This is a genomic window from Agarivorans sp. QJM3NY_29 (assembly GCF_050870835.2).
Taxonomy (GTDB): domain Bacteria; phylum Pseudomonadota; class Gammaproteobacteria; order Enterobacterales; family Celerinatantimonadaceae; genus Agarivorans.
Genome location: NZ_CP194036.2, coordinates 4,219,053 through 4,276,723 on the forward strand (window position 1 = coordinate 4,219,053; position 57,671 = coordinate 4,276,723).

A 57,671-nucleotide genomic window follows, 5' to 3' on the forward strand; every position below is an offset into this window, starting at 1 on the left:
ATTCTTCAGGCACAAGGACAGCTACAAAATGCTCAGGGCATGAGTATATGAATAAACCCACTTGGTTTTTTGCGGTTTTATTTATGGTGGCTTTGGTGCTTTGGCAGCTCAGCCCGTCAGATACCCAACAACTGACCGAAACTCGCGAAATCAATAAACCCAATTTTATTGCCGAACAGCTATACAGTGTTAGTTTTGGCGAACAGGGAAGGCCCCGCTATCGTATTTATGCCGAACAGATGGCGTATTTTGAGCAACTCAAGCACACCACTTTCAGCCAACCAAAAATCTTGGTATATCCCGATCCCAAACAACCTGTATGGCAAATCGTGGCCGATCAAGCTACAGTACAGCAGCAACACACGGTCATGTTAAATGACAATGTAGTAATTAAAAACTTGAGTCGCAGCAAATACGTTCGTGACTTAATTACAGACAGCTTGGAAATCGACCTGCAAAACGAAACCATGCATAGTGATAAACTCGTTACCGTTTATGGCCCATCCTACGAATTATATGGACGCGGAATGAACGGTGATTTAGCCAATGAAATAGTGACTTTATTAAATGATATCGAAGCGGTTTACCACAATCCACAAGAATAAATTAGCCTTTTTAGCAAGCCTGTTACTCATCAGTTGGGGGGCTCAAGCGCTTGAAGACGACTTCAATAAACAAATTGTCGTCGATGCCGACCGTCAACAGGTTAATATCAAAGAAAATCGCGTCACTTTTTATAGTAATGTCGTCGTGACTCAAGGCTCGATAAAAATGCGCGCCGAAGAACTGAGCGTTATCGGAAGTGAGCAAAAAGGCAGCGAAGTGATGATAGCAAAAGGCAAACCAGCCACCTTCTATCAGCTCTTAGATAATGGTAAGCCCATTGAAGCAGAGGCGAACGAAGTGCGTTACGATTTGAAGACTCAAACGCTTACGCTTACTAACAATGCACTGCTGAAGCAAGAAGAAAGCTTAGTCAAAGGTCAAATGATTAAATACAGCATTAACAAACAAGAAATGGTTGCTCAGGGCGACCAAAACAATCGGGTGACCACCATTTTCTTACCCCAACAACTCAACAAAGTTGCCCCCAAGGCCACGCCTCAACCATGAGTACCTTAATTGCAGAAAACCTTGCCAAAAGTTACAAGGGGCGCAAGGTCGTTAAAAACGTGAGTCTCAATGTTGAAACTGGAAAAATTGTCGGTTTATTAGGGCCCAATGGCGCTGGAAAAACCACCACTTTTTATATGGTGGTTGGTTTAGTCCCAAGGGACCAAGGGCGGATCCTAATTGACAACGAAGATCTGTCAAGTACCGCCATGCATACCCGGGCTCGCAAAGGCATAGGTTACCTACCGCAAGAAGCATCTATCTTTCGTCGCCTCTCGGTAGAAAAGAATATTTTAGCGGTCTTAGAAACACGTAAAGACCTCGATAAACAACAACAAATGGGCGCGCTCGATGACTTACTTGAAGAGTTTCATATTGGTCATATTCGCAAGAATTTAGGCATGAGTCTGTCGGGCGGTGAACGTCGCCGAGTAGAAATTGCCCGCGCTCTAGCTGCCGCACCTAAGTTTATTTTGCTTGACGAACCCTTCGCAGGCGTGGATCCTATTTCTGTTATCGATATAAAAAAAATCATTGAACATCTTCGTGATCGCGGTCTGGGTGTATTGATCACCGACCACAATGTAAGAGAAACACTAGATGTTTGTGAGCACGCCTATATCGTTAGCCAAGGCGAACTGATAGCCTCAGGAAAACCTGAGGAGATACTTAAAAATGAGCATGTGAAACGAGTTTATCTCGGTGAACAATTCAAGCTATAGTTAAAGTATGTCCTCAAACGCGATAATAAAAAGAAGGAACAGCGGTAATTAATGAAAGCATCTTTGCAGTTGCGTCTTGGTCAGCAATTAACCATGACCCCCCAGTTACAACAGGCCATACGCTTACTCCAGCTTTCGACGCTGGATCTGCAGCAGGAAATCCAAGAAGCTTTGGAGAGTAATCCTCTGCTAGAAGCAGATGAAGCGCAAGCAAATGACGCAGACTCGGCTGAATTTAAATCAGCCAGCGAGCAAAATAGTGATGCAAACAATAGCCAAACGGAGATCGATAGCAGCCAGATGGAAACTGGCGATGCCATTAGTCAAGATACCGTCGCAGACGATCTTCCGGTTGACTCAACTTGGGATGACATTTACAGCGCGAGTTCGGCTCCTGCCAGCTCTTCATCCGGTAGCAGCAGTGATGACAACGACATGTTGTTTCAAGGTGAAACCGTTGACTCCTTACAAGATCACTTGCTCTGGCAAATGCGCCTCACGCCTTTTAGTGAAATAGACCAAGCGATCGCCCTCGCCATCATCGACGCAGTCGACCAATCAGGTTACCTGACCCAAGATTGTGAGCAATTACTTGAGGGACTACGTTCGATTGAAAATAATGATTTAGATGTCGAGTTAGATGAAATTGAAGCAGTACTTAAACGTATTCAGCACTTCGATCCAGTTGGTATTGCTGCCCGCTCTCTACAGGAATGCTTACTCATCCAATTAAGTCGTTTCAGCGAACAAACACCTTGGCTGAATGAAGCGAAAGACATCGTATCGAATCATATTGACGTATTAGCAAATCGAGATTTTCGTTTATTGGCCCGTAAAACCAAGTTAAAAGAGGAGCAGCTACGCGAAGTGATGCGGCTGATTCACACCTTAGAGCCAAGACCTGGTAATGCCGTCGAACCAAATCAAGCCCAATACGTAATTCCCGATGTCTCGGTGATTAAACGTCAAGGTCGCTGGGTGGTTGAACTCAATCCTGACGCGATGCCAAAACTACGCATCAATTCACATTATGCATCGATGACTAAAACCTCGACCAACGCCAACGATACCCAGTTTATTCGCAGCCATCTGCAAGAAGCAAAATGGTTCATCAAGAGTATTGAAAGCCGTAACGAAACCCTACTGAAAGTCTCTAATTGCATCGTGCATCACCAACAAGCTTTCTTTGAATATGGTGAAGAAGCCATGAAACCGATGGTATTGAATGATGTTGCCGAAGCGGTTGAAATGCATGAATCCACGATCTCTAGGGTCACGACTCAAAAATTCATGCATACCCCTCGCGGGATCTTCGAACTCAAATACTTTTTCTCTAGCCATGTGGCTACCGATGGTGGAGGAGAATGCTCCTCAACAGCCATTCGTGCATTAATTAAGAAACTGGTTGCTGCCGAGAATACCAGTAAACCACTCAGCGATAGTAAAATCGCTGATATTTTGGCAGATCAAGGCATCAAGGTGGCTAGGCGTACGATAGCTAAATATCGTGAGTCATTGGCTATTCCACCTTCTAACCAACGTAAGAGCCTTATTTAAAGGCCACTATAAAGGGGACGACATCTATGCAAATTAACCTTACTGGACACCACGTAGAAATCACTGAGTCTTTGAGAGAATATGTCCACACTAAGTTTACTAAGCTACAACGACGATTCGACCAAATTAATAATGTCCATGTTATTCTCAATGTCGAAAAACTGAATCAGATTGCCGAAGCCACTATACACCTAAATGGTGGTGAATTATTCGCCACTTCAGAACACGCTGATATGTACGCGGCCATCGATAGCCTCATCGATAAGCTCGATCGCCAAGTCATTAAGCATAAAGAAAAACTCACCAAACATTAGTCATAGTAATGCAAATAGATAAAGTACTAAGCTTGGACTGCACCCAAAGTGCAGTCCAATGTTCGTCAAAAAAACGAGCATTGGAATTGATCAGTGAACTAGTTGCGAAGCAACTCGACACCACATCTAAAAGTATATTTGAAAGTTTATTAAATCGTGAACGCATGGGCAGTACTGGCATTGGCCAAGGCATCGCGATCCCTCACGGTAGAATAGGCAATCAATACCATGCGACCGCAGTATTATTACGCTGTACTCCGGCGATTTCCTTTGACGCCATTGACAATCAAGCCGTTGATTTAATATTTGCCTTACTGGTTCCCGAAGACCAATGTCAACAACATCTAAATACTCTCGCTCAAGTTGCTGAAAAACTTAACGATAAGCAAATATGCAAACAACTTCGTACAGCACAAAGTGATGACGAATTATACACGATCATGATAGCCTAAGACTCTAATCGTTATTAGGGGTTATCATGGAACTGATTATCGTTAGCGGGCGCTCCGGTTCAGGTAAAACGGTCGCACTACGAGTATTAGAAGATTTAGGTTATTACTGTGTCGACAATTTACCAGTCGTATTATGGCGTCCTTTAATTGAACACCTAAAAAGACAGTACACCAAAGTCGCCATTAGCATTGATGTGCGAAATTTACCTGATGAACCCTCACCCATCGGTCAACTAATTCGCGATGAAGGCTCTGAGCTTAACCTATTAAGTATTTTTCTCGACGCGAAAGATGATGCGCTGATCCGCCGCTACAGTGAAACTCGGCGGGTTCATCCACTGAGTCAAAACGACATGTCTCTAGCCAAGGCCATAGAATCTGAAACCGCCCTGCTCGCCCCCATTTCTCGCAATGCTGACCTAAGAATAGATACCTCGCGTTTATCCGTACATGAATTGAGTCAGCTCATTCGATCGCGAGTGACCGGAGAACAACAGCAGCAATTAATTATGGTGTTTGAGTCCTTTGGCTTTAAAAATGGCGTACCCAATGATGCCGATTACCTATTTGATGCTCGCTTTTTACCGAACCCGCACTGGCAAGAAGAACTACGACCTTTATGCGGTCTCGATCAAGCGGTTAAAGATTATTTAGCCAAGCAGCCTCTTGTAGAGCAGTACATCCAGCAAATCGCTGATTTATTAGGATCTTGGCTGCCGCATTTAGAAGCCAATAATCGCGCCTATCTGACCATCGCAATTGGTTGTACTGGCGGACAACATCGTAGTGTTTATGTCGCCGAACAACTGGCTGAACACTTTAGTCAAAAACGTAAGGTGCAGCGGCGCCATCGAACTTTGGAACATAAACTTGAAACTCACTAGACAAGTCGTCGTAAAAAACAAACTGGGCTTACACGCTCGCCCAGCCACCAAACTGGTCGAATTGGTACAAGAATTTGAAGCTGAAGTAAGTATTATTGACGGGAAAAAAACCGCTTCGGCTGCCAGCGTGATGGGATTGCTGGTGTTGGCAAGCGCTCAAGGCAATACCCTCACGATAATCTCTGAAGGTAACGATGCAGAGGCTGCTCTCGATGCCATACAACAACTCGTTGAAGCAAACTTCGACGAGGAATAACGCGAATTTATTGATGCAACTGCTACACTAAGTCCTGTTGCATTTTTAGTGAATATTTATATCGTAGCGGACAAGGCAGAGCCTATCGCGTAGAAACAGCACTGATGCAGGTACTCAAGCCGTAAACTGTGACACATGTTACCCAAAGGGTTCCGCTGAAAACCTTTGTACCATCCGCGACAGGTTCACCCGCTCTAAAAGCGTGGTTTAATCTTTACACGACTATAAGGACCGCTTATGCCTGAAGAGATGGAGTTAAATCCTAATCAACACAAACGCCTACAGGAGCTAAACCAAGCGCTCGATAGTGGTATGTTTGTGCATGTTAGGCGAATGCTTCATCAGATGCCGCCTTGTGATGTCGCTCTACTATTAGAATCTAGCCCTCCCGCAGGTCGAAAAGTATTATGGCAACTCACCGATCCGGAAAAGCACGGTGAGATCCTCGAAGAATTAAACGAAGATGTCATGGAAGGGGTACTCCAATTAATGGCCCCCGAAACCCTTGCTGCAGCGACCGAGGGAATGGACACCGATGATATCGCCTACGTGCTTCGCAGCCTACCCGATAGTGTCTATCAAGAGGTGTTGTCGCAAATGGATGGCCAAGACCGCCATCGAGTCGAAGCTGCGCTCGCTTATCCAGAAGACACCGCTGGCAGTATCATGAATACCGACACCATCACCCTGCGGGCAGATGTCAGTATTGATGTTGTATTGCGCTATTTGCGGCTTAGGGGCGAACTTCCTGAGGCAACGGATGCACTTTATGTTGTCGATGAGAATGATTTACTACTCGGCGATATCCCACTATCAACCTTGCTCACCGTTAATCCAAGCGTCAACGTCAGAGAGGTAATGGATAGTAATGCCGAAACCATACCGGTCGCCATGGATGAAGATGACGTGGCTTCCCTGTTTGAACGCCACGACTGGATATCTGCCCCAGTAGTTGATGAACAAGGGCGCTTGTTAGGCCGAATTACCATCGATGATGTGGTGGATATTATTCGTGAGCATGCGGAACACTCGATGATGGGGATGGCGGGGATGGACGATGATGAGGATACCTTCGCCCCGGTCTTAAAAAGTACTCAACGGCGCACCGTCTGGCTAGCGGTGAATCTTTGTACGGCTTTAATTGCAGCGTCGATTAGCAATATGTTTGAATCAACGATTGAACAATTGGCAACGCTAGCGATCTTAATGACTATTGTTCCTAGTATGGGTGGCATCGCTGGCAATCAAACTTTAGCGCTCGTGATCCGGGGGCTTGCGGTGGGCCACATTGGCGAGGGCAACTCTCGCTGGTTGATCGGTAAGGAAGCCGCAATCGGTATGTTAAATGGCTTAATTTGGGCGAGTGTTATTTCGGTAGTGATCACCCTATGGAAAGGTGACTGGACTTTAGGCATTATCATCGCTGGGGCGATGTTCATTAATATGTCCTTAGCCGGATTAGCTGGGGTTAGTATTCCCTTATTAATGAAAAAATTTAATATCGACCCCGCTTTAGCGGGGGGAATGGCCTTAACCACCATCACCGATGTGATGGGCTTGTTCTCCTTTTTAGGTATGGCCACCTTAGTATTAGCTTAAGGCAGGAGTATCTAAATCGAAGCTCCTACTAAATATCAATCAGCCTAAGCGCTGACGAAAAATTTATCTTTGAAGCAAGCTTGAGCTGTATTTTCGGAGAAAACAAAGCGGCATACCACAGGCCGCTGTTAAAATGCTTATCTTAAACAGAAATAGACGCTGAAAGAGCAACAAGTACTAGCTACCCGCAATCTTCATCGAAGAAATCAATATTGAACCGGTTTGAATTGAGCTTTCTTTATCGAAGTCATCCGCAATGGCAACTATATTGGCAAACATCTCTGGCAAGGTACTGGCTACCGTAATCTCATGTACCGGAAAAGCAATTTCACCATTTTCAACCCAATAACCAGCCGCGCCTCGAGAATAATCACCGGTGACCAAATTAACGCCTTGGCCCATCAGCTCTGTCACCAATAAACCGGTTCCCATTTGCTTCAGCAAATCAGCCCGATTTATCCCACTGTGCTGCACTAACCAATTATGGATCCCACCAGCATGACCGGTACTTTGCATGCCCAGTTTACGTGCCGAGTAGCTGGTTAACAAATAGCTCTCTAAACGCCCATCAGCAATAATATGGGTCGCTTTCGGGGCCACGCCTTCGCTATCAAAAGGAGTACTTGATAAGCCTTTTTTAATAAAAGGGTCCTCGTAGATCGACAACCAACTAGGGAACAGCTGACTGCCCAAACTATCGAGTAAAAAAGACGAACGGCGATACAAATTACCACCACTAATCGCCCCCACGAGGTGGCCAAATAAGCCACTCGCGACCTCTTGGTCAAACACCACCGGCACCTCACAAGTCGCTATTTTACGACTACCGAGGCGACCTAAGGTTTTACTAATCGCCTTGTCGGCCAGTTGTTGAATACTGTCTAAATCGGCAAAATCACGCGCCACGCTATAGGCGTAATCACGCTGCATCTCTTTATCACCGGCGATCAACATGCAACTAATGCTATGGCGGCTGGTTGGATAGCCTTCAACAAAACCATGGCTGTTTCCATAAACCTTCACCCCGTAGTGACTATTCACATTCGCCCCGTCACTGGCCTTAATCTGCGAATTGCTCAAAGCTAAGCCTTCACATTGCTTGGCTAATTCAATAAATTTTTCAGGCTCCAATGGGTGAGGATGAAATAATTCTAGATCCGCAATATCTGTTGCTAGTAATGCTTTATCTGCAATCCCTGCCGCTTTATCCGCCGATGTATATTGAGAGATATCATAAGCCGCTTTCACCGCATTGGTGATAGCTTCTGGACTCAGATCTGAGGTTGAGGCACTGCCCTTACAATTCGCCGAATACACCGCAATCCCCAGCGCACCGTCATGATTAAACTCAAGGGTTTCCACTTGTTGATCACGAGTCGCAACACAAATTCCCGTTTGTTTCGAAATCGACACTTCGGCTTCATCCGCGCCAAGTTGTTTTGCTTGCTTAATCGCAAACTCAACAGCTTGTTTTAATTGACTGAGTTCTTGGCTCGATTGTTTTTCAGGGCTCATTTTGATTTTTTAATTTCCATGTATGGCCCTCGGGCCTGTTGAACTATAGCGGTCAATTTTCGTTCGAGATCTTAGGATGTTATCCCAGCTCAAGTGATGCAGCTTAGCATTCTAAGCAAACACCTCGCAACAATAAGTAAACGCCTTACAACAAAGAGTCAAAGGTTTTAGCCAAAGCCATGATCCAGCGTTTATAAGCGCTTACTGCTTGGCACAGAGAGACAAGCTAACAACAGCCAAAGCACCGTTCAAAAATCCACCAGCCAAGTCCCAAATGTAAGCATTAAAGATAAACCCTCTTCACCACAAAACTCATCGAGCGGCCATAGCCAAGAACTGGTAAGATATGCGAAAAGTGCTATGAGTAACAGAAAATGAGTAATGACCCGTCCTTTACAGACGAAGATGAGTGGATTAGTAAATCAGAAATCAAGCGTGAAGCCGATAAACTGAAAAAATTGGGCGTCGAATTAGTGGGTTTAACCAACCCACAAATAGAGTCCATCAGCATGAGCGCAACCTTAAGAGAAGCAATTGCCCTTGCCAAACGCTTGAAAGATAAACGAGAAGCGGCACGCCGCCATATGAATTACATCGGTAAAGTACTAAGAACCGAAGACATTGAAAGCATCAATGCTGGCTTAGATAAGATCCGCAACAAACACATTTATCAAGCACAGGCCCAGTTAGCTCTAGAGAAACGGCGAGAGCAGCTAATAGAAGAAGGGGACCCTGCGATTAATGCCTTAGTCGAAAAAAATCCAGCGTTAGAGCGTCAAAAATTGCGCCAGTTGGTCCGCCAAGCCAAAAAAGAATTAGAGCAGCAAAAACCAGCTAAGGCTCACCAGGACTTGCTTAAATATCTCAAATTACACTCTTAAAAAAAGGGCCAAGGCCCTTTTCATTTATGCAGTGCCACCAACGGTAAGCTGATCAAGTTTCAAACTCGGCTGGCCAACCCCCACAGGAATGCTTTGTCCTTCCTTACCACAGACTCCAACCCCTTGATCCAAACACAGGTCATTCGCCACCATCGACACTTGTTGCATCGCTTCAGGGCCACTACCAATTAAGGTTGCCCCTTTTATTGGCGTAGTAATCTTACCATCTTCAATGAGGTACGCTTCCGAAGCCGAAAAGACAAACTTACCCGAGGTTATATCCACCTGACCTCCGCCAAAATTAGGCGCGTAAATGCCTTTTTTCACCGAAGCGATGAGTTCTTCAGGCTCACTTTCACCACCTAACATATAAGTATTGGTCATGCGAGGAAGCGGCAGATGTGCATAAGACTCTCGGCGTCCATTTCCAGTCGACTGAGTATCCATCAGTTGAGCATTATGCTTATCTTGCATATACCCTTTCAGAACACCGTTTTCAATTAATACATTATATTGCCCAGGCGTACCTTCATCATCAATACTCACCGATCCCCGACGGTTGGCAAGCGTACCATCATCAACAATAGTACATAATGGCGAAGCTACCTGTTGTCCGATACAACCAGAAAATGCCGAAGACCCTTTACGATTAAAGTCACCTTCCAGACCATGTCCCACCGCTTCGTGTAGTAACACACCTGGCCAGCCAGCACCGAGTACTACTGGCATCAGTCCGGCTGGGGCATCCACCGCTTCTAAATTCACTAAAGCTTGGCGTACCGCTTCTTTCACATAAACCATCGCCCGTTCACAGCCATCAACTTCTTCAAGGAAATAACTATAATTCTGACGTCCACCACCGCCCGCAGATCCGCGTTCACGGCGCTGTTTACGTTCGACTAAGACACTACAATTGAAACGAATTAATGGCCGAATATCCGCAGCTAAGGTACCGTCACTAGCTGCGATTAATACTTCTTCGTAGACCCCACTCAAGCTCACGATCACTTGGTTAACCGCAGGATCTAAGCTACGAGCATACTTGTCGGCGCGTTCTAATAAGGCAATCTTCTGTTGATTAGATAAACTAACCAAGGGGTTATTGGCTTGATAATACTGTTCCGCTGCGACCCGTTTAAAAGGCTTTAAGTTGCCCCTTGAGGCTGGCGAGCTGATCCCTCTGGCCGCCTGACAAGTCTGCATTAAAGCATTGGGATTAATCACATCCGAGTAGGCGAAACCGGTCTGCTCTCCACTGATCGCACGAACCCCAACCCCTTGTTCAATGTTATAGCTGCCTTCTTTCACGATGCCATCTTCTAAAACCCAAGATTCATGTCGACTATGTTGAAAGTACAAATCGGCATAATCTATTTGGTTCTTCGCCACTTCAGCCAGCGCTAAGCTCAACTCTTGTTCGCCAATGCCACTTGGCAAGAGTAAGGATTGACTGACTTTTTCAAACGACATAGTGATTATTTTCTCCACCCTAAATGTAATTGCCCGTGCAACGACACTGGCATACTGCTTCTCACTTGTTGAATTAACTGCGGATTAAATTCGGCTCGCGCCATAGACTCTCCGCTCGCTTGTATATCTAAACAACGTCCCCAAGGGTCAACTACCATCGAATGGCCCCACGTTTGGCGCTGGTTATGGTGGGTGCCAGCTTGATTAGCCGCCACCAAATAAAATTGATTTTCGATCGCTCGGGCCTGTAATAAAGGTCCCCAATGCGCCTCTCCCGTCACTGCGGTGAATGCAGCTGGTAGTAATACAATATCACAGCCCTGTTCGCGCAACAGCTGAAATAAATAAGGGAAACGCAAATCAAAACAAATCGCCATCCCAACTCGATATTCACCAATATCAAACCACGCCAAATTCTGCCCCGCGATAAAATAATCTGACTCTCGATAAGCCCCCACATTGTCGGCGACATCAACATCAAATAAATGCAACTTGTGGTAATGCTGAAGTAATTTGCCGTGAGGGGAAAAAGCCAAAGATGAGGTATAGCAACGGGTGTCATCTTCGGCCAGCGTTGGCATACTGCCTGCCACCAAATATATTCCATAGCGCTTAGCTTGCTCGGCGAGCCATTGTTGGATCGGTCCATCGCCTAAAGCTTCCGCCAGCTGCATATATCCCTGCTCCCCTACCCCATAAGCCGCAAAATTTTCCGGCAAAAGCACCAAATCTCCGCTTTGTGGTTTAGCCTGAGCGAGCAAGCGCTCTGCCTGTTGTAGGTTGTCAGCTAAGTTGGCACTCGAATTCATTTGTAAGGCAAGTAAATTCATTAACGTGCGTTCTCCTTTCTAAACTCATCGGGGACTTCAATTTTTTGTTTCACGCGTTCTAATTCAATTAATTCAGGCTGGCGAATATTACCTTTAAGAGCAAAATCAATTTGAGTCACCACTTCCACCACCGGCTCAAGTAACTTCGATAGCGCAAGTACTGCAACCCCCGTCACAGGGGTAACCAAAAAAGCGGCTAAAACGGGTAAGCTAGAAGTCACTTTAGGTGAATAACTTACTAAATAATCAACTTTACCATCCCCAAAATCAACTTTTCCTTTACCACGCATGGTACCGGCGACCCCATCCAAATAAAAATCTTGGTTATCAGCTACCCCATGTTTTAAATTGATCGAGCCACTCATTGAATCAAAGTGCAGGCCCTTCTCAAACACGTCACTAAAATCAAGTTTCAAACGTCGTCGAATCGTATCGAGACTAGCTAAAGTCAATAAGCGAGTACCTTTATCGCTCATTTCGGTGAGGGCACCACTACCTGTTTTCATCGATAGTTTGCCATCTAGAGACCCTTTTTGAGGCCGATAAAGTGCATCTTGCCAGCTAAGGTCAAAGCTAAAGTTTGCCGGCGTTCTTTTGAGTGGGCTGGTTATGCCCATCGTTTCAATCATCTGCTCCATGCTGTCACTATTCAAAGTTCCAGCCACTCCCGCTTGTTCTCCGTGTTCGCTTTCGGTCCAAAACAACGCAGAAGTGAGCTGACTATGTCCCCAATCAATCCATAAGCGACCATTTTCCAGACGATGATCCACTATTGGCATATCCAGCTTAAGCTTACCCAGACGATAATCTGCAAATTGGCAAGCATCACATTCAAGCACAAAAGGCGGTAATCGTTGCAATAACGAAACCGGCTCAGGGGCGAACAATGATTCCGAATCCGCCGACTCAGAGGCGCGGTTGTCAGGCTCAAGACTAAACTTCAAATTCGGTAATATGGCTTTTTCAATCTTGACCTGTACTGGCATTTCGAGACTGGGCTGAGAGGGCGCAGCAATACTTGCCAACAATTGATCCGAACTAATTTGCAACTGAGTTTTACTCAAAGGAAGATAGGCAAAATCAAAATTATCGAGATCTTGTTCCAATAAATGAGCTTGCTGAACCTTGCCGCGAATAAACATGAGGGGCGGGCGCTCAAAACTCACGTTGCGAAAGTCACTCAGTTTTTCTTGCGGAACAAAATTAGCTTGTTGTTTCATCCACTTCAACCAAGGTTGCAGTTCAAGTTCAGCAAAATCAAAAGACATCGCTAAACCATTGCCCTGCCAAAGCAGATCATTATTGGCGCCCAGATTCAGTAGACCATGAGTGATTTTTTTCTGCTCATTTTGATAACTTAATGTCAGCTCTGCGGAGACCAACTGATTGCTTTCCAAACGAATATCACTGGCTTGATTATTACCACTCACACTTAAGGCTGTCGGCCAGAGCTGCGTTTTAGTTTTCCCCAAGGGCGCGGGAAGCCGTGATGCTAAACCCAGTAATTCAGAGCGAAAATCACCACGATAGTCAAATAAGCCTTGCGGCTTCAACTGAATATTTAGATCACCCTGCCAGGCTAAGTCACCTGTCGCATACTCGCTTAAAGGTAAACCAAAAGCGCGCTCTGCTGCGTTGATTTTCCAACGCCCAGCGAGATCGAAATCAAGCTGATAATGAGCCGCTTGTGCCTCAGTCTTTAATTTTACATCCAGCGGCATGCCACGCCAAATCGCACTGAGTTTATTACTATGCAACTTCTCATTTTGAAAAGACAGCCGTCCTTTGAGTTGGTTAAGCTTCATCCCAGTAGGAATAATGGCCAAATTATTCCCCAAAAAGTCAACATGACCATTCACTTCTACTTCGCCGCCAGATAAGGGGATATGAAGATACACCTGCCCCGCAACATCACCATTGCTTAACGGCAGTTGCTGCAAGCTACTACTTAAGGCTGTGACCGGAGATTGCATCAAATAGTCAGCCACGGCCTTTGCGGGCGCCTTGATATCACCAGTGATAAATAACTCTGAATCATGGTGAAATTCAGGAATACTCGCAGTAATCCGTTGTGCTGGTACCGCTCCCAAGAGCGCTTGGTTGCTTTCCATAAACAAGCCATCATTTTGAAACAGTAGATCAAGCTGCAGCTTCTCTAGGTTTGGCCAATGAGGGTCAAATTTAAAACGGGCATCTTTCAGTGGAACAAAAGCTTGAAAGATACCATCGTGTTGCTGATAGGGGTAATGATTGAGTTGTCCGTACCACAACACCTGACTATGCTTGGCTTGGCCCGCTAATAAGGCTGGTTTAAGGTAATCGAACACCTTACCCGGCATAATTTTGGGGTAATAACGATAGGCTTTTGCCGCATCTTTAACTTCTGCGTTGGCGATTAGGCTGAGTAATGGCCATTGACCCTGCTTTGGCCATTGCAAAGACCACTGGGCGAGCAGATCTAATTCAGGGGTTCGTAACTGAGTATAGGCACTACTTAAGCGAAGCGCTGAATCAGCAAAATCGATATTTACCACTGAATCAAAAGCCTCGATTTCAAAGGTTTCAGAAAATTGAACCGCCAGGCCAAACTTCCCCTGTTGTTTAAAATGCACTTGAGCCCTTTGTTCATCACCCGCTAAGTGAACATTTAACTGCTCAAAACTTGGAATAAAAGACTGCCCTTGAGCGCTTAAATCCGATAGTTGCGCCTGATATTGCCACCGCTTGCTAAGCGGTAAGTATTCAAGCTTCAATTGCTCCAGAGTACCCGCCTGTAGCAATTTCGACCATGCAATATCTTGCTTATCGGCAGCCAACCAATCTATCGCGCCAGACCAGGCTGCAAGATCCAAATGTTGGATCTGCCAAAGTTGCCGCTGTTGACTCACCACAGCCTGTAAGTCAAAGTCACTGTTGGGCTGACCATTCATGTTCAGTACCCACGGCAGTTTATCCACCCGCCATTGTTGACCCACTTGCAGCGCCTGTAACAAACCACCATTAATGTGCAGCTGCTGTAATTCTTCTGCTCCCCAGAATACACTACTCGGCTGCCATTGCATGACCCAACGTTGCTGCTGTTTCGCACCAAAATCGCCCCATAACGAAAGATTTAAGTCACTGCTCAATTGGCTGGAAACTTTCCCAGAAAGTAGCGGGATGGTATTTACATTAAGATGTTCCGCTTCCGCGAAAAAATGCCCGCTCAACTGCTTTATTTGACTGGCATCACCGCTTAAGTCCACTCGAAATTTAACCCGTCCACTCTCCAAACCTTGACCGATCCGCACTTCTCCATCGCCCTGATGGAGGCCATTGCTATTCAGCCAATCCAAATTCGCAATATCGAGTTTAAGTTGATGCTCAGGGAAGTTCAGTAGGATGATACTATTGGTGAGGCTAAAACGAGTTAACTGCTCCAAAAAGGTATCAGCAATCGCTTGATAAGAATGTGAGTAATCGATCGTTTCTTCTGATTCAGAAGGTGCTACATCCAGCTGAAAACTCAAGCCATCTAGCACCAAATCTTTAAACACCACCTTTCTCTGTTCCAGTGTTTGCCAAAGATCTAGTTCTAGCATTAAGGCATCAACGTGAAACTGAGTATCACGATCTTTACCGATGGCAATTTGGCTATTTTCAAATACCAACATCGGACGGAAATTATGTAAACGAGCATTAAGCTGACCAATACTCAGGCTAGCGTCCTGCCCTTTAATCAACCAAGCGGCAATGTCATCTTTATAATGGCTGGCAAATGCTAAAATGCCGCGAGCTAAACTTAAGCACACGGCAACAATAACTAATAATAGCGCTAAACCATGCCAACATTGACGAGCACTTCGGGAGAAAGCCTTCAACATAGATCTACATTAAGACCACATCGAATTGTTCTTGGCTATACATCGGTTCAGTTTGGATCTTCACTTGCTTGCCAATAAACACCTCTAGCTCCGCCAAACTATGGGACTCTTCACCCACTAACATCTCCGCAACTTGAGTCGACGCATACACGATGAAATTATCAGCATCATAAGCTCTGTTCACCCGTATCACCTCCCGTAAAACCTCATAACAAACCGTTTCTACTGTTTTCACAGTTCCACGACCACGACAGGTTGGACACTCGCCGCAAAGAATATGTTCAATACTTTCTCGAGTACGCTTACGCGTCATCTCCACCAAACCAAGCTGTGAAAAACCACTGATATTGGTTTTCGCACGATCTTTTGCTAAGGCGAGCTCTAGACTATGCAACACTCGGCGCTGGTGTTCCGTCTCAGACATATCGATGAAGTCGATGATCACAATACCACCTAAATTACGTAAACGTAATTGACGAGCAATTGATTGTGTCGCTTCGATATTGGTATTAAAAATTGTTTCTTCAAGATTTCGGTGGCCGACAAAAGCGCCGGTATTAATATCAATGGTGGTCATCGCTTCAGTTTGATCGATGATCAAATACCCACCCGACTTTAAATCAACCCGGCGTTTTAAGGCTCGTTGGATTTCGTTTTCAATATCAAACAAATCAAAAATAGGTTGCTCACCAGCATAGTACTCTAGGATCTCGGTAAACTCGGGCACAAATTCAGCACAAAAAGAAATCAACTGTTCATAGGTTTCCCGAGAATCTACTCGGATCCGATCCAAGTGAGTGCCGACAAAATCACGAATAATACGCAGAGCTAAATTTAGCTCTGCGTACAACTGGCTTTTGCAGGCGGAGCTTTCTTTTCGTTGTAAAACTTTACGCCATACCCGCTTTAAGAAAGCAGCATCTCGCTCTAGCTCTTCTGCGCCAACCCCTTCGGCTGCAGTACGAATGATAAAACCACCCAGTTCGTCCACAAAATCGGCACAAATATCTTTCAGCCGTTCCCGTTCTTCCTCGCTCTCAATACGTTGTGAGACACCAACATGGCTGCTGCCCGGCATAAAAACTAAATAGCGTGAAGGCAGCGTAATATCGGTGGTTAAACGAGCCCCTTTAGTGCCTAAGGGATCTTTCACCACCTGCACCATAATATCTTGACCTTGGCGAACCAATTCGGCGATATTACCCACTTGGAAGTGTTCTTGCTCGGTAACATCCACACATTCGGTATGGGGCACAATATCCGATGCATGCAAGAAAGCCGCTTTATCTAAACCGATATCAACAAATGCAGCTTGCATTCCAGGTAGCACTCGGCTCACTCGCCCTTTATACATGTTGCCAACAATTCCACGACGCGCATCACGCTCAACATGCGTTTCTTGCAAGATCCCGCTATCGACTAAAGCAACACGGGTTTCAGTTGGAGTGACGTTAATCAATAATTCTGCTGACATAGTAACCTAGCAAGTTAAATAACAATGAAGTAAACGATCGGTTTCAACTAAGGGAAGCCCGACCACCGAGCTATAGCTGCCCTCAATCGCTTCAACAAATTTACCACCGATCCCTTGGATCGCATAACTCCCTGCTTTATCGCAGGGTTCGCCGCTAGCCCAATAGTCGCTCATTTGCTGCATAGAAATAGCACAGCACTTCACCTGAGTGGTGACCAATTCGGTATGGGGCTGATCTTGATAATACAAACACACAGCAGTCATCACTCGATGCTGCTTGGCACTTAACAACTGAAGCATTCGTTGACTATCGGCCTGATCTTTTGGTTTCCCTAAAATCTGCCCCTGACAAACTACGATTGTATCCGACCCCAGCACTGCGCTGTTCGCATCCGTTTGCTGACGATATATAAGCGCCGCCTTTTGCTCCGCCAAACGCCTCACTAATTGCTCTGGCGTTTCATTTGCTAACACCGCTTCATCAATATCGGCCGCTTGCACACTAAAGGCCCAGCCCAACTGAGTGAGTAACTCGATTCTTCGGGGGGAGGCCGAAGCCAAAATCAGCGGGTAAGCTTGCTTCACGTTATTTTCCATTGGCGACGCAATTTACGTAACAATAAGAATATCCATGGCCAAGCAACCGCAGAAGTAATCACAGGATAGAAATACCCCTCAGGCAGATGTATATCCAGCACTAAATATTCGGCCCAAAATACCACCAACTTCGCAAGGGCAACCATCACAGCAACAACCAAGGCTTGTTGCCACACCGAAAAATTGCGTAAACGGGTAAAATTGGTCGCCGCAAGATAGGCGACGATCGACATCGCAAGCGCCCTAACACCCAAAGTTGAACCCAGCAGAATATCAAGGATAAATCCGACTAAAAACGCACTCCCCACATTACTGCGATGCGGTAAGGCAATGGTCCAATAAAACACCCCCAGCAATACCCAGTCGGGACGAAAAGCATCGGCGACCAAAGGCAAGGGAATAATCGCCAATATTAAGGCAATTAAATGACAACAGAGAATGGTCCCGCGACCATTAATTTTTTCTAACATGCAAAAGCCTTTGTTGCCGAACCCACTATCACGGCCAAATCAATAATAAATAACGTAAACGATCTAACTGAACCAAGGGCGTCGCAACCACATCAGCATAGGGCTTGCCCTCTTGATAAGCAAAACGACTAATCAGCGCAACCGGATAACCTTCAGGAAATACCCCCCCCAAACCAGATGTGACTAATACATCGCCTTCAACAATATCAGTACTACGCGGAATATGCGGTAACTGTAACCGACCCAGCTCTCCGGTGCCATTCGCCACCGCCCGGATGTCATTACGGGCAATCCGCACTGGAATGCCATGACTGGCATCGGTGATCAATAGTACTCGACTGGTGGTGGTGCCCACATGTAGTACCTGGCCAATCACTCCCACATCGTTAATCACCGGCTGACCTTCGAACACACCATCAAGTTGACCTTTGTCGATCACCACTTGATGAGAAAATGGATCCGAATCCACCGCCATAATTTCGGCCACCAGCTTGCGACTATCGTGACGCACAGGCGAGCCCAGCAAGGCGCGTAAACGAGCATTTTCCTTGGCTAAACTTTCCAACAATAACTGATCCGCCCGATTCAGCAACAGCTGTTCTTTTAAGATGTTATTCTGCTGTTTTAGCTGTTGACGAGTCTCCAACTGATCAGACATTGAATCCATCAACTGACCCGGCATATTGGCAATATATTGCAAAGGACTGACCAATGAATGCAAATAGATCCGCCAAGGCTGAAAGGCCAATAGTTTACTGTCGGCGAAGATAAGAAATAAAGACAAGGCAATCGCCAATAAAAGGCGAAGTTCTATAGATGGACCTGAGCCGAAGATGGGTTTCATCGGTCTTTACCTGAATAATTTTCTGAGTGATTTAGAAGAGAAATGGCGAGGCTAATCAAGCACTCGCCATTGCAGCGGATTTATTCGTAATGAAATAAATCGCCGCCATGCATATCGATCATTTCAATGGCCTTACCACCACCACGAGCAACACACGTGAGCGGATCATCAGCAACAACAACCGGAATACCGGTTTCTTCCATGAGTAAACGATCTAAATCACGCACCAAAGCACCGCCACCGGTCAATACCATGCCACGTTCAGAAATATCTGAAGCTAACTCCGGCGGGCTTTGCTCTAAGGCAACCATCACCGCACTCACAATGCCAGATAAAGGCTCTTGCAGGGCTTCTAAAATTTCATTGCTATTCAAGGTGAAACTTCTTGGCACACCTTCCGCTAAATTACGCCCACGAACTTCTATTTCGCGCACCTCATCGCCAGGATAGGCAGAACCAATCACGTGTTTAATGCGTTCTGCAGTTGCTTCGCCAATCAAGCTGCCATAATTGCGGCGCACGTAATTAATAATCGCATCGTCGAACTTATCACCGCCGATCCGTACCGAAGATGAATAAACCACTCCATTCAATGAGATAATAGCCACTTCGGTGGTCCCGCCACCAATATCCACGACCATCGATCCGGTCGCTTCCGATACCGGTAAACCTGCACCAATCGCAGCGGCCATTGGCTCATCAATTAAATACACCTCTCGGGCACCTGCACCCATCGCCGATTCACGAATGGCGCGGCGCTCAACCTGAGTAGAACCACAAGGCACACACACCAAGACCCGTGGGCTTGGGCGTAAAAAGTTATTATCGTGAACCTGTTTGATGAAATGCTGCAACATTTTTTCGGTCACATAGAAATCGGCAATCACACCGTCTTTCATAGGACGGATCGCTAAAATATTACCGGGAGTACGCCCCAACATTTGCTTGGCGGCATGTCCTACAGCCGCTACACTTTTAGGGCTACCACCACGTTCTTGACGAATCGCGACAACTGAAGGCTCGTTAAGCACGATCCCCTGATCTTTAACATAAATAAGTGTATTAGCTGTTCCTAAGTCAATAGACAAATCGTTAGAAAACAAGCCTCGAAGCTTTTTAAACATAGCTAGGCAAATCCTGAGAAGAAATAGTATCGATGATAAGCGATTAAAACTTGGCTCACTTTACCAATGCAGGCCAAGATGAGCAAGCATACTCTGGTTTCAAACAAAGTATAGTGAGGACTATCACCGAAGATCAGACTTCACCACAGCGGTGTTGCACATTTTATAAACAAAACAGCAGGATCGATAGACTTTCAAGCTGATGAGTAAGGCCGTATATCAATTGAGCCCGATAGCTGCGACTCATCTGGTGATACTGATCGCTCGTTTGGCGAAGCCAAGCCAGTAAAGTGCAACCGCGAATCTGAATTGGCTGATGCCGTATCAATCCACCGAAGCCTCAAGCTGGAGCTCCAATCGCTCTACTTTTGTTATAAAACATGGCTTAAGTCTCGCCTCTTAACAGCCCTTACAACAAGCGACCACTCACTTTGAAACAAAAAAAACCGCAAAAAAATTAAGCGAAGCCTAGCAAATAAAAATAATATAAATCATAAGCTTGCACTAAGAAAGTCCCAACAACTGCATCAAGCTGATTGACCAACGCGAGACACAGACCTTAAGTTCTGATGCTCACTGAACACGAAACGCTTTGTTTAATAGAGCATCCGCCGCTCAATCACGCGCTCACTCTGGCGGAAGATCCCAAAACTCACTTCTCCTGCGCCGGCTTGATCATCATTATCATCGAAACGGCCGTCTCCATTCCAGTCATCGCGCAACCAAAGGTTAGCAGGATGATTATCAGGATTGAAGTCTAACCAATACTGCACGCTGCCGGTGTTATTTTGCCCCGGAGAAGCAAAGTCAAACCACAAAATGCCCTGATTTATCGCAGACGACCTGACCTTCACACGGCTGGCTCCTTCCCCCACAGCTGCAATTGTTTCTAAGTTCGAGGGCAGTGCCGCCGCTTCGGGCGCAACCTGTAGTATATTCTGACTCACATCGGTACAAGTATCCTCAGTATTGGCTTGATAACGGCCATTTAAGAAATATTGCACCTCACCAGTTGCCGCGATCGGCTGCAACTCAGAGCCATAAGCATTGTTCAAACGCAAACGCCCGTGGCGAAACTCCGGCGCTTGACCTAAGGAACAACTACCATCGTCATTACAGTTAAACTGCGCGCCATCTTGATCGATTAAAACCAGTCCAATCTCCATGTCGCGAATCGGCTCTTCGCCAACCACGCCTTCGCGCTTAGTTAAACCGGAACTTACGGGGGAAGAGAGCTCAAACCAGCCTTGCGACCAGCCTTGCGGCACCGGGTCGATGAGCCAGCGTTGATTCACCTGCTCATCACTCAAACCACCTAACTGCCAATGATCCTTGGGCTCCCCGCCCTGAGCCACCACCTGCACCCGATAATCGGTAGCTGAATCATAATTCTTAACCAAGTCTCCACCAGTATTATAGGCGCCAATCTTCCAGCTTAACTGTTGTTGCGGTTGACCCAAATAAGTAAAACTGCCACAGCCCGCGCGAATCTCTGAGGAGTCAAGGCCATAATATGCCGGATAAAAGCGGCCTACATCAACGCTGCCTTGCGGCGTAAATACCTCACCATTGGCCGCGGTCAGTGGAAAAGTATAATCGAGATAAGAGACAAGCTGCGCCTTTAAGGCGATACTCCCCACCTCATTCCAGGCTAAACCCTCATAAGTCGCCCGCCCATTCTCCCAAGTCACATCAGCTACCGTTAGCTCACCATCAAACACCTCTATCGGGCCACTCCCATCGGGATCGAGTGGAGTATTTAATTGATGACTGACTTTCACCGCCTGACTCGACTCGGGCTTAAAATTAGCCGTGGTACAATCTGTAAGCGGGCCATCGCAATTGCCCTTCAGCGCCACCAGTTCAGCCTCAAAGGGCGCGCCGGCGGCAACAAAGCCATCTCCGCTTGAGGCCGTCCCCTGCGGGTTCTCCTTCCCGCTTGGGGAGCGAACATCGCTCCAAACAAAACGCTCTGGCAGCCAATCCAGGTTGACACTGGCACGTAAGGTCTGCAGACCCTCATCATCTATACTGTCATTTTTATCCCAAAAATTTACCGCAATCTTGCCAGCATCGGGATAAACCAAGGCGATGCTCTCACTTTGACCAGCGGTAAACTGAACCTTCACATCGCTCGCCTCACCCTCTGCTGCGCCCACTACAGTCCCCTTCACACTCAAGCCCTGCGAGCCCTGACTGGGGTTTAGGTAGTCACTCCAAAAAGATAGCGATTTCTCGCCCGTATAATTGACGATCTGCGCGCAGCCCGGGCCATCTTGATTTTTACCCACGGCGGTTAAGCGCAAACGCGCATCGGTATTCGCGATATGCGGGTTCTCCCCATAGCTGCCGCTTAGTTCAGTTTTGAAACCGTAGGCTTTAAAATCAACATTCTGACTATCAAAAATACTGCCATCCTGAGCTTTCAGACTGGTCTGTCCCTCAAGGGCATGAAAGATACTCAGCTGCACTTGACCTTGATCATCGGCTGCAAAAGTATACTGAGCCGCACCATTCATACTCGGGCTTAAGCTGCCATAACCGTTGTTGGCCTGATTGAGGATTGCCCATTCGCCATTACCGCTACTGCTGCTTAAATCCACCGAGCCGAGAAAGCTTTGATCAACCGCACCATCCAGCAGCGCGGTTAAAGTAACGGTATGCGCTTCACAACTTAAGCCGATAGAGGCCACTTCCAGTTTTAGCGCCGCCTCCCCCACCGGCGGGTCACCAATACAGGTTTGAAATTGACTCGCAGGAATAATAGTTAAGCGATGCTCACTAGGTTTTTGCCAATACAGATAATAATACTCATTACCTGTATGTTCATGATATCGAAACTCAACTTTGTGCCAACCTTTTGCCAAGTTCAGAGACACTCGATTTTGCGGTTGTTCAGATTTACTATGTAGACCATAGTAGCCAGTGACCACTTGCTCATCAATCAGCAGCTCAACTGCATCATCCCCATCCACCGCAAACTGGTAAGTCCCTGATTCTGGGGCATTCAAATAACCGCTGATAATTCCCAGGTAGTAATCTTGTTGTGAACTGTGAGGATTCACATCTCGGCCGCCACCATTAATCCGAGTTAAAATAGAGCTGCCTAAATAGTATTTCTCTACCGCTTGTTGCTTAACAAGCTTCTGGTACTGCTTAGCATTTTCGGGCGAACGCGGTTTTCGCTCACTATTCCAAGGGCGACTATCATAAGTAGAAAAATTCAAGCCCGCAGGACAAACTGGCGGTGGGGTATATGTGCCTTCACACATCGGCGAAAAATCGACTTCGCCAGCATTTGCAACACCGTAAACTTTGCTGCCTTGGGCTAAGTCTATAATTTTGTGTCGAGAGAATAAGGCTCCGCTGACTTCGGCTTGGTACTCTAGGCGAATATTTTTTCGAGCATAAGCAACAAATGCAGCTTTGGTCTCCTGAGCTAACTCAATTCTGTCTCGCGTATAAATCGCTAATCGTAGCGGATTGCCATTGAAATTAAGTTGCGATTGATAGCCAGTAATAAAGTGTTCTTTAACAAAGATTTTAACGGTACCGCTGTTGCCCAGCACTTCGAGCTTTGCATTACCCCCGAGATCAAAATTTCCATCGATCCAATAGCTTCCTGGTGAAAGGCGCAAAACACTCTGGTAATCCAGAGCAATATTTTTGATGAAATACTCATCGCGTTGGCTTGAAAAAGTAATGACACTTCGCGTGCCGCCTCGAATATCGCCAAAATTATCGGTGTTGTAGGCCCCGCCACCAAGCGTAACGCTCTCTTGATAACCAACATTGACGGACTGGCCTCGACTTTTTTTCTTAACGGCAACATTAGTCCCGTCATTAGCTAACTCACCGCTTACCCGGCAATCTCGGTTGGCGTCAGGACAGGTATATGTGAAAGAACCCTCGTTATCTATATCCGCAACATCCAACTGACCTTGATTGGAACCAAATATTTGCGCTTCATAACCGATGGAAAGTACCGAATTTGGCGCTGAAGACGCGATTGGCCCTGAGAACACTTCACCACATTCCACCGCCCAAACACTGTGTGACACCAATAAGCTTAAGGCCAAACCAGAAGCACCATCAAACAACAAACGAACAACCTGCTTTAAATAGTTCATAAGGAACTCCGGGTCTGTACCCTTTGGCTGCGTTGTACCGCCACCCCACCTGCGCCACAGCTGGCGGTGGCGCTCAAATCAAAAAAGCGCGTATCAGATAACCCCACCGCCGAGACCGCCAGGTGATTACAGCGAAGCTGCACACTACACTTGGCAAAACCTTCACCGGTCAACGTGGGATTTGAGTTCACGTCGGCACAATCAGCAGGATTAGGCAGATTAAGCGGAAATAACTCGGACAAGGCCTGCTCCAAGCCCGATGCCGCGGCCAGGTTGGCCCGGGTGCCCAAGACCTCCCAGGCGGCATTGCGCGAAGTATCTTGGATCATGCTGCTTAAGCCCGCCCCCAGCAGCGCCATCACCACAATCACAAACAAAGCCACCAGCAAGGCGCTACCGCGCTGGCGGTCGCACCGACAGGGTAAGCGATACAAACTACGGTTGGTTGAGCACCACAATGTCATGATTAAATTCCACTACTTCATTATTTTCAACAAAGGCCAGGCGCAGATTCACTAAACCGTTTCGGGTTAAGCTGGGCTCAACAACCCGAAACGGCTGAACCGAGCTTGGCATCTGTAGTTTACTCGCCATCAACATCCCATTGGTAGCACTCGCAGGCTGGTAACGGATTAAATTGCTGCCTTCGACACAGTAGCGCACCGGCTCACTAAGAATAAACAAACGCTGCGCTGGAGAACCACTGGCAAAACTCACCGAATTGGCAAAATTGAGCGTACTCAGCCCTGAACCCGCATCTGCGCTCATGCTATTTAGACAAAACACTTTGCCGGTCTCTAAATCACAGCCAGCGTCGAGCAACTGACCCACGCCATTTAAAACTTCATTGCTACTTAATACATAAACACTAGCCCAAGCATCGCCCTGCGCCGTGACCACCGGCTGGCTTGGGGAAGTGACCACACTGGCAGAAACTGCACTATTCGGGGCAATGGGCAGGTCAATATAGGTATGACTGGAAAGCGTTGGCACAAAACTCAGGCAATAATCAGCTTGATTATTCTTATTGGGATCCAAGCGAGCACTATTGGGTAGGCTATTATGCAACTCCCGACTCAAACGTTGCAGGGCAAAACGCGCCTCGCCGAGCAATACCTGGCGGTCGGCCCCTTGGCGATAAATTAAGCTACCGGTACGAATAAAATCACTGCTGGCGATGGCTAAAATCGCCAGCAGTACCATGGTGAGCACTAATTCGATGAGGGTGAAACCGCTCGGGCGCTTCATCAGTAATTCCACCGATAGGCACTAAAAGCATAGTCTACCGAATTAGGTGCTCTCACCCACAGGTCAATCCGTTTCGCCTGATTTTGCCCATGCTCCGAACTATCAATCGCCACTCGATAACTATAATGACGATACACATCGGCTAAATCGACGCCCAGACTATCGTCGATGGTGATATACCGGCCATCGGTCACATAATCATCCACATCGTTATACTGCGCACGGCTCTCGCCATCGGGACCATAATTTGCGCGAGTCGTACAAGTTTGAGAAGCGGTTGGTGCAGACGCTTCGCCGCAACGCCAGAGGCCTCCGCCCGTATGATCAGAGCGCTGGTCAAAGGATTTGGTCAAGATCTCATTCATCAGACTGGATCCCAACTCAGCGGCGCGGATCTGATAAACCGGATCGATGCTACGCCGCGCCAAAGGCGCCACAAAAGAGCTTATCACCACCAGTGCTATCGCCATGACCACCATGCCAACCACCAGCTCAATCAGGGTAAACCCGTGCACCACCGCACGGCTCACAACATGCTTATTCGGCATGAATGTAACCCTCCGCCTCAATCACAATGGCTTGGCGTTGCTCTCCCTGAATAGTAATACGGCAAGGCAGGCGACGACACAGGCTGGAGTCGGCGAGAATGACTCGCCCCATGCCATCAAATACCAGCTTTCCCTGACTCACCGTGAGTCGCTCAGAGAACTCGACCGTGGTCGGACCGATGGGCTGGTCACGGCAACGACCACTCGAATCAACTTCACCAGAATAATAGGAGTGGGCACTTATTTGCAGGAAGAAGCAGCGCTGATAGTGATTCATCGCCTGAGTTTGCACCAACTGCAAACGACTCACCAGTTGCTCGCGTAAACTCAGTTCATCAACACCACTACGTAAAAACTTTGGGGCCACCGTCACCGCCAAAATAGCGATTAAGATGAGAGTAATCACCAGTTCAACCAGAGTGAAACCGGTATAACGGCAATGAGGTCTTAGCGGGATATGCAAGTGCACCCAAAATTAATAAAGGCTAGCCGAAGCTAGCCCTTAACTCATTAACAGCCGCCAGTAAAAGCGGTAATCACTGGCGTTGCGCCATTAGCAGCAGACTCGGTATATTCGACACGACATTTATCCGTATCTGCTGCTGCACTATTCGGTTCAGTGAAACCTGCAGGGGTGATCACCACCGGGGCGGTGCCAGTAATAGTCCAATTGGCAGTCGGTAAATCTATCCAGCGATTACGTTCAGCCACTGTGGTTAAAGCCGCTTCGGCAGGATAGCCAAATGCCGTAGTAACATCCCCGCCACCGATTTGAATAGTGTCATCGGCCTCGGCTTCTACACCATCAATCGCTGCACGGCTATAAACAATATTAATACCGCCACGCAAAGCGCCTTCAAGGCCTGAAACCGTCGATGTACGCGCATCGTTCGACAGATTCAGAAATTTTGGTGCGGCGGTCACCGCCAAGATCCCCAAAATAATAATCACAATCACCAATTCGATGAGCGTAAAGCCTTGTTGTTTCATTGTTTTCATTTCTATATCCTTAGAAAATTATTGATTTAAAATCGTTAGTTAGGAATATTGGTAAATACCCGCCCCGCGGCAGGCTGATAGCTAAAATTATTGAATGATGTTTCATCACTTCCTGGGTTTAAATAACTGCCATCGCCACTTTTTGCCAAGGAATTCACCTGATAAAAGATACAACGGCTGGCTTCTGCTGCACCGGTCACGGTGGCATAATACTTATAGTAATCGCCTTGGGTCGCCACTTCGCTAAAATTGGCGGTAGCTCTTGCTGGATTCTGTAAGATTGCCTCCCATACCTTAATACATTTGCTGCCCGAAATCGTCCCCGGGTCCACCGCCTCATTGTCACTACTCATTGGATAGCCGGGAGCCACACTGCCATTACTAATTTGCGCCGCCGTTGGCGTGGTTAAATACAGTTGCTGGGCGTCATAAATCACTTTATTTTTACCGTTTTCACTGGGACGGCCTTCGGCTTCCCACTGCGCTCGAGCTAAGGAGACCCCTGTCGCAAAACCACCTGCAACGCCCTCTAAACTTGCGATTTTGGCCTCATCGGTAACATCTAAAAATCGGGGTAAAGCGGTCGCCGCCAAAATGCCGAGGATCACAATCACAATCACCAATTCAATAAGCGAGAAACCACTTTGCTGAGTCCGCAGCGCGCCTGCTGTTGAATATTTCGTCACCTGCCATCCACTCCCATCAATCATCATCGATTTGTCACCAAGCCCTGGCTTGCGTGGTAAATAATTTCACCTTGCGGCGCCAAATGGTAATAACAGCGCTGCTGCTGATACTTGGCCTTGGCTTGCGCTTCAAGACTGAATTCAAAACCAATCATATACCGCCACAATTGCAAACACTGTGCAGTTGAACTCACTTGTGGCCAACCAGCATCATTCATCTCCAGCCTAAAACTATCGACGTCTGCCGCTTGCGGATGCTCTAAAGCTTGCTGATATAAATTTAAGCTTAGCTGCTTGGGTCGCGACTGGGCCAACCACAAACCATGAAACACTCCTAACTGAGACTTCCAAGTTTGCGTATACTCTTCTACAAGCTGTTGTTCTGCATGGTTTATTGTCCTCATTAGGCTGGCTAAAAGCAACCATACAAGCAACAAAACAATGGATAGACTCACTAGCCAACGAAAACGAGCCGAGTGAGAAGACATTTTGCGGTTCTCCCGCTGTCTAGCCACCCCTGACAGCTCGCATCATATCCCACATTGGGGTAAAGATCCCCAGCGCTAAAATCAACACCATCACCGCAACAATGCAGATTAAAATAGGTTCGATCCGCGCGGTCAAACTCTTCAAATCATAGTCCACTTCACGTTCGTAAAAATCAGCGGCTTCGGCGAGTAGTTCATCCACTTGACCAGTCTCTTCTCCCACCGAGATCATTTGCAGTACCAATGGCGTAAATAAACCACTCGCGGTGGCGTTACGCAGTAAGCTTTCGCCCCGTTCAATCCCACGCCGCATGTCAACGATCCGCTCAGCCATGAAGGCATTATCTACCGCCGCCGCCACCAGCGATAAGGCTTGGTTAAGCGGAACACCGGCGCCAAGCATCATCGAAAAACTACGCGAGAAACGGGCTAACAATGAACGCTCAATCACCGAACCCACCACCGGTAAACGCAAGCGGGTTTTATCCCAACGCAGCCGCCCCGCTGGCGTGGCTACATACCCACGAACCGCAAAAATTGCAGCCACCACAGCCACCAATAACCAGGGCCAATAGTTCACAAAAAAGTTCGAGGTGCCAATTAATATTCGGGTTGCCAAAGGCAGCTCCGCATTAAAACGACCAAAAATTTCGGCAAACTTAGGGATCACAAAAATATTAAGGATCACCATTGCGATCACAATTGCTAAGATCACAAAGGTTGGATAACGCATTGCCGTTTTAATCCGTTTACGGGTATCCATCTCCAACTCAAGATATTGGGATAGCTGCAAAAATGCTTGCTCCAACTGACCGGTATTTTCGCCAACATGCACAATACTAACAAACAGCTGCGAGAACACTTTAGGATACTCCGCCATCGCTGTCGAAAGCGTTCGTCCACTACTGAGCGAATCGTAAACGCCAGCCAATGCGAGTTGTAAACTCTTGCTATGCGCGCTCTCGGCTAAGCCATTAATCGCTCGCATAATTGGGATCCCAGCCTTGGTCAGCGAATACATCTGCCGCGTAAATACCACCAGCTCATCTAATTTGATCCGCCCTTGCCATAGGCCACTTAAATCGAGCGTGCTCAAGCCCTGACCCTTGGCTTTTATTTCGGCAATTTTTATCGGCGTCAATCCTCGGCGAAGCAAACTTTCTGCCACTGAATTTTGCGAACTCGCCTCTAGCTCGCCATCGATTAAGCGACCACTACTATCACGAACTTGATAGTGGAAAATAGCCATTAGTGGGCCTCATCCAAATCGCCCACGACCGAGCCGTAGAGATCAATCTCTTCCACTAAACGTAATACCTCTTCAACCGAGGTAATGCTTTGCTTCGCATAATCTAGCGCCGCCAAAGAGAGCGGACGGTAGGAAGCAGCGGCTTTGGCCACTTTGGAAAATTCGTCAGGGTTTTCCCGTCGTAAACATTCCATCATTGCTTCGTTTAATTCCAGTAATTCAAATACCCCAACACGACCTTTATAACCGGTGTAATTACAACTTTGACAACCGCGCCCATGATAAAATTTGCTCTCTGACAAGTTGTCATTGCTCAAATGTTCTAACCAAACCTTCTGTTCCGAAGTTAATGGCTGCGGGTGTTTACAGTTTTCGCATAAACGGCGCACCAAACGTTGAGCAATCACCGCTCGCAAGGAACTCGCCACCAAATATCCTGCCGCACCCATATCAATTAAGCGTAGCGCACTGGTAATGGCATCGTTGGTATGTAAGGTGGTTAAAACCAAGTGACCGGTTAAGGCGCCACGCAGGCCTATTTCTACGGTTTCTTGGTCACGCATCTCCCCGACTAATAAGATATCGGGATCTTGACGTAAAGTGGTCCGCAGAATGCTCGAAAAATCGAGGCCGATCTTAGTGTTCACCTGCACCTGGTTAATCCGAGGCAATCGATATTCCACCGGATCTTCCACGGTGATAATTTTAGCGCCGGGTTGATTTAATTCGGTTAAGGCTCCGTATAGAGTGGTGGTTTTACCACTCCCGGTTGGCCCCGTCACCACAATCATGCCATGTGGGCGATGCAGCTGACGACGAACTCGCTCCATGATGTCTGTGGGCATGCCCGTTTGTTCTAAGGAAAGGATCCCTGTGGACTGATCCAGCAAACGCATCACCACCGATTCTCCGGCTTGAATTGGCATCGTAGATACCCGCACATCGATGGAATGACCCCGAACCTTAATATTAAATCGGCCATCTTGAGGGAGACGTTTTTCCGAAATATCTAGGCCCGACATCAGCTTCAAACGTAGTACTAAGGCAGAGGCTATTTGTACTTCGTTGAGCACGCTTTCTTGTAAAACGCCATCAACCCGTTGCCGGATCCGCAATACTTTTTCGTCAGGTTCGATATGAATATCAGAGGCCCCGACCTGCACCGCATCTTCAAATAACGACTGCAGCAATTTAACCACCGTGGTTTCGTTGCTCTCATCATTAGCGGTAACCAAACCAATATTGAACTCATCGCTACTGGCATATTCTTCTTTTAATTCTTGAGCAAAACCTTCAATTTCACGGGTTCGACGATAAAAGCGATCAAAAGCCTCTAGTACTTGAGACTCTCGAACCACTACATATTCAAGCTGATGCGGAGACAATAAACCCGCCAGGGTATCGGTCGCCGAGAGATCAGCCGGATCGGAAATGGCCACGGTTAATACATCAGCATCTTTATGGATCACCAATGCTCTTAAACGTCGAGCATGTACTTCACTCAGCAATACCGCAGCATTGGCATCCACCGCAATTTGTCCTAAATCAACAAAGGGGATCCCTAACTGGCGCGCTAAAAATTCTAACAGCTGAACTTCGCTAATCACACCCAACTCAATCAGCGCTGCGCCCAATTTTTGTCCGGTTTGTTTTTGTTTGGCTAAGGCCTGACTTAGTTGTACATCGCTAATCACCAGTTCATTAACTAACAAGTCGCCTAAGCGCATACGTAATTTTGGTTGCGCCATCGTTATTGCTCCAACTGCCGAATACGGCTGGTGACAAAATCACCGGTTTGACTAGAAAGTTGCCCCATTTGTTCGGCTTGATGATAAGCCGCCAACGCTTCTTTATAATGACCCAGTTTATCGTTGGCAATCGCGTAACCCAGCCACCAACGCGCGCGAGAAGGTTGTTGTTTTAGTAACAAGCGATAACTATCAAAGGCTAACTCGGTTTTATTTAAGCGCTGCGCCAAACTCGCTAACATGGCGTAATAATCAACGTTCCCTGCCACCTCTGGCCGCTGCGCATCAAGGTAGAACAAAGCCTGCTGCCAATTCTGTTGTTGAACAAAGATCCGCGCCAACATCAAACGAAATCCACTATGTTGCGGACTCAGTTGAATCCCCGCTTCAAGTAAGCCAACCGCACGACTAACATCGCCACGACCAAACTGTAAGGCAGCCAATTGTTCGCGAACCGAATGCGCACGAGGATCTAATTGCAAGGCCTTACTAAACTCACTGCGTGCTTGCTCTAAACGTTTGTTATCCAAGGCCTCCATAGCGCGTCGGGTGTATAAGTCAACGCGCTGCTCCAAGCTTAAGGTAATGGGGGTGATTTGCAAACTGGCCGTTGTCGATGCCGTGTCTAACGGCTTCGCTTGAACTTGTGTCTTGTGCGGATCATCAAGCGCAGCAACCGAGCGCGGCGCAAACTTTTCGACTGACTTGCGGGGGATGGCAGCGGATGTTTCTTGGCCGACCTCAGGGGCGACGGACTGACTCTGCCCTGCGGGCTGAACCACGGCGCTTGTTTTCAGCGAAGCAGCCTTGATCATCGGCTTTAATGGCATCACTTCACCAGGCGCGACTAGCAATGAAGGCGTCTCGGCGGCAATACTCGGACCCTTTTCAACGATAGGCAAAGTGACAGCCATTGCGCTAGCAACTGTTTGTAAATTTGGCTCTTCTACTGATGGCGTTACAGACGACTGAGGCTCTGAACTATCTGCTTCAGTCAGCACCTTTACATCACTATCGATATGAATGCTCTGAAAATAACGCAGTGCTAACCAGGCAGAAACGGAGAGAGCTAACAAGACCACCGCCATCAGTAAGTAGGCTCTTAAACTACGCCCCGAATCGTCCACCAAAGGTGACATACTCTGCGGATTGGTCTGCTGTCGTTTATCTAAATCTTTCAGCATTTGATTAATCACACTCATTGCCTGAGCCCCCACCAGAAAGCAGCGGCAATACCAAGTCCAAGAGTGATGACCAAGCCCATCACCCCCAAACTATTGCGCCTAAAGCTTGCATCCTCGGTATCATCAATCGCCTGCTTCACCATTGCCACACTCACTTGCTGAGCACCTTGCCCATAACACAACATCAATACTTTATGGGCGAGGATATTGATCAATCTGGGGATCCCACGACTGGCGTCGGTTAACATGTTTAAGGAAGCCGCGGTGAATAATGGCCCTCCGCGATAACCACTCAAATGCAGGCGATGTTGAATATAACTGGCCACTTCATCTTTTTGCAACGCTCGTAAACGATATGAAAAAGAGATCCGTTGCCTTAATTGACGTAATTTGGGGCTCGCTAAACGCTCGTCTAGCTCCGGCTGTCCAAATAAAACCACATGTAATAACTTACGCTGTTCGGTCTCTAAATTACCGAGTAAACGGATCACTTCGAGCGCCTCATCGCTGAGCGCTTGGGCCTCATCAATAAGCAATACAACCGGCCGATCTTGGCTGGCGAACTCTATGAGTCGATGATTCAGCAGTTCCAACAACTGATGAGCTGAACGCTCAGTTTCAAGCATCAGACCCAGTTCACTGGCTAAAGCGGCATGGATTTGTTCAGCGGATAAACTGGGGTTAGGCAAATAAGCAAATTGATATTGCTCGGCCATCTCGTTAAGCAGCTTACGGCACAATAAGGTTTTACCGGTGCCGACTTCACCACTCACTTTAATAAAACCTTCCCCCGAAGCAAGTGCCGTTTCTAAGACCTGAATCGCTTCATGGTGGGGCAACAGCGCTTGATACAGGCCGGTGTTTGGCGTTAAACCAAATGGCGCTTGAGAAAGGCCAAAATACTTAAGATATACCGCCACTAAATCCGCCTAATTATCTTCTGGGTACCATGTATTTAGCAGCTTTTGAGACTTCTTCAGCTCATTCTGCCAAGTTTGTTGTTGCACCACCGTAGGCTGGATTAAAATAATCAGTTCAGTTTTAGAGCTTGCCTTAGAGCGGTTGGTAAATAACTCGCCGAGGCCAGGAATAGAACCAATAAACGGAACCTTAGAGACTAATTCTTGCTGCTTACTACGCATCAAACCACCAATCACCACCACATCTCCAGAATGAGCCTTAATCACCGTGTCCGTCTCGCGAATATCACTTTGTGCTAAGGGTAAGTCCAAACTCCCCATTTCGCTGCCAAAGTTAATCTCTTTACGCTGCTCAACCACATCGGTTACCGAGGGGTGAACATGTAACAATACTTGACCATTATCATCAATTTGTGGTGTCACATCTAAGGCCACGCCAGAGAAGAAAGGGGTCAGCTCTACGGTCGGAGTGGTTACCGTTGAAGTACCACTAATCGTGGTACTGGAGACATCAGTCACAAAATATTCGTCGGTCCCGACTTTAATCACCGCCTTTTGATTGTTCGAGGCCGTAATTCGTGGACTGGAAAGCACATTCACATCACCTTGAGTTTGCAGCAAGTTGACCACTGACTGGAAGTTACCTTCAGTAATCGTGAGCGCCCCTCCTCCCCCAAGAACACTGCTAATCGCATTACCCGGTAGCTGTGACACACTGTTAAATAAAACCTCGGTCGAGCCGATTAAATCACCCGCGTTGGTCCAATCAATGCCCTGTTGGTAACCATCACTTAAGGTCACTTCGATAATTTTTGCTTCGAGGATGACTTGGCGTTGTAAGTTAGTTTCTGACTGATTCAAGAAAGCCTTAATGGTACGTATTTCATCAGGAAAAGCCCGAACTGTGACTAAGCCGGCTTGGGGGCTCACCACGACCATTCTGCCATCCTCCGCATAGGCTGAAGCGCCATCATTACGGCTATTCAAGCCAATCATGCCGCGTAATGAGTCTTCCAACTCTGACCAAAAGCGCGTTTCAGTTGAAGATTCAATGCGAGTACCATCAAAACTATCGCTACGACTCGAATTGCTATTTGAACTATTTGAACTATTCGAATTACTATTTGAAGAATTGTTCGAATCACCGCTACTAGAGCCATTGTTACTATCTTGATTAGCCGTAATCCCTCCAGAGCTAATCCGAGTTCGCGTATAGCCATAGCGCTCGAGCATCAAATAATTTAGCGGTATGGTTTCAATACGCATGCCCGCAGGGTAAACATGTAACACTTTACCGCGTCGTTGAATATCATAACCATACATATCGGCGACCACATCAATGGTCTCTTTGAGCGTCACCTCTTTCAGCTGAAGGCTTATTTTTCCTTCAACTCCGGGATGTATCGCCACACTTAACGGGGACCCCTGAACTAAGGCAGGAAAAAATGCCTTGGCTTCGACATCACGCGCATTCACATCAAAGCGGTGCTCTGTCTGCAATAAATCATCTTGTTGTAAAGCTAACTCAGGCATCAGTTCCGCCTGAACAGCATCGGGCAAATCTAAAGCAGGTTTAGGTATATCACTTTGCTGCTGAGCTTCCGTGATCGCTTGCTTCGCTTCGCTGGGATTGGGGCGAGGAGTTGTTTGACAAGCATTTAATAGAACTGCCGCCAAGCCTACAAAAATCCATTTCATATACATCTATTACTGCCCCTGTACCACGGAATCTTTCACTGAAACTGTATCGAGTTGAATTCGATATGATTGATTTGATTTCACTAAAACGACATAACCTTGGGCAACGCGAACTAAGCTAAACCCATCAATCTTCTGATTTAATGCCACAAAACGCTGATTAAGAACCGCACCGGTTTGAGAACCGCCCACAATCACCGCCTGCAAACTCGGTAACACTAATGTCGCCTTCGCGATTGTCTGACCCAGCTCACGAGGTGGCGCAGTTGGATCACTTAAGCTGTTCGCCCAAGCAACGCCTTGTATCATTGTCGCTATCATCACAATAGCCATCATTTGCTTAAGCACTAATAAAGTCCTTATGACTACTTAAGGTATAAATATCGATAGTAATATTGGCCCGTGGATACGCATCAACCTGATACTCAATTAATTGCCACAAGAATCGTTGCGGTAAGGCTTCTACTTTTTGTAAATATTTTAATAGAGGAAAGTAGCCCCCGGTAAGTTTAAGCCGGATCCCATGACGATAAAAATTCAAGCTATTATCACTCTCTTCCTCGCGAGTTAATACCGGTTCTGGTGCGATGGAATCTAGCGACAACAGTTGCAAGCCTTCACTATGTTGCAGTAATTGTTCTAAAACTTCGGCCATTTTCCCAACTGGAATTAAACCCGCTTGCTGAATAGCCAACTGACGGTCAATCTGGCCAGACTGCGCTCTTAGCTGAGCGACTTGGCGCTGAAGCTCTGCATTGGGATCTTCAGCGAGTTTACGCTGACTATAATCGATCTGTATTTGGTTTTCTTTTAACTCGGCACTCAGTCGAATAAACGCTGTCTTCGCCTTAGCTTGCTGCAAGCTCATTGGTTCTAACCAGAAATAATAAGCCGGAAAACTCAATACCACGAAACCCGAGATAAGGATTAAGGCTCGCTCTCGTAAACTTAAGCTGGCAAAGCGCTGTTGCCATTGCTGCCAACGCTCAGTCATGCGCCCCCCTCAAGTCAGGCTGAAGTTCGGCGGAAGCACTCAAACTAAACTGTAATTGCTGTTGCTCATCGCGCTGAATCGTTAAAGCCGAAAATTGTCGTTTAGCCAGTTCCGGATAATCCTGAAACTGCTTTAACCACTTCGGCACGGCATCACTAGTTGCTGACTGACCACTTAATGCCATGGTGTCACCTTGAATATAAATGTGACTCAACCAAACCTGATTATCATGGATCGAGGCAAGCGCTCGCAGCGTCGCTGAAAATCCTTTATTGGTATCAGTCTGATTTTTTAAACGCTGTTGCAGCAAACGCTTCAACTTTAATTGTTGCTGTTGTAAGGCCGAGTCGCGCTGTAAGTCTGGGTTTAGCGAGCGAGCTTCGAGCGCCTGTTTTAATGTGCTCAATTCCTGACTTTGTAAGGTCACTAATTGTCGCTGCTGGCTCGCCTTATCAATCGCGATTTGAGTTTGCGTTTGCAGCCAAAAACCATACGCTATCAGCACAATCCCAAGCACGAACCAAAGCAGTATGCTTTGTCTTAATGACACCCGCTCCTTTTGTGCGTGAAATTCCTCGGTATAGAAGTTAATTCTGGTTTTCACGACAATACCCCAGTATCAAGTCCGCCAAGCACTGGTAAACGATAGTAATGTTCGCTCTCGCCAATGGCATCCAGAGACAATAAATTCACTTTGGGCCCCAGGTTATGTTGCAATTGAACGGCAATTTCGTCACAAAAACGGCTCGGGATCGCTAATTGAATCAAACTCACTTCAGGCAGTTTGAGAGTCGCACTGATGTAGTCAATGGAACGCTGCAATTCAAGGCTTAAACTATCAAAAAAGTTTTGCGTAAACTCTATCTCCTGCATTCGACCTAAACTAGAAAATGCTCGCAGCTGGCGACTAAAGCAGATCTGACCTTGACGCACCACGCTTAATTCAAGATCACGTCCCTTGGCTTGCCACAGCAACATTTGACAACGCTCATTGGCTTCCAACAAGTTCGCGGTTGCAATGCTTTCGATGGTGATCCCTTGAAGCTTCAGTCCTTGTTCTTTAGCTAAAGCAACTAGTTGGCGAATAATCGGTTTACTCACACAAACCACATTCAGCTTTTCTGCGGTCATCGGCGCAACTGGTATTTGGTAGTAATCGACCACTAATTCTTGAACTGGTTCCGCCACCATATCCTTAATGGTCCAAGGAACTGCATCCGCCAGCTCCTCTTGCGCGACATTAGGCTTTTCGACTTGAAACTGCTGATAGTGCTGATTGCCCAAAACAAATACAATTTGATGCTCGTTGCCGATGCCAGCCTCTTTACATAAAGATGCAAAAACTTCAGGCCACTGCTCTATGGAAGTCACCGCCTTCTCAAAAATCTGCTGCTGTTGATTGGCGACCACCACCAGATCAGATCGCATATAGGCGCTGCTACAAAGTTTGCTTTTTTTGCTTCGCCAAAATGCTAAGTCCATCGTATATTCCCATCGCCCGCTTGCGCTTCTATGTCTCAATTTAGTCTAAACTTTTCTTTTATTTTTGAAAGCATTGGCTAACAAATATGTGCTAGTTCTCCAGATAATAAGCCCTTAAGTCCGGTTTCTCTTTCAAGATGTTTACCGAGGATTTAGCAAACCTTGATACAAGACAGAGCTTGGGTAATATTAGCATTCAACTTTAGCTGAACATAAGATCTGGAATATAAAGCCCAAACCTAGCCAGAAAACTAAACGAAGCGTAGTTTATGGCTATTTTATTCCCAGAAACGATTCAATAATATTCACTTCGCTCGGCACTTCAAACTCAACTCAGGGCTTAAAATGAATTAAATCGCTTCCGGTTTGGAAAATAAAAAGCCCTGCACGCAATGAATACCTAAACGTTGTAATACTCGCCACTCTTCGTTGCGTTCAACCCCAACAGCGATCACTTTCACCCGACCCGCACAACTGGCGATAATAGAGCTTACCGCTAATTGATTGACCTGACGAATTTGAATATCACGCACTAAGCTGGTATGTAACTTTAAATACTCCAGTGTAAGCTCACCAAGGTACTGAGTACTGACGACTTGCTGACCAGCCCGCTCTACAGCGAGTTTAATGCCCTTTTTATTGAGCGCTTTGAGCCTAAGCATCTGGGTATCATTTAACTGAGAGAGTTGAATTTCGGTGAACTCTAAAATCAGCTTTTGACACTCTCTAGCTGGGCGGTCAAAAATCCATTGCAATAATTCGCGCATCACCGACTGTTTGATAACCGTTGCAATATTTAGATTCACACTAATCGGATCACTTGAGAACCTCACTTGTTGCATCGCAAAACTGAGCGCATGATGGTCAAACTCGGCCTGTAAACCACTTTTCTCTGCCCAAGGTAAAAATACACCGGCATTAATCACTTCCCCTTGATAATCGGTGATCCTCGACAACAGCTCTTGATAACACACATCACCGTCTTCATCATATACCGACTGATGATAGTAATGCAGACCATCATTACTCAGGACATGCTGTAACAAAGTTCGCCAGCGAACCGAGCCCTTTCCTGTTTGAGTTGAATTCAACTTACGAGAGATGACATGCCAAGCATTATGACGTTGCATCTGTGCCACACGCAAAGCGTCTTCGGCTTGTTCAATGACCTGTTGTGCACCATCCCCATATTGATAACCAGCAATACCGATATAGAAAAAGTCATCGGCATTAACCACTTCTGGCAACGCAATCCGCTCCAACAATTTTAAAATGCCAGCAGCAGTATCTTCCGCTTCATCCAAAGTCGACAGCGGTAATAACAAAGCAAAGGCATCACCACTATAACGAGCCAAATTCACTTCGATATTGCGTTGCGTATATTGTTTTAAAACCTGGGCGCTTTGCTGCAAAATAGCGTCACCTTCACTACGCGCGTACTGGTAATTTACATCGTCCATACCGCGCAAATAAATCAGCAGCACTGCACCCGTGTGGGCATCAGCGTCGGTAATTTCGGCTTCCAATTGATTATAAAAATGAGTGCGATTAGAGAGTTGGGTGAGTTCATCAACAAAGGCATTATTACGAATAATACAATCAAAACGACTCCGCTCTTGACGCGCCTCTATCAACTCGGTAATTAATTGTTCCAATGCCTTGCTGGCTGCATTCGGCCACTCTTTTGCACTGCCAACTTGCGCATCTCGCAAGCGCCCAGCCAAGATGCGATTACCTCGAGTCTGTAATAACTCTGCGCCATGCATGATATTTTTCAACCAACGAAATACCACAACCAAGCCCAGAGCAACAATCACTAAACCGCCACCAATCCCAAGCATGGCCTCGGGCTCATAAGTCAATTGCTTAAACGGTCGTTCCACCCAGATTTGTACGCTGAAGTCAGGGTGAGCCACTAAAGGATAGCGGTAAGAAATTAAGCGATTACTGTTCCCCGTATAATTTAGTTCACGAAAGGTATAGAGCACACCACCACGATTAGACACTTCTAAAGCCTGAATATTATGCGCTCTTAACCAACTGGGTAACCACTGCGCAAATTCCGGAGTATCGGGTTGTACACTTAACTGACCATCAATCACTTCTACAACGGAGTGCAATTGCTGTTGTTGTTGATTGAAGGCTAACTGACGAAAGGTTAATCCACCACCAAGTAATACCAACAATACTGCAACCACGACGCAGCTAATGGTAAAAATAATAATCCGATTGGAGAATTTCATGCTTGGTGTTCCTCACCATCTAGGCCGTCGATTTACCATCCCTTAACATCAACAAGGCCTGTTGGTCTCTGGAGGTCAGTAATTTTTGTTCAAGTCACTGCTTTTTAAGCATGAAGAAAAGTTTGCCACAGCGTAAACCAAATCAATACTTATCAATTTCCTTTCAATAAGAAAACAGTCGCGCCTTCGGACGGAACTCGTCGCCCATCAATGCAACATTTACGGTGATCCGTATCGATAGAACACATCAGCTTCTAGAGTATATCAGTTATTCATCAAGGAGTTGTCTGTACAAATAAAAAAGACCAGCCAAGGCTGGTCTTCAACCTAGAATTTAAGCAAGCTATGGGCGTAGCATACGCTCACCACGGCTAATACCACATACGCCACTACGCACCACTTCTAAGATTTCGGTGGATTGAGACAGGGTCTTCAAGCAAGCGTCTAACTTGGCACTGTCACCACTAAGCTGCATTACATACAGACTCGGAGTCACATCGACAATTTGCCCCCGGAAAATATCACAAGTTCGCATCACCTCTTCTCGCAGACTACCTGCGGCTCGAACCTTAACCAACATGATCTCGCGTTCCACATGGTCCGCTTCGGTAAGGACCGATACCTTAAGCACATCAACTAACTTGTTTAGCTGCTTGGTAATTTGCTCAATTGTATTGTCATCACCAAAGCTACAAATACTCATTCGTGACAGAGTGGGATCTTCGGTGGTAGATACCGTAAGTGAATCGATATTAAAACCGCGCTGTGAGAATAAACCAGTTACTCGAGATAAAGCACCGGCTTCATTTTCTAATAAAACTGAAATAATTCGGCGCATTATGTTCTCTCCGTTTTACTTAACCACATATCTTTCATCGCTTCGGTTTTAATTTGCATCGGATAAACATGTTCTTCTGGATCAACTAAAATATCCATGAATACCACCCGATCTTTCATCGAAAAGGCTTTTTCCATTGCAGCATCTAGCTCATCAGGATGGTTCACTTGGATCCCTACATGACCATAAGCCTCGGCCAACTTCACAAAATCAGGCACCGAGTCCATGTAAGAGTGAGATTGGCGACCATCGTAGAACATTTTCTGCCACTGCTTCACCATACCTAAAGAGCGGTTATTAAGAGATACAATTACAACCGGCACATTGTACTGCAAGCAAGTCGACAACTCTTGAATGTTCATTTGAATCGAACCATCTCCCGTCACACAGGCGACGGTGGCGTCAGGGAAGGCAAATTTAACCCCCATTGCCGCAGGAAAGCCAAAGCCCATCGTTCCCAAACCGCCGGAGTTGATCCAACGACGCGGTTTATCAAAAGGATAATAGAGCGCAGCAAACATTTGATGCTGACCAACATCGGAGGCGACATAAGCCTCTCCTTTGGTTACTCGGTACATCGATTCAATCACTTGCTGTGGTTTAATCAAGCTATCGCTTTTTGCATAAGTTAAACATTCACGAGCACGCCACTGTTCAACTTTTACCCACCACTGTTCAATCGCATCCGCATCATTTTTTGCGCCCGTTTCTTCGATCAAATCAAGCATTTGATTGAGTACCGCATCTACCGAACCAACGATTGGAATATCAGCATGCACTGTCTTCGAAATTGAAGTGGGATCAATGTCGATATGCAAAATAGTGGCATTAGGACAAAACTTAGCGACATTGTTGGTCACTCGGTCATCAAAGCGAGCGCCGACGGCAAAAATTACATCGGCATGATGCATGACCATATTCGCTTCATAGGTGCCATGCATCCCCAACATACCCAAAAAGCGAGGATCAGTTGAAGGAAACGCACCTAAACCCATCAATGTTGAAGTGACAGGCACATTCAGCAAATCGACCAGTTTACCGATCTGTTCACCAGCATCGGCAGTAATCGCACCACCACCAATATACAAGACCGGTTGTACGGCCTGATACAGAGCCTTAACGGCTTTCTTAATTTGTCCTTTATGGCCAGTCAGCGTCGGATTATAAGAGCGCATACTCACTGACTTAGGGTATTCATAAGGAAATTTAAGTAATGGATTTTGCACATCTTTTGGCAAATCAATCACCACCGGACCAGGACGCCCAGTGGCAGCGATGTAATAGGCTTTCTTAATTGCCGCTGGAATATCTTCAGCTTTTTTGACTAAAAAGCTATGTTTGACCACTGGTCGAGAGACACCGATCATATCAGTCTCTTGGAATGCGTCTTGGCCGATCAAAGTGGTTGGCACCTGACCCGATAAAATCACCAACGGAATTGAATCCATGTAGGCTGTGGCAATACCTGTAATCGTATTCGTCGCGCCAGGGCCAGAAGTCACAAGCACGGTACCAACTTCTCCAGTTGCACGTGCGTAACCATCGGCCATATGGACCGCGGCCTGCTCGTGTCTAACCAAAATATGCTCAATATCACTGCTATCGAAGAGTGCGTCGTAAACATCTAGTACTGAGCCGCCAGGGTAACCAAAAATATGTTTAATACCCTGATCTTGCAAACAGCGGACGACCATTTCGGCGCCGGATAACTTCTCCATGTTCAAGCCTCCAGGCTTTATTTATTGTCATTGTGGGATAACTTCATTGTGTTGCGGAAAATGGGACATAAAATCCAGCCTTCCAAGGCTAGCACTGTAACGTTTCTTGCCCCCTAGCGTCTACGCTTTTGTCTGCTCTTTCTGCGGTTTTCGGTGGCAAATCATATAAATTCTTCATCCCTTACTAGGCAACAATAAGTTGATTAACCTAAAATAAAAACAAAAAACCAGACAGTAATCTAATACCATCTGGCCTCTCAGTACGTAACATAAGTTGTTTTTCAATTTATAGCATCATGCTCTTCCGTTAACCATATTTTTTGCTCGGGATCCGTATCCTCACTCAAAGAAATACTGACCCCCATATCATATAATTCTTGAATGGTCATATTATTGGCTAATTCCATGACTTCGCCGTCTTCATTAATGAAACGCATCTCTCTCTCCTCGTAGCACTAACCCCATACTTTTATTTTAGACAATGTATTCTCGCTTGCGGTTTTATCTTGGATAATATTTGTCATCATCTGTTGGCTGCTCGCAGGATAACTCACTTGCCGCCACATGGCGCTAGCCATTGATGACAGTTCAAGCCACTCTCCAGACTGAATATATTCCGCTAAAATGGCCGCAACATTGGGATAATGGACAGGCTCAGCTTGCTCCTGCTGCAACCAAGCATCCAATTGATAAGGGTCTAAGTTATCGGTTACCTGAGCCAAATTTAGGCTTTGTAGAGTATAAGCATTACTCTGCTGCTCAAACTGGCCGATCAGTGGTTTCACTAATAGTTTTTTACCTGCAGCCATTGCTTCAGATGGCAACTCAAACCCTGCATTACAAAATACCCCGGCACAGGCACTCAAATGAGAGAGAAAAGTCTGCCTAGCGATGGGTTGAAATTGAATATTCTCATCTTCACCTACATGGCTGATATCTGGATGAAAACAAACAAACTGATAAGTACTAAAACGACGCAGTAATAGTTTGATCTGTGCTAAAGATTCAAAGGGTAAATACACCAGTATCTTGCCATGATTACTAATATTGCTTAAAGGCTCGACTAAAGGCGGAATAATAGGCTGCTGGTTATCACACCAATGTACACCAAGGTTATACTCACAAGGTGCAAAGTAGCGGATCAACAATTGATTCCAATAGCTCATTTGTTTACAGGGTACATCGTATAAAAACGCAGCTTGATGAGAGATCGATAAACTCTTCAAGCCTTGTTGCTTCGCAGCCCAAGCACTGACTGGTTCAAAATCATTGATCAGTAGATCATAAGCAGATAAATCTAAGCCCGTGACATCCTTTCTAAATTGCTTGAGCGATAAGTTTTTTAAGGTCTCCCAACGATCAATCTTACCGCCATGGTGATAAAAACTAATCCCTTTCACGGCGCGATAATCACCAAACTCTGGTACTTCTGGCAATGCTCCTACTCGTCCAGACATCAGCACATCGAGCTTAATACCACGCTGCTTCAACGCAGCACAAAGTAGCCTAGCGCGTGTAATATGACCATTACCAGTACCCTGGACACCATAAAGAATTCGCATCGTTGTCATCACCTAATTCTAATTTATGCTACTTACAATCAGCAGACCCAAACCAGCGCCAGCAACCACATCACTAATAAAATGAACGCCAAGCAATACCCGGGAACAGGCGATTAAACTCGCCCAGGTAAATGCAAACATCCCCCATGTAGGGAACACCTGAGCGATACAACTCGCCATCACAAAAGCACCGGCACTATGCCCTGAGGGAAAACTGAAACGATCGGAAGGGCGAATAAACACTGGCAGCGCTTGCGGGCGGTCACGACGAAACACTTGCTTAAGCAATAAATAACACAACAACTCCAAGGCGTAAGCGGGTAGAGATAAACTGATGAATGCTTCGGCGTGGGAGGTGAAAGCAATCACGCCTGCAAATAAGGCGTAGTAATAACCATCTCCGGAATGTGACACAATTTTAGCCAAACTAGCGACTTGCCGATTAAAGCGATGCCCTAAACAGCTAGCTGATATGGCGTAATCCCACTGGTGTAATCGTTGTAACATAGCAAGCTCCATCCATGAGTTTTAACTCCAGACTGAAGATATTGCTTTACCGGGAAATGAACATAGTTTGACAAAACGATGACAAGAGACCTTCAGTTGACAATAAACACAATAAAATAAGCATTCTCTCGGTAGTAACGCGAACAACAAGTTTCTACTGGGGCCATGCTCACAGCAAGAAACGAAAAACGAAGCGATCATTTAGCTGAATAACCCGGCTCGCCCATCCAACCAGTCCGATTGATTCGAATCAACAACCAACGATTAATACAGCGCCTCACCTTGGAAGATCTGCTTTTGCTGCGGTGCTGTATCATTCGCATGACGCAACATACAACGGGCAAGGCTGTTGGCAGAAGTGCCTCGCCACGCCCTAAATGGAGAATACTGAGCACGAAATAGCGGTTGTAACACCGCAACCAGTTGTTCCGAAGTTCTTGGTTCCCGACGTTGACCCAGTAAAGGCCCTGGGCGAAAAATCATTAGCCGTTTAAACAACAAATGCGTGAGCGCTTGTTCTAGTTCGCCTTTGATTCTTAGATAATGAAAAACAGATGCAGGATTCGCCATGCGACTGGAAATTAACAAACAATCTTCAATACCATTGCGCTTCGCCGCAATCGAAAAATCTAGCGGTAACTCGTAATCAATCTGTCGCATTGCCGCTCGGCTCCCTGCTTGACGCAAAGTCGTTCCTAAGCAGATAAACAAGCTATGCCCTTTAATCTGTGATTGCCAGATGGGCAGTTGGGTAAAATCAACTACATGTAGGTCTAGCTTCGACGAATTTAGATCCATCGACCGGCGACTAAATACCTTCACCTTTGCCCATTGCGGATCAGCGAGTAACTGTTTAACCAGCGCCAATCCGACGAGGCCCGTGGCACCAATCACGATAGCAGTTTTATTCAAATTGTTACTCCATACTCAATGCTGCTCAAAGAGATTAGTTGAATTAGATGTTAGCCAGTAAGATGTGGGCTTGCTAAAATAGCAAAACAAGATTGCATGGCCAGCTAAGCGAAAAAAATAATAAACCGTAATAACGGTCCATGCTGTTACGCAAACACCACTAATCATAGACAAGGATTAATGAATGTCAGACCTAGTCAAAATTTTTGATACGACGCTACGTGATGGCGAACAGGCGCTCGCCGCCAGTTTAACCGTGAAAGAAAAGCTACAAATTGCTTTTGCCTTAGAGCGTTTAGGTGTCGACATCATGGAAGTCGGCTTTCCTATATCCTCACCCGGTGATTTTGAATCAGTGCAAACCATTGCGCGCGAAATCAAAAATTCCACGGTATGTGCTCTGTCTCGCGCCCTCCCCAAAGACATTGATGTCGCAGCAGAAGCGTTAAAAGTCGCCGAAGCCTTCCGCATCCACACCTTTATTTCGACTTCAACCGTACACGTCGAAAGCAAACTCAAGCGTAGCTTCGATGACGTATTGGCGATGGCTGTATCCGCAGTCAAGCATGCGCGAAACTATACCAATGATGTTGAGTTCTCCTGCGAAGACGCGGGACGAACCCCGATCGATAATTTATGTCGCATGGTCGAGGCGGCAATTAAAGCCGGTGCCACGACGGTCAATATTCCTGATACCGTGGGCTACACCGTCCCCAGTGAGTTCGGCGGAATCATCAGCAAGCTATTTAACCGAGTCCCCAATATCGACCAAGCCATAATTTCTGTTCACTGCCATGACGATTTAGGGCTCTCGGTAGCCAACTCCATTAGCGCCATTCAACAGGGGGCACGACAAATCGAATGTACCCTAAATGGAATAGGTGAACGAGCAGGTAACTGTTCTCTAGAAGAAGTGGCCATGATCATTAATACCCGAAAAGATCAACTGGACGGCCTTCGCACCAATATTAAGTCACAAGAAATTTACCGTGCAAGCCAACTGGTAAGCCACTTATGCAATATGCCAGTGCAAGCTAATAAGGCCATTGTTGGTAGTAATGCCTTCTCGCACTCTTCTGGGATCCACCAAGATGGTATGTTGAAGAACGAAAATACCTACGAGATCATGACCCCTGAAAGCATCGGCTTAAATAAAAATAGTCTTAACCTGACCTCTCGCTCTGGTCGCCATGTGATAAAACACCGAATGCAAGAATTAGGATATAACGAAACCGACTACGATCTCGACGAACTCTACGAGAGCTTCTTAGGCTTGGCCGACCGCAAAGGTCAAGTATTTGATTATGATCTTGAAGCTCTCGTCTTTTTTAATAACTTACAAGATGATACCGAGTTCTATCGGTTGGACTACCTAAGCGCTCAAAGCGGCTCAGATGTGGTCTCAACTGCAACAGTGAAACTGGTCTCAGGTGAACACACATTCCTAGAGGCATCCACTGGAAACGGCCCCATTGATGCCGCATATCGTTGCTTACGAAAAATTACCGGTTACGATATAAAAATAGATGACTACACCATCGAAGCGGCGGGAGGCGGTACCACCACTGCAGCCAAAACAGATATAAAAGATGCTTTAGGGAAGGCTGATATTGTTGCGAACTATCAAGGGCGTAAATATCATGGCATGGGACTCGCGACCGACATTGTCGAAGCCTCAGCCAAAGCTTTTGTGCATGTTTTGAACCACATTCATCGTGCCGAGCAAGTCGCGAAACAAAAGCAGTCTAGACTAGGCTAATAAAAACCACACTGGAGAAGCAATGCACAAAACTTGGCTATGGCTATTGATCTTCTCCAGTATTTTGACGCCCTTGAGTCAAGCCAAACAATTGCTCTTCGAACGTAAGCAAAGCCATTATCAATATTTATGGCAAGATCACCAAGGCCAAAAACAACAACTACAGTTCGAACTGCTCGGCTACCCGATTCAACTGACTAAATTCATCCAATACCGACCCAAACAGGCACAGCAATATATTTTAAATAAACTCAAACCAGAGTTGGATAAGCTCGATCCTAAGCAGGCAAGGGTTAGCATAAGTAGCAGTCATAACCAGTTCAGTTTTCAAATACAAGGCTATGACCAAGTCTTCATTGACCAGCTAGTGGCGCAGATCAACAGCCACAGTGACAAGTTCTATCAAGACTATCTACAGCAGCAATATTTTATTGAACAAACCATCAGTGATAGTAGCACTGCAATCATGCCTGATCACAATAGATTCGCGAAAGAGAGTGCGAAGTATCTAACAAGTTGGCTCAACAGTAGTCTCAATGCCATTAACAAAGACCCAGTTCCGCTGAGAGAGATAACTAATTACTTACTGAGTTTTGTTCAATCGATCCCCTACAATCAACTCCGTTCGAAAGATAATCTACGCGGAGCTGGTTATCTCACTCCCATTCAAGTGCTGCGGAATAATCAAGGAGACTGTGATAGCAAAACCACGCTACTCGCCAGCGCGTTGAAATATTTATATCCGCGCTTGGGGGTCGCTATTATCTATGTACCGAACCATGCCTTGCTCGCCTTAGGTATTCCCCCACGAGCAAACGATGAAACGGTAAACGTTGCGGGAAAAACCATGGTTTTAGCCGAACCAACAGGCCCAGCCTTGTATGCACTCGGTAAAGTTTCCGACAGCAGTGCGCAAGCCATACGCTCGGGGATCTACAGCTACCAGCGCATGGATTGGGTGCCGCCAAAATTTAAGAGAGAGAAGTAAACTCTATCGCATAATCAGCACTACTATTAGCACGAACCACTTTTCCTTTAGCGGAAAATGGTGCCACACCTTGGCCACTCAGAGCAACTTCCACCTCATCACCAAGTTGCAGTGTGAGGTCTTTGACACTAATCCCCATACCCGTTGCACTTAAGTCTTTACACAGGCCAGCATAACTATGCTGACCCACCCAAATCTTGAGCTCTGCATTAATCAACATACGATGAAATGCGCGCTTCTCCGCTTCTCCGATCATTGCCTTACCTTCTATAGTTTTTCTTCAGCAAACGAGGCTAAACGGCTCCTCACTACACCATTTAAGTAAACGTTCGCGCTCCCTTCAAAATCTTTAAAACGCTCTACGATATAGGTTAAACCGGACGTAACTGCCGATAAATAATTACTATCGATTTGCGCCAGATTACCACAGCATACCAATTTGGTGCCCTCACCGCAGCGGGTAATAATCGTTTTCAGCTGGGAAGCTGTCAAATTTTGACACTCATCCAAAAAAACAAAGGAATTTTGAATGCTGCGTCCGCGCATAAAGTTCACCGACTTGAACTGAATATTAGCCTTTTCCATAATATAACTCATCGAACCTGACATCGATTCATCATGCTTATGTAACACTTCCAGAGTATCCGTGATAGCGGCTAGCCATGGTGCCATTTTCTCCTCTTCAGTACCCGGTAAGAAGCCAATAGACTCGGCGATTTCAGGTGTATTACGAGTCACGATAATCTTATCGTAAATGCCTTTCTCAACAACCATTTCCAAGGCTGCTGCCATTGCCAGTAGAGTTTTACCGCAACCAGCTGGTCCAGTCAGAATAACCAAATCTATCGTTGGATCGAGTAGCGCATCAAAAGCCATTCCTTGATATATATTCTTAGGATGAACTCCCCAGGCGTGTTTGCCCATTAAGCGTTCATAGCCCAAATCAAGCAACTCAGTCTTATCTTCGGTCTTACTCATAACCCGCGCTGCGAAGCTTTTCGTATCATCGATCAAGTATTGATTCACATAGCAAGGCCCAACAATTTCTGTATCAATCACATGATGAGTATCACGTCCTTCAGAGCTACTATCACAATCCTTCACTCGTCCCCAGAAACTACCTTCAAATTCAACGAAGCCTTTAGCTAACAAACGAATATCATCAATTAATTGATCCGTACGATAATCTTCAACATGTTCGAGCCCAGCCCCTTTGGCTTTAAGCCGCATATTAATATCTTTGGTGACTAAGACCACCTGGCGAGGTGCGTGTTTTTGTTGTAAATAAATTGCCGCGTTGATAATTCGATTATCTGGCTCATCAGCGGTAAAGTTGCGCTGCTCCTTTTCTAAGGTATGGTCCGCAAAGATAGACACCTTGCCCGAGACCTGATTATCGGCATCATTTTTAAGTTCAACGCCATGAATAATCTGCTCGGGAGATGCCGAAGCAAACACATCTTCCAGAGCCCGAATTGCCACTCGAGCATCACGAGCAACATCTTTTTGTCGATCTTTAATCCGATCTAGCTCTTCTAATACTGTCATGGGAATAATGACATCATGTTCTTGAAAGGAATATATTGCGAGGGGTTCGTGCAGCAGCACATTGGTGTCGAGGATGAATAGTTTACTTGAGGAATTATTTTGCATATTTGCCCTCCATAGGCCCATATCCGATTTAACAATCGTGCAAACCTTCAATCTCAGGCTAATTCATCCGGATCGGCTTTACAAATAAATCCTTTACAACCGTCATCAACCGCTCAAAAATCAACCAAGCCAACCGTTTATGATTCTATCAACTTTGTGCCAATAAGGTACTTCGTCGTCACTAGCTTTCCTTAATTCAATATCAACTTTACCTTGTGTAGCCCTCTTGGTTTCAGCTGGAACTTGATTGTTTTGATAAGAGAACTCTTCGGCTAAGTTTTTTCTGAAGTTCTCATTATCTACATCCCCAGTCATAATAACTAAGTATTTTGCACCATCTAACATTTTCAATGGAAACCAACCCGCTGCGTAATAAGAAAGTAATGACTGCTCTATATGCATTCGTACAGTAAGCGCCTTAATCGGCTTGTGGTGTTCGTCCAACGCTATGAATACTGGAAGAAAATACCGGGAACCTAATAAACCGTCCCCTGAGATGTAAGTTTTAATTTTTAAATATTTACCTTCTAATTCAGGCAATTGATAGGCTTTAAAAAAACTACGTTTACCAACGAATTCTTTAACATTAGAATTTGGGCCAAACTTCAATGAATGCATACCGAAGGTTAATTCTTCAAAGTCCATATCAGCATAAGAAGAGCAACAAATAACCGCTTCTTCTAATTCTAGTTTCCGAGATTCTTCAGTAGAGGCACATGCGCTCAGGAGTAAAATTGCACTAACCATCATAACTGTTGAGAAAAGTTTAGCCTTCATAGAAATCCTTTTGTGAGATTAGTGTATTACTCAATTTCACATACTAACATTTATCTCAACATATTGAAAAATTTGGAGTTTAAACTAAATCGCAGGCAATAAAAAAGCCCTCGTCGTCAGACGAGGGCTTAGTATAGGCGCCTGGCAGTGACCTACTTTCACATGGGGAGACCCCACACTATCATCGGCGCAGTTGCGTTTCACTTCTGAGTTCGGCATGGGTTCAGGTGGTTCCACAACGCTATTGCCACCAGGCAAAAACTTGTTGTCTTTAACATTCGAAAAAACTGATATATCCCACGAGCATAACAAGCACTCTTGGTTTCTAAAATAAAGTATCTATAAGCAACACCCTTTAGGTGTTGTATGGTTAAGCCTCACGGGTAATTAGTACAAGTTAGCTCAATGCCTCACAGCACTTACACACCTTGCCTATCAACGTTGTAGTCTCCAACGGCCCTTCAGAGGACTTAAAGTCCTAGTGAGAATTAATCTCAAGGCCTGCTTCCCGCTTAGATGCTTTCAGCGGTTATCAGTTCCGAACGTAGCTACTGGGCAATGCTATTGGCATAACAACCCAAACACCAGCGGTTCGTCCACTCCGGTCCTCTCGTACTAGGAGCAGCTCCCTTCAATTCTCAAACGCCCACGGCAGATAGGGACCGAACTGTCTCACGACGTTCTAAACCCAGCTCGCGTACCACTTTAAATGGCGAACAGCCATACCCTTGGGACCGACTTCAGCCCCAGGATGTGATGAGCCGACATCGAGGTGCCAAACACCGCCGTCGATATGAACTCTTGGGCGGTATCAGCCTGTTATCCCCGGAGTACCTTTTATCCGTTGAGCGATGGCCCTTCCATACAGAACCACCGGATCACTATGACCTACTTTCGTACCTGCTCGACGTGTCTGTCTCGCAGTTAAGCTGGCTTATGCCATTGCACTAACCGTACGATGTCCGACCGTACTTAGCCAACCTTCGTGCTCCTCCGTTACTCTTTGGGAGGAGACCGCCCCAGTCAAACTACCCACCAGACACTGTCCGCATCCCGGATAACGGGACAACGTTAGAACATCAACACTACAAGGGTGGTATTTCAAGGTCGGCTCCACATCATCTAGCGACAACGCTTCAAAGCCTCCCACCTATCCTACACATGTAGGGTCAATGTTCAGTGTCAAGCTGTAGTAAAGGTTCACGGGGTCTTTCCGTCTAGCCGCGGGTACACCGCATCTTCACGGCAATTTCAATTTCACTGAGTCTCGGGTGGAGACAGCTTGGCCATCATTACGCCATTCGTGCAGGTCGGAACTTACCCGACAAGGAATTTCGCTACCTTAGGACCGTTATAGTTACGGCCGCCGTTTACCGGGGCTTCGATCAATAGCTTCGCTTGCGCTAACCACATCAATTAACCTTCCGGCACCGGGCAGGCGTCACACCGTATACGTCATCTTTCGATTTAGCACAGTGCTGTGTTTTTAATAAACAGTTGCAGCCAACTGGTATCTGCGACTGCCGTCAGCTTAGGGAGCAAGTCCCATCACCAACAGCAGCGTACCTTCTCCCGAAGTTACGGTACCATTTTGCCTAGTTCCTTCACCCGAGTTCTCTCAAGCGCCTTGGTATTCTCTACCCAACCACCTGTGTCGGTTTGGGGTACGGTTTCGTATAATCTGAAGCTTAGAGACTTTTCCTGGAAGCAGGGCATCAACCACTTCATCACCTTAGTGACTCGTCATCAATCCTCAGCCTTAGACACCCGGATTTTCCTAAGTGTCCAGCCTACAACCTTAAACGCGGACTACCAATCGCCGCGCTGGCCTAGCCTTCTCCGTCCTCCCATCGCAATTATACGAAGTACAGGAATATTAACCTGTTTCCCATCGACTACACTTTTCAGTCTCGCCTTAGGGGCCGACTCACCCTGCTCTGATTAACATTGAACAGGAAACCTTGGTCTTTCGGCGAGGGGGCTTTTCACCCCCTTTATCGTTACTCATGTCAACATTCGCACTTCTGATACCTCCAGCAATCCTTACGAATCACCTTCAACGGCTTACAGAACGCTCCTCTACCGCACTTGCAAAGCAAGTACCCGTAGCTTCGGTGCATAGCTTAGCCCCGTTACATCTTCCGCGCAGGCCGACTCGACCAGTGAGCTATTACGCTTTCTTTAAATGATGGCTGCTTCTAAGCCAACATCCTGGCTGTCTAAGCCTTCCCACATCGTTTCCCACTTAGCTATGACTTTGGGACCTTAGCTGACGGTCTGGGTTGTTTCCCTTTTCACGACGGACGTTAGCACCCGCCGTGTGTCTCCCGGATAGTACTTAGTGGTATTCGGAGTTTGCAAAGGGTTGGTAAGTCGGGATGACCCCCTAGCCTTAACAGTGCTCTACCCCCACTAGTATTCGTCCGAGGCGCTACCTAAATAGCTTTCGAGGAGAACCAGCTATCTCCCGGTTTGATTGGCCTTTCACCCCCAGCCACAAGTCATCCGCTAATTTTTCAACATTAGTCGGTTCGGTCCTCCAATTGGTGTTACCCAATCTTCAACCTGCCCATGGCTAGATCACCGGGTTTCGGGTCTAATCCCAGCAACTATGCGCGCAGTTAACACTCGGTTTCCCTACGGCTCCGCTATTCGCTTAACCTTGCTACTGAAATTAAGTCGTTGACCCATTATACAAAAGGTACGCAGTCACCCCACAAAGAGGCTCCCACTGCTTGTACGTATACGGTTTCAGGTTCTATTTCACTCCCCTCACAGGGGTTCTTTTCGCCTTTCCCTCACGGTACTGGTTCACTATCGGTCAGTCAGGAGTATTTAGCCTTGGAGGATGGTCCCCCCATATTCAGACAACATATCACGTGTGCCGTCCTACTCGTTTTCACTTCAAATCACCTTTCGTGTACGGGGCTATCACCCGCTACGGCCAAACTTTCCAGCTTGTTCCACTAAATTATAAGAAGCTTAAGGGCTAATCCGGGTTCGCTCGCCGCTACTACCAGAATCTCGGTTGATTTCTTTTCCTCCGGGTACTTAGATGTTTCAGTTCCCCGGGTTCGCCTCGTAACGCTATGTATTCACGTTACGATACTGCATAAAATGCAGTGGGTTTCCCCATTCGGAAATCCATGTCTATTACGTCTTTTATCGACTCAACATGGCTTATCGCAGATTAACACGTCCTTCATCGCCTCTGACTGCCAAGGCATCCACCGTATACGCTTAGTCACTTAACCATACAACACCTAAATGTTGTCGCTTAAATCACTTGAATGGTCAGGCTGTATAAATCCTGCCACTCGAGTACGATCACCTTATTTTTTTGAATACCAAAAACACTTGTTATTTCACTCGTATTTTTGAGATATTTTTTATCAGCTTTTCCAAATTGTTAAAGAGCATTCGGCTTCTTAGAAACCAAAGCTAAGCACTGTATCAACATAATGCTTAGCTTTATTTTCTTAAACCAAGAGAGAAATGGTATCCCGTACGAGATTTGAACTCGTGTTACCGCCGTGAAAGGGCGGTGTCCTAGGCCTCTAGACGAACGGGACATTTCTTGACTTGTTCTTTGTCCTTATCGCCGCGTTATGCCGCCGTCTTCAGTCGGTTATGTAGTCTACTACACGCCCTCCTTCAGCCGTTGCATGCCTTGCGCTAAGCACAAAGCCCGTCGCAATAAAGCTTCGAACCTTCTAACCTAACCTAGGTCAGACTTCTCTCTTCACTTTTCATCAAGCAATCTGTGTGAACACGTCACAAAACATAAACGTTCATAATAAGGAGGTGATCCAGCCCCAGGTTCCCCTAGGGCTACCTTGTTACGACTTCACCCCAGTCATGAACCACAAAGTGGTGAGCGTCCTCCCGAAGGTTAAACTACCCACTTCTTTTGCAGCCCACTCCCATGGTGTGACGGGCGGTGTGTACAAGGCCCGGGAACGTATTCACCGTGGCATTCTGATCCACGATTACTAGCGATTCCGACTTCACGGAGTCGAGTTGCAGACTCCGATCCGGACTACGACATGCTTTCTGGGGTCCGCTTGCTCTCGCGAGGTCGCATCCCTCTGTACATGCCATTGTAGCACGTGTGTAGCCCTGCCCGTAAGGGCCATGATGACTTGACGTCGTCCCCACCTTCCTCCGGTTTATCACCGGCAGTCTCCCTAGAGTTCCCACCATCACGTGCTGGCAAATAAGGATAAGGGTTGCGCTCGTTGCGGGACTTAACCCAACATCTCACGACACGAGCTGACGACAGCCATGCAGCACCTGTATCTAAGCTCCCGAAGGCACCAATCCATCTCTGGAAAGTTCTTAGTATGTCAAGGGCAGGTAAGGTTCTTCGCGTTGCATCGAATTAAACCACATGCTCCACCGCTTGTGCGGGCCCCCGTCAATTCATTTGAGTTTTAACCTTGCGGCCGTACTCCCCAGGCGGTCTACTTAATGCGTTAGCTGCGTTACCCACGGGTTAAACCCACAGACAACTAGTAGACATCGTTTACGGCGTGGACTACCAGGGTATCTAATCCTGTTTGCTCCCCACGCTTTCGTACATGAGCGTCAGTTTTTGTCCAGGTGGCCGCCTTCGCCACTGGTATTCCTTCAGATCTCTACGCATTTCACCGCTACACCTGAAATTCTACCACCCTCTACAAAACTCTAGCTTCCCAGTTCCAAATGCCATTCCCAGGTTGAGCCCGGGGATTTCACATCTGGCTTAAAAAGCCGCCTGCGTACGCTTTACGCCCAGTAATTCCGATTAACGCTCGGACCCTCCGTATTACCGCGGCTGCTGGCACGGAGTTAGCCGGTCCTTCTTCTGTCGCTAACGTCAAACAATATACGTATTAAGCATATTGCCTTCCTCACAACTGAAAGTGCTTTACAACCCGAAGGCCTTCTTCACACACGCGGCATGGCTGCATCAGGCTTTCGCCCATTGTGCAATATTCCCCACTGCTGCCTCCCGTAGGAGTCTGGGCCGTGTCTCAGTCCCAGTGTGGCTGATCATCCTCTCAAACCAGCTAGGGATCGTCGCCTTGGTGAGCCATTACCCCACCAACTAGCTAATCCCACTTGGGCTAATCTCTACGCGAAAGGTCCGAAGATCCCCTCCTTTGGTAAGGTTGTAGCTCGATACTATTTTCTTTTTTTGTTGTAAGCAAAATTGATGGTCACGAGGCATCGTTTGCCGCCTTTATGCTCATAAAGGCAAAAGCGATAACGACGTTAACAGCGATTTTGCGACCAACCCTTCGGGCTAGGCACCAAATCAACTTATATCTCGTCTCTCAATCTTGCTTTAGCACACTAAAGCTTCACTCTCGCTCCTCATCTAAGATGATGTGGTGCGCTAGCAAAACTAGAAAATAACATTGAGCTACAACCTCACATTATGCGGTATTAGCAGTCGTTTCCAACTGTTGTCCCCCACGTAAAGGCATATTCCCAAGCATTACTCACCCGTCCGCCGCTCGTCATCTTCTAGCAAGCTAGAAATGTTACCGCTCGACTTGCATGTGTTAAGCCTGCCGCCAGCGTTCAATCTGAGCCATGATCAAACTCTTCAATCAAAGTTTTTTCGCTCAAAGTAAATACTGAAATTATTACTGTTAAAACAGTGTGTCACTCCAGTCCACTTAAGCTAATTTTTTTCGCTTAGTGCTCTGTGAGTGCTCACACAGATTGCTTGATAAATTGTTAAAGAGCGTTGCTTCTTGCGAAGCGAGGTGCGCATTCTACGCCATCCTCGGTGACTGTCAACCGCTTTTTTCAATCTTTTCCGAAGAACTTTTCTAAGGAAAGTTTGAAGCGTTTAACCGCCGCTGATAAAGCCTCAGGCCTTACCAACCCTGACCGCTTGCTGCTGCGCTATTGCGTGCTGCCCGCCGTGTCAGTGGAGTCGCATTATAGGGATCCGCGCTTACGGTGCAAGCCTTTTTTGAAGAAAATCACAGTTTTTTGTTTAACTGCTCAAAGCAGCAACAAATTGTGCTCTTTTTAAGCAATTCGCACACCTCAGGGATAATAACTATAGTTAAGTTTTAAGTATTTGCCCCTTTAATCTGTGCTTTCTTTTATATGGAACAGCAGATTAGTTTCATTCTTGGGTTTACTTCACGAATGTATTGGATACCATAGCCGCCCTTTTTCCTTTGGAGTCTCTTGCTGATGTCATTTTCTATCGGCCAACGCTGGATCAGTGATTCAGAATCTGAGTTAGGTTTAGGAACCGTTGTTGCAATCGAGGGCAGAATGGTCACTTTGCTCTTTCCTGCAACCGGTGAAAACCGATTCTATGCAATGGCCGAAGCGCCTATCACTCGAGTTATATTTAATACGGGTGATGAGATCACCAGCACCGATGATTGGTCAATGACCATTACCCAAGTTGAAGAAGCAGATGAGTTGATTGTTTATCACGGTGTCCGCAATGATACCGAAGAACAAGTACAACTCCGCGAGATGTTTCTTAGCCATTTTTTAAAGTTTAATAAGCCGCAAGATCGTTTATTTGCAGGCCAGGTCGATCGCTTCGATAGCTTTGTGATCCGCTACCAAACTCAATTGAAGCGTTTTACTGAACAACAATCAGAGTTGAAAGGATTAATGGGCGGTAAAGTCAGTTTAATCCCCCATCAACTTTATATTGCTAGCGAAGTTGGTCGACGAATTTCTCCTCGTGTCCTGCTTTCAGACGAAGTCGGCTTAGGTAAAACCATTGAAGCTGGTTTGATCATCCACCAACAACTGATTGCAGGTTTAGCTAAACGCGTATTGATTGTCGTGCCCGATGCTTTGCAGTACCAATGGCTAATTGAAATGCTACGCCGTTTTAATATGCACTTTAGTTTATTTGACGAAGATCGTTGTGTAGAAGCCTATGCCGAAGCCGACAACCCTTTCGACACCGAACAATTGGTACTGTGTAGCTTAAATTTCTTACGTAGTCGTAAAAAACGCTTTGAACAGATATTAGCTACCGAATGGGATTTAATGATCGTCGATGAAGCCCATCACTTAAAGTGGGACGAACAATCACCGAGCCGTGAGTATCAAATCATTGAAGCCTTATCTCAGCAAATTGCTGGCGTATTATTACTCACAGCAACCCCCGACCAACTCGGACATCAAAGTCATTTTGCTCGCCTACGGCTACTCGACCCAGATCGCTTCTACGATTATCAAGCATTCATCGAAGAAGAGCAGCATTACCAGCCTGTTGCCACCGCTGCCCAGTCGCTACTCGAACAGTCGCCACTACTCGCCGAACAAGCCAATCATTTAACCGAACTACTCAGCGAAAATGATATTCAACCCTTATTGCTAATAATTAACGACCCGACAT

At 46.4% G+C, this 57,671-nt stretch carries 50 protein-coding genes, 1 tRNA gene and 3 rRNA genes (2 of these 54 cut by a window edge); 14 read left to right on the forward strand and 40 right to left on the reverse strand.

Annotated elements, in window-relative coordinates:
• The 10 genes from kdsC to mgtE all read left to right on the forward strand — a co-directional run.
• Positions 1 to 51, forward strand: partial view of a 3-deoxy-manno-octulosonate-8-phosphatase KdsC gene (gene kdsC / locus ACRRS0_RS19040; RefSeq protein WP_432456010.1) — the 3' portion only. The gene continues 501 nt to the left of window position 1, outside the view; 51 of the gene's 552 nt are visible here — the last part of the coding sequence; its start codon lies beyond the left edge, outside the window; its stop codon occupies positions 49 to 51.
• Positions 48 to 605, forward strand: coding sequence for an LPS export ABC transporter periplasmic protein LptC (lptC, locus tag ACRRS0_RS19045; RefSeq protein WP_432456009.1), 558 nt, complete (start codon positions 48 to 50; stop codon positions 603 to 605). The genes kdsC and lptC overlap by 4 nt, the downstream gene beginning before the upstream one ends.
• On the forward strand, positions 568 to 1,113 hold the full coding sequence (gene lptA, locus ACRRS0_RS19050) for a lipopolysaccharide transport periplasmic protein LptA (protein ID WP_432456008.1): 546 nt from the start codon (positions 568 to 570) through the stop codon (positions 1,111 to 1,113). The genes lptC and lptA overlap by 38 nt, the downstream gene beginning before the upstream one ends.
• Positions 1,110 to 1,835 (forward strand): LPS export ABC transporter ATP-binding protein, encoded by a 726-nt coding sequence (gene lptB / locus ACRRS0_RS19055; RefSeq protein ID WP_432456007.1) that lies wholly within the window; start codon positions 1,110 to 1,112, stop codon positions 1,833 to 1,835. The genes lptA and lptB overlap by 4 nt, the downstream gene beginning before the upstream one ends.
• A 51-nt stretch (positions 1,836 to 1,886) precedes the next feature.
• The gene (locus ACRRS0_RS19060) at positions 1,887 to 3,392 is read left to right on the forward strand and encodes an RNA polymerase factor sigma-54 (RefSeq protein ID WP_432456006.1); all 1,506 of its coding nucleotides are present in this window, start codon (positions 1,887 to 1,889) and stop codon (positions 3,390 to 3,392) included.
• 26 nt (positions 3,393 to 3,418) lie between these two features.
• A complete protein-coding gene (hpf, locus tag ACRRS0_RS19065) occupies positions 3,419 to 3,706 on the forward strand; it encodes a ribosome hibernation promoting factor (protein WP_432456005.1) in 288 nt (95 codons plus the stop codon).
• 8 nt (positions 3,707 to 3,714) lie between these two features.
• On the forward strand, positions 3,715 to 4,158 hold the full coding sequence (ptsN, locus tag ACRRS0_RS19070; RefSeq protein WP_432456004.1) for a PTS IIA-like nitrogen regulatory protein PtsN: 444 nt from the start codon (positions 3,715 to 3,717) through the stop codon (positions 4,156 to 4,158).
• Positions 4,159 to 4,184: 26 nt separating this feature from the next.
• The gene (gene rapZ, locus ACRRS0_RS19075; RefSeq protein ID WP_432456003.1) at positions 4,185 to 5,042 is read left to right on the forward strand and encodes an RNase adapter RapZ; all 858 of its coding nucleotides are present in this window, start codon (positions 4,185 to 4,187) and stop codon (positions 5,040 to 5,042) included.
• Positions 5,029 to 5,298, forward strand: a complete 270-nt coding sequence (locus ACRRS0_RS19080) for an HPr family phosphocarrier protein (RefSeq protein WP_432456002.1) — start codon at positions 5,029 to 5,031, stop codon at positions 5,296 to 5,298. Before rapZ ends, ACRRS0_RS19080 begins: the two co-directional genes overlap by 14 nt.
• A gap of 237 nt (positions 5,299 to 5,535) precedes the next feature.
• Positions 5,536 to 6,897: a magnesium transporter gene (gene mgtE, locus ACRRS0_RS19085; RefSeq protein WP_432456001.1), complete on the forward strand. Its 1,362-nt coding sequence runs from the start codon at positions 5,536 to 5,538 to the stop codon at positions 6,895 to 6,897.
• 177 nt (positions 6,898 to 7,074) lie between these two features.
• On the opposite strand, the gene pmbA is transcribed toward mgtE, so the two are convergent.
• Positions 7,075 to 8,412 carry a metalloprotease PmbA gene (gene pmbA, locus ACRRS0_RS19090; protein ID WP_432456000.1) on the reverse strand — a complete coding sequence of 446 codons (1,338 nt, stop codon included), beginning with the start codon at positions 8,410 to 8,412 and terminating at the stop codon, positions 7,075 to 7,077.
• Between the two features lie 374 nt (positions 8,413 to 8,786).
• On the opposite strand from pmbA, the gene yjgA reads away from it, so the two are divergent.
• Positions 8,787 to 9,293 carry a ribosome biogenesis factor YjgA gene (gene yjgA, locus ACRRS0_RS19095; RefSeq protein WP_432455999.1) on the forward strand — a complete coding sequence of 169 codons (507 nt, stop codon included), beginning with the start codon at positions 8,787 to 8,789 and terminating at the stop codon, positions 9,291 to 9,293.
• A 24-nt stretch (positions 9,294 to 9,317) separates the two neighbouring features.
• Here the strand turns inward: yjgA and tldD are convergent, their stop codons facing one another.
• The 32 genes from tldD to ACRRS0_RS19255 all read right to left on the reverse strand — a co-directional run bounded on the left by tldD (position 9,318) and on the right by ACRRS0_RS19255 (position 45,119).
• Positions 9,318 to 10,763, reverse strand: coding sequence for a metalloprotease TldD (tldD, locus tag ACRRS0_RS19100; protein ID WP_432455998.1), 1,446 nt, complete (start codon positions 10,761 to 10,763; stop codon positions 9,318 to 9,320).
• 5 nt (positions 10,764 to 10,768) lie between these two features.
• Entirely contained in the window at positions 10,769 to 11,593 is an 825-nt protein-coding gene (locus ACRRS0_RS19105; protein ID WP_432455997.1) for a carbon-nitrogen hydrolase family protein, read from the reverse strand.
• Positions 11,593 to 15,456 (reverse strand): YhdP family protein, encoded by a 3,864-nt coding sequence (locus ACRRS0_RS19110; protein ID WP_432455996.1) that lies wholly within the window; start codon positions 15,454 to 15,456, stop codon positions 11,593 to 11,595. The genes ACRRS0_RS19105 and ACRRS0_RS19110 overlap by 1 nt, the downstream gene beginning before the upstream one ends.
• Positions 15,457 to 15,460: 4 nt before the next feature.
• Positions 15,461 to 16,930, reverse strand: coding sequence for a ribonuclease G (gene rng / locus ACRRS0_RS19115; RefSeq protein WP_432455995.1), 1,470 nt, complete (start codon positions 16,928 to 16,930; stop codon positions 15,461 to 15,463).
• A gap of 6 nt (positions 16,931 to 16,936) precedes the next feature.
• Complete coding sequence (locus ACRRS0_RS19120; RefSeq protein ID WP_432455994.1) at positions 16,937 to 17,527, reverse strand: Maf family protein; 591 nt, start codon at positions 17,525 to 17,527, stop codon at positions 16,937 to 16,939.
• Complete coding sequence (gene mreD / locus ACRRS0_RS19125) at positions 17,512 to 17,997, reverse strand: rod shape-determining protein MreD (RefSeq protein WP_432455993.1); 486 nt, start codon at positions 17,995 to 17,997, stop codon at positions 17,512 to 17,514. Before mreD ends, ACRRS0_RS19120 begins: the two co-directional genes overlap by 16 nt.
• Positions 17,998 to 18,025: 28 nt before the next feature.
• Entirely contained in the window at positions 18,026 to 18,841 is an 816-nt protein-coding gene (gene mreC, locus ACRRS0_RS19130) for a rod shape-determining protein MreC (protein WP_432455992.1), read from the reverse strand.
• Positions 18,842 to 18,921: 80 nt separating this feature from the next.
• On the reverse strand, positions 18,922 to 19,965 hold the full coding sequence (locus ACRRS0_RS19135) for a rod shape-determining protein (RefSeq protein WP_432455991.1): 1,044 nt from the start codon (positions 19,963 to 19,965) through the stop codon (positions 18,922 to 18,924).
• A gap of 596 nt (positions 19,966 to 20,561) precedes the next feature.
• On the reverse strand, positions 20,562 to 24,095 hold the full coding sequence (locus ACRRS0_RS19140; RefSeq protein WP_432455990.1) for a DUF6701 domain-containing protein: 3,534 nt from the start codon (positions 24,093 to 24,095) through the stop codon (positions 20,562 to 20,564).
• Entirely contained in the window at positions 24,092 to 24,559 is a 468-nt protein-coding gene (locus ACRRS0_RS19145) for a hypothetical protein (RefSeq protein ID WP_432455989.1), read from the reverse strand. The genes ACRRS0_RS19140 and ACRRS0_RS19145 overlap by 4 nt, the downstream gene beginning before the upstream one ends.
• Positions 24,531 to 25,343 carry a PulJ/GspJ family protein gene (locus tag ACRRS0_RS19150; protein WP_432455988.1) on the reverse strand — a complete coding sequence of 271 codons (813 nt, stop codon included), beginning with the start codon at positions 25,341 to 25,343 and terminating at the stop codon, positions 24,531 to 24,533. The genes ACRRS0_RS19145 and ACRRS0_RS19150 overlap by 29 nt, the downstream gene beginning before the upstream one ends.
• Positions 25,343 to 25,891 carry a type IV pilus modification PilV family protein gene (locus tag ACRRS0_RS19155; RefSeq protein WP_432455987.1) on the reverse strand — a complete coding sequence of 183 codons (549 nt, stop codon included), beginning with the start codon at positions 25,889 to 25,891 and terminating at the stop codon, positions 25,343 to 25,345. Before ACRRS0_RS19155 ends, ACRRS0_RS19150 begins: the two co-directional genes overlap by 1 nt.
• Entirely contained in the window at positions 25,881 to 26,354 is a 474-nt protein-coding gene (locus ACRRS0_RS19160) for a pilus assembly FimT family protein (RefSeq protein ID WP_432455986.1), read from the reverse strand. Before ACRRS0_RS19160 ends, ACRRS0_RS19155 begins: the two co-directional genes overlap by 11 nt.
• A 47-nt stretch (positions 26,355 to 26,401) precedes the next feature.
• Positions 26,402 to 26,890, reverse strand: a complete 489-nt coding sequence (locus ACRRS0_RS19165; protein WP_432455985.1) for a prepilin-type N-terminal cleavage/methylation domain-containing protein — start codon at positions 26,888 to 26,890, stop codon at positions 26,402 to 26,404.
• A gap of 35 nt (positions 26,891 to 26,925) precedes the next feature.
• Complete coding sequence (locus tag ACRRS0_RS19170; protein ID WP_432455984.1) at positions 26,926 to 27,603, reverse strand: pilus assembly FimT family protein; 678 nt, start codon at positions 27,601 to 27,603, stop codon at positions 26,926 to 26,928.
• The gene (locus tag ACRRS0_RS19175; RefSeq protein WP_432455983.1) at positions 27,600 to 28,064 is read right to left on the reverse strand and encodes a hypothetical protein; all 465 of its coding nucleotides are present in this window, start codon (positions 28,062 to 28,064) and stop codon (positions 27,600 to 27,602) included. The genes ACRRS0_RS19170 and ACRRS0_RS19175 overlap by 4 nt, the downstream gene beginning before the upstream one ends.
• Before the next feature lie 19 nt (positions 28,065 to 28,083).
• On the reverse strand, positions 28,084 to 29,313 hold the full coding sequence (locus ACRRS0_RS19180; protein WP_432455982.1) for a type II secretion system F family protein: 1,230 nt from the start codon (positions 29,311 to 29,313) through the stop codon (positions 28,084 to 28,086).
• A complete protein-coding gene (locus ACRRS0_RS19185; RefSeq protein ID WP_432455981.1) occupies positions 29,313 to 31,061 on the reverse strand; it encodes a GspE/PulE family protein in 1,749 nt (582 codons plus the stop codon). Before ACRRS0_RS19185 ends, ACRRS0_RS19180 begins: the two co-directional genes overlap by 1 nt.
• A gap of 2 nt (positions 31,062 to 31,063) precedes the next feature.
• Positions 31,064 to 32,263 (reverse strand): tetratricopeptide repeat protein, encoded by a 1,200-nt coding sequence (locus ACRRS0_RS19190; RefSeq protein ID WP_432455980.1) that lies wholly within the window; start codon positions 32,261 to 32,263, stop codon positions 31,064 to 31,066.
• Entirely contained in the window at positions 32,260 to 33,165 is a 906-nt protein-coding gene (locus tag ACRRS0_RS19195; RefSeq protein WP_432455979.1) for an ExeA family protein, read from the reverse strand. The genes ACRRS0_RS19190 and ACRRS0_RS19195 overlap by 4 nt, the downstream gene beginning before the upstream one ends.
• Before the next feature lie 9 nt (positions 33,166 to 33,174).
• Positions 33,175 to 34,869, reverse strand: coding sequence for a pilus (MSHA type) biogenesis protein MshL (gene mshL / locus ACRRS0_RS19200; protein ID WP_432455978.1), 1,695 nt, complete (start codon positions 34,867 to 34,869; stop codon positions 33,175 to 33,177).
• Positions 34,870 to 34,872: 3 nt separating this feature from the next.
• Complete coding sequence (locus ACRRS0_RS19205) at positions 34,873 to 35,211, reverse strand: hypothetical protein (RefSeq protein WP_432455977.1); 339 nt, start codon at positions 35,209 to 35,211, stop codon at positions 34,873 to 34,875.
• Positions 35,204 to 35,857 carry a hypothetical protein gene (locus tag ACRRS0_RS19210; RefSeq protein WP_432455976.1) on the reverse strand — a complete coding sequence of 218 codons (654 nt, stop codon included), beginning with the start codon at positions 35,855 to 35,857 and terminating at the stop codon, positions 35,204 to 35,206. The genes ACRRS0_RS19205 and ACRRS0_RS19210 overlap by 8 nt, the downstream gene beginning before the upstream one ends.
• Positions 35,850 to 36,461, reverse strand: a complete 612-nt coding sequence (locus ACRRS0_RS19215; RefSeq protein WP_432455975.1) for a PilN domain-containing protein — start codon at positions 36,459 to 36,461, stop codon at positions 35,850 to 35,852. The genes ACRRS0_RS19210 and ACRRS0_RS19215 overlap by 8 nt, the downstream gene beginning before the upstream one ends.
• Entirely contained in the window at positions 36,458 to 37,285 is an 828-nt protein-coding gene (locus tag ACRRS0_RS19220) for a hypothetical protein (protein WP_432455974.1), read from the reverse strand. The genes ACRRS0_RS19215 and ACRRS0_RS19220 overlap by 4 nt, the downstream gene beginning before the upstream one ends.
• Before the next feature lie 404 nt (positions 37,286 to 37,689).
• Positions 37,690 to 39,582 (reverse strand): EAL domain-containing protein, encoded by a 1,893-nt coding sequence (locus tag ACRRS0_RS19225; protein WP_432455973.1) that lies wholly within the window; start codon positions 39,580 to 39,582, stop codon positions 37,690 to 37,692.
• Positions 39,583 to 39,925: 343 nt separating this feature from the next.
• The gene (ilvN, locus tag ACRRS0_RS19230) at positions 39,926 to 40,420 is read right to left on the reverse strand and encodes an acetolactate synthase small subunit (protein ID WP_432455972.1); all 495 of its coding nucleotides are present in this window, start codon (positions 40,418 to 40,420) and stop codon (positions 39,926 to 39,928) included.
• Complete coding sequence (locus ACRRS0_RS19235) at positions 40,420 to 42,138, reverse strand: acetolactate synthase 3 large subunit (RefSeq protein WP_432455971.1); 1,719 nt, start codon at positions 42,136 to 42,138, stop codon at positions 40,420 to 40,422. Before ACRRS0_RS19235 ends, ilvN begins: the two co-directional genes overlap by 1 nt.
• A gap of 281 nt (positions 42,139 to 42,419) precedes the next feature.
• Entirely contained in the window at positions 42,420 to 42,575 is a 156-nt protein-coding gene (locus ACRRS0_RS19240; RefSeq protein ID WP_432455970.1) for a hypothetical protein, read from the reverse strand.
• A gap of 18 nt (positions 42,576 to 42,593) precedes the next feature.
• On the reverse strand, positions 42,594 to 43,700 hold the full coding sequence (locus ACRRS0_RS19245; protein WP_432455969.1) for an MJ1255/VC2487 family glycosyltransferase: 1,107 nt from the start codon (positions 43,698 to 43,700) through the stop codon (positions 42,594 to 42,596).
• An 18-nt stretch (positions 43,701 to 43,718) separates the two neighbouring features.
• Positions 43,719 to 44,207 carry a phosphatase PAP2 family protein gene (locus ACRRS0_RS19250; protein WP_432455968.1) on the reverse strand — a complete coding sequence of 163 codons (489 nt, stop codon included), beginning with the start codon at positions 44,205 to 44,207 and terminating at the stop codon, positions 43,719 to 43,721.
• 264 nt (positions 44,208 to 44,471) lie between these two features.
• Positions 44,472 to 45,119, reverse strand: a complete 648-nt coding sequence (locus ACRRS0_RS19255) for a short chain dehydrogenase (RefSeq protein WP_432455967.1) — start codon at positions 45,117 to 45,119, stop codon at positions 44,472 to 44,474.
• A gap of 184 nt (positions 45,120 to 45,303) precedes the next feature.
• On the opposite strand from ACRRS0_RS19255, the gene leuA reads away from it, so the two are divergent.
• A complete protein-coding gene (gene leuA, locus ACRRS0_RS19260; protein WP_432455966.1) occupies positions 45,304 to 46,878 on the forward strand; it encodes a 2-isopropylmalate synthase in 1,575 nt (524 codons plus the stop codon).
• Positions 46,879 to 46,900: 22 nt separating this feature from the next.
• Positions 46,901 to 47,866: a hypothetical protein gene (locus ACRRS0_RS19265; protein WP_432455965.1), complete on the forward strand. Its 966-nt coding sequence runs from the start codon at positions 46,901 to 46,903 to the stop codon at positions 47,864 to 47,866.
• On the opposite strand, the gene ACRRS0_RS19270 is transcribed toward ACRRS0_RS19265, so the two are convergent.
• The 7 genes from ACRRS0_RS19270 to ACRRS0_RS19300 all read right to left on the reverse strand — a co-directional run bounded on the left by ACRRS0_RS19270 (position 47,850) and on the right by ACRRS0_RS19300 (position 55,896).
• On the reverse strand, positions 47,850 to 48,122 hold the full coding sequence (locus ACRRS0_RS19270) for a PilZ domain-containing protein (protein ID WP_432455964.1): 273 nt from the start codon (positions 48,120 to 48,122) through the stop codon (positions 47,850 to 47,852). The two genes, ACRRS0_RS19265 and ACRRS0_RS19270, sit on opposite strands and share 17 nt — an antisense overlap.
• Before the next feature lie 11 nt (positions 48,123 to 48,133).
• Positions 48,134 to 49,519, reverse strand: a complete 1,386-nt coding sequence (locus ACRRS0_RS19275; protein ID WP_432455963.1) for a PhoH family protein — start codon at positions 49,517 to 49,519, stop codon at positions 48,134 to 48,136.
• Positions 49,520 to 49,639: 120 nt separating this feature from the next.
• The gene (locus ACRRS0_RS19280) at positions 49,640 to 50,296 is read right to left on the reverse strand and encodes a hypothetical protein (protein WP_432455962.1); all 657 of its coding nucleotides are present in this window, start codon (positions 50,294 to 50,296) and stop codon (positions 49,640 to 49,642) included.
• Positions 50,297 to 50,435: 139 nt separating this feature from the next.
• Positions 50,436 to 50,551, reverse strand: a 5S ribosomal RNA gene (gene rrf, locus ACRRS0_RS19285).
• Positions 50,552 to 50,662: 111 nt separating this feature from the next.
• A 23S ribosomal RNA gene (locus ACRRS0_RS19290) occupies positions 50,663 to 53,550 on the reverse strand.
• A gap of 242 nt (positions 53,551 to 53,792) precedes the next feature.
• A tRNA-Glu gene (locus ACRRS0_RS19295) sits at positions 53,793 to 53,868 on the reverse strand.
• Positions 53,869 to 54,093: 225 nt separating this feature from the next.
• Positions 54,094 to 55,896, reverse strand: a 16S ribosomal RNA gene (locus tag ACRRS0_RS19300).
• Together the 16S, 23S and 5S rRNA genes with 1 tRNA gene alongside form the textbook arrangement of a ribosomal RNA operon.
• 598 nt (positions 55,897 to 56,494) lie before the next feature.
• Between ACRRS0_RS19300 and rapA the strand changes: the two genes are divergently transcribed.
• Positions 56,495 to 57,671 carry the beginning of an RNA polymerase-associated protein RapA gene (gene rapA / locus ACRRS0_RS19305; protein ID WP_432455961.1) on the forward strand. The gene runs 1,742 nt beyond the window's last position, so only the first 1,177 of its 2,919 coding nucleotides appear in the window; it begins with the start codon at positions 56,495 to 56,497; the stop codon falls past the right edge of the window.

What these genes read in the sequence shown, in the direction of transcription:
- lptC (WP_432456009.1), top strand. Translation starts at nt 48, where the DNA reads ATGAATAAACCCACTTGGTTTTTTGCGGTTTTATTTATGGTGGCTTTG.
- lptA (WP_432456008.1), top strand. Translation starts at nt 568, where the DNA reads ATGATATCGAAGCGGTTTACCACAATCCACAAGAATAAATTAGCCTTT.
- lptB (WP_432456007.1), top strand. Translation starts at nt 1,110, where the DNA reads ATGAGTACCTTAATTGCAGAAAACCTTGCCAAAAGTTACAAGGGGCGC.
- ACRRS0_RS19060 (WP_432456006.1), top strand. Translation starts at nt 1,887, where the DNA reads ATGAAAGCATCTTTGCAGTTGCGTCTTGGTCAGCAATTAACCATGACC.
- hpf (WP_432456005.1), top strand. Translation starts at nt 3,419, where the DNA reads ATGCAAATTAACCTTACTGGACACCACGTAGAAATCACTGAGTCTTTG.
- ptsN (WP_432456004.1), top strand. Translation starts at nt 3,715, where the DNA reads ATGCAAATAGATAAAGTACTAAGCTTGGACTGCACCCAAAGTGCAGTC.
- rapZ (WP_432456003.1), top strand. Translation starts at nt 4,185, where the DNA reads ATGGAACTGATTATCGTTAGCGGGCGCTCCGGTTCAGGTAAAACGGTC.
- mgtE (WP_432456001.1), top strand. Translation starts at nt 5,536, where the DNA reads ATGCCTGAAGAGATGGAGTTAAATCCTAATCAACACAAACGCCTACAG.
- pmbA (WP_432456000.1), bottom strand. Translation starts at nt 8,412, where the DNA reads ATGAGCCCTGAAAAACAATCGAGCCAAGAACTCAGTCAATTAAAACAA.
- yjgA (WP_432455999.1), top strand. Translation starts at nt 8,787, where the DNA reads ATGAGTAATGACCCGTCCTTTACAGACGAAGATGAGTGGATTAGTAAA.
- tldD (WP_432455998.1), bottom strand. Translation starts at nt 10,763, where the DNA reads ATGTCGTTTGAAAAAGTCAGTCAATCCTTACTCTTGCCAAGTGGCATT.
- ACRRS0_RS19105 (WP_432455997.1), bottom strand. Translation starts at nt 11,593, where the DNA reads ATGAATTTACTTGCCTTACAAATGAATTCGAGTGCCAACTTAGCTGAC.
- ACRRS0_RS19110 (WP_432455996.1), bottom strand. Translation starts at nt 15,456, where the DNA reads ATGTTGAAGGCTTTCTCCCGAAGTGCTCGTCAATGTTGGCATGGTTTA.
- rng (WP_432455995.1), bottom strand. Translation starts at nt 16,930, where the DNA reads ATGTCAGCAGAATTATTGATTAACGTCACTCCAACTGAAACCCGTGTT.
- ACRRS0_RS19120 (WP_432455994.1), bottom strand. Translation starts at nt 17,527, where the DNA reads ATGGAAAATAACGTGAAGCAAGCTTACCCGCTGATTTTGGCTTCGGCC.
- mreD (WP_432455993.1), bottom strand. Translation starts at nt 17,997, where the DNA reads ATGTTAGAAAAAATTAATGGTCGCGGGACCATTCTCTGTTGTCATTTA.
- mreC (WP_432455992.1), bottom strand. Translation starts at nt 18,841, where the DNA reads ATGAAACCCATCTTCGGCTCAGGTCCATCTATAGAACTTCGCCTTTTA.
- ACRRS0_RS19135 (WP_432455991.1), bottom strand. Translation starts at nt 19,965, where the DNA reads ATGTTTAAAAAGCTTCGAGGCTTGTTTTCTAACGATTTGTCTATTGAC.
- ACRRS0_RS19140 (WP_432455990.1), bottom strand. Translation starts at nt 24,095, where the DNA reads ATGAACTATTTAAAGCAGGTTGTTCGTTTGTTGTTTGATGGTGCTTCT.
- ACRRS0_RS19145 (WP_432455989.1), bottom strand. Translation starts at nt 24,559, where the DNA reads ATGACATTGTGGTGCTCAACCAACCGTAGTTTGTATCGCTTACCCTGT.
- ACRRS0_RS19150 (WP_432455988.1), bottom strand. Translation starts at nt 25,343, where the DNA reads ATGAAGCGCCCGAGCGGTTTCACCCTCATCGAATTAGTGCTCACCATG.
- ACRRS0_RS19155 (WP_432455987.1), bottom strand. Translation starts at nt 25,891, where the DNA reads ATGCCGAATAAGCATGTTGTGAGCCGTGCGGTGGTGCACGGGTTTACC.
- ACRRS0_RS19165 (WP_432455985.1), bottom strand. Translation starts at nt 26,890, where the DNA reads ATGAAAACAATGAAACAACAAGGCTTTACGCTCATCGAATTGGTGATT.
- ACRRS0_RS19170 (WP_432455984.1), bottom strand. Translation starts at nt 27,603, where the DNA reads ATGATGATTGATGGGAGTGGATGGCAGGTGACGAAATATTCAACAGCA.
- ACRRS0_RS19175 (WP_432455983.1), bottom strand. Translation starts at nt 28,064, where the DNA reads ATGTCTTCTCACTCGGCTCGTTTTCGTTGGCTAGTGAGTCTATCCATT.
- ACRRS0_RS19180 (WP_432455982.1), bottom strand. Translation starts at nt 29,313, where the DNA reads ATGGCTATTTTCCACTATCAAGTTCGTGATAGTAGTGGTCGCTTAATC.
- ACRRS0_RS19185 (WP_432455981.1), bottom strand. Translation starts at nt 31,061, where the DNA reads ATGGCGCAACCAAAATTACGTATGCGCTTAGGCGACTTGTTAGTTAAT.
- ACRRS0_RS19190 (WP_432455980.1), bottom strand. Translation starts at nt 32,263, where the DNA reads ATGAGTGTGATTAATCAAATGCTGAAAGATTTAGATAAACGACAGCAG.
- mshL (WP_432455978.1), bottom strand. Translation starts at nt 34,869, where the DNA reads ATGTATATGAAATGGATTTTTGTAGGCTTGGCGGCAGTTCTATTAAAT.
- ACRRS0_RS19210 (WP_432455976.1), bottom strand. Translation starts at nt 35,857, where the DNA reads ATGACTGAGCGTTGGCAGCAATGGCAACAGCGCTTTGCCAGCTTAAGT.
- ACRRS0_RS19220 (WP_432455974.1), bottom strand. Translation starts at nt 37,285, where the DNA reads ATGCGATCTGATCTGGTGGTGGTCGCCAATCAACAGCAGCAGATTTTT.
- ACRRS0_RS19225 (WP_432455973.1), bottom strand. Translation starts at nt 39,582, where the DNA reads ATGAAATTCTCCAATCGGATTATTATTTTTACCATTAGCTGCGTCGTG.
- ilvN (WP_432455972.1), bottom strand. Translation starts at nt 40,420, where the DNA reads ATGCGCCGAATTATTTCAGTTTTATTAGAAAATGAAGCCGGTGCTTTA.
- ACRRS0_RS19235 (WP_432455971.1), bottom strand. Translation starts at nt 42,138, where the DNA reads ATGGAGAAGTTATCCGGCGCCGAAATGGTCGTCCGCTGTTTGCAAGAT.
- ACRRS0_RS19240 (WP_432455970.1), bottom strand. Translation starts at nt 42,575, where the DNA reads ATGCGTTTCATTAATGAAGACGGCGAAGTCATGGAATTAGCCAATAAT.
- ACRRS0_RS19245 (WP_432455969.1), bottom strand. Translation starts at nt 43,700, where the DNA reads ATGCGAATTCTTTATGGTGTCCAGGGTACTGGTAATGGTCATATTACA.
- ACRRS0_RS19250 (WP_432455968.1), bottom strand. Translation starts at nt 44,207, where the DNA reads ATGTTACAACGATTACACCAGTGGGATTACGCCATATCAGCTAGCTGT.
- leuA (WP_432455966.1), top strand. Translation starts at nt 45,304, where the DNA reads ATGTCAGACCTAGTCAAAATTTTTGATACGACGCTACGTGATGGCGAA.
- ACRRS0_RS19265 (WP_432455965.1), top strand. Translation starts at nt 46,901, where the DNA reads ATGCACAAAACTTGGCTATGGCTATTGATCTTCTCCAGTATTTTGACG.
- ACRRS0_RS19270 (WP_432455964.1), bottom strand. Translation starts at nt 48,122, where the DNA reads ATGATCGGAGAAGCGGAGAAGCGCGCATTTCATCGTATGTTGATTAAT.
- ACRRS0_RS19275 (WP_432455963.1), bottom strand. Translation starts at nt 49,519, where the DNA reads ATGCAAAATAATTCCTCAAGTAAACTATTCATCCTCGACACCAATGTG.
- ACRRS0_RS19280 (WP_432455962.1), bottom strand. Translation starts at nt 50,296, where the DNA reads ATGAAGGCTAAACTTTTCTCAACAGTTATGATGGTTAGTGCAATTTTA.